General features: G+C 72.2%; 51 protein-coding genes and 1 riboswitch (2 of these 52 only partly in view). Of the genes, 31 read left to right on the top strand and 20 right to left on the bottom strand.

Annotated features, from left to right (window positions below):
• From ABLE53_RS04675 to ABLE53_RS04640, 8 genes are all read left to right on the top strand, one after another.
• Positions 1–1,079, top strand: partial view of a complex I subunit 5 family protein gene (locus ABLE53_RS04675; RefSeq protein ID WP_348857514.1) — the 3' portion only. Its footprint begins 742 nt before the window's first position; 1,079 of the gene's 1,821 nt are visible here — the last part of the coding sequence; its start codon lies beyond the left edge, outside the window; the stop codon is at positions 1,077–1,079.
• A 115-nt stretch (positions 1,080–1,194) separates the two neighbouring features.
• A complete protein-coding gene (locus tag ABLE53_RS04670) occupies positions 1,195–1,575 on the top strand; it encodes a hypothetical protein (protein WP_348857513.1) in 381 nt (126 codons plus the stop codon).
• A gap of 49 nt (positions 1,576–1,624) precedes the next feature.
• Positions 1,625–3,415 carry a glycoside hydrolase family 15 protein gene (locus ABLE53_RS04665; RefSeq protein WP_348857512.1) on the top strand — a complete coding sequence of 597 codons (1,791 nt, stop codon included), beginning with the start codon at positions 1,625–1,627 and terminating at the stop codon, positions 3,413–3,415.
• On the top strand, positions 3,400–4,398 hold the full coding sequence (locus tag ABLE53_RS04660; protein ID WP_348857511.1) for an SDR family oxidoreductase: 999 nt from the start codon (positions 3,400–3,402) through the stop codon (positions 4,396–4,398). The genes ABLE53_RS04665 and ABLE53_RS04660 overlap by 16 nt, the downstream gene beginning before the upstream one ends.
• A 47-nt stretch (positions 4,399–4,445) precedes the next feature.
• Positions 4,446–7,382, top strand: coding sequence for an FAD-binding and (Fe-S)-binding domain-containing protein (locus ABLE53_RS04655; RefSeq protein WP_348857510.1), 2,937 nt, complete (start codon positions 4,446–4,448; stop codon positions 7,380–7,382).
• Positions 7,379–9,169, top strand: coding sequence for a thiamine pyrophosphate-requiring protein (locus ABLE53_RS04650; RefSeq protein ID WP_348857509.1), 1,791 nt, complete (start codon positions 7,379–7,381; stop codon positions 9,167–9,169). The genes ABLE53_RS04655 and ABLE53_RS04650 overlap by 4 nt, the downstream gene beginning before the upstream one ends.
• Positions 9,166–10,278 (top strand): enolase C-terminal domain-like protein, encoded by a 1,113-nt coding sequence (locus ABLE53_RS04645; protein ID WP_348857508.1) that lies wholly within the window; start codon positions 9,166–9,168, stop codon positions 10,276–10,278. The genes ABLE53_RS04650 and ABLE53_RS04645 overlap by 4 nt, the downstream gene beginning before the upstream one ends.
• Positions 10,279–10,431: 153 nt before the next feature.
• Positions 10,432–11,520: a DUF475 domain-containing protein gene (locus ABLE53_RS04640; protein ID WP_348857507.1), complete on the top strand. Its 1,089-nt coding sequence runs from the start codon at positions 10,432–10,434 to the stop codon at positions 11,518–11,520.
• Between the two features lie 13 nt (positions 11,521–11,533).
• Here the strand turns inward: ABLE53_RS04640 and ABLE53_RS04635 are convergent, their stop codons facing one another.
• Both ABLE53_RS04635 and ABLE53_RS04630 read right to left on the bottom strand, forming a co-directional pair.
• Complete coding sequence (locus ABLE53_RS04635) at positions 11,534–12,220, bottom strand: Type 1 glutamine amidotransferase-like domain-containing protein (RefSeq protein ID WP_348857506.1); 687 nt, start codon at positions 12,218–12,220, stop codon at positions 11,534–11,536.
• 51 nt (positions 12,221–12,271) lie between these two features.
• Entirely contained in the window at positions 12,272–13,501 is a 1,230-nt protein-coding gene (locus ABLE53_RS04630; RefSeq protein ID WP_348857505.1) for an HNH endonuclease signature motif containing protein, read from the bottom strand.
• Between the two features lie 136 nt (positions 13,502–13,637).
• Between ABLE53_RS04630 and ABLE53_RS04625 the strand changes: the two genes are divergently transcribed.
• Both ABLE53_RS04625 and ABLE53_RS04620 read left to right on the top strand, forming a co-directional pair.
• Positions 13,638–13,967 (top strand): hypothetical protein, encoded by a 330-nt coding sequence (locus ABLE53_RS04625; RefSeq protein ID WP_348857504.1) that lies wholly within the window; start codon positions 13,638–13,640, stop codon positions 13,965–13,967.
• Positions 13,968–14,013: 46 nt separating this feature from the next.
• Positions 14,014–14,391, top strand: coding sequence for an MmcQ/YjbR family DNA-binding protein (locus tag ABLE53_RS04620; protein ID WP_348857503.1), 378 nt, complete (start codon positions 14,014–14,016; stop codon positions 14,389–14,391).
• A gap of 53 nt (positions 14,392–14,444) precedes the next feature.
• On the opposite strand, the gene ABLE53_RS04615 is transcribed toward ABLE53_RS04620, so the two are convergent.
• Entirely contained in the window at positions 14,445–16,151 is a 1,707-nt protein-coding gene (locus ABLE53_RS04615; protein ID WP_348857502.1) for a class I adenylate-forming enzyme family protein, read from the bottom strand.
• 84 nt (positions 16,152–16,235) lie between these two features.
• On the opposite strand from ABLE53_RS04615, the gene ABLE53_RS04610 reads away from it, so the two are divergent.
• From ABLE53_RS04610 to ABLE53_RS04600, 3 genes are read left to right on the top strand one after another with little or no spacing between them, the layout of a single operon-like run.
• Positions 16,236–18,302 (top strand): thioredoxin domain-containing protein, encoded by a 2,067-nt coding sequence (locus ABLE53_RS04610; RefSeq protein WP_348857501.1) that lies wholly within the window; start codon positions 16,236–16,238, stop codon positions 18,300–18,302.
• A 37-nt stretch (positions 18,303–18,339) separates the two neighbouring features.
• Complete coding sequence (locus tag ABLE53_RS04605; RefSeq protein ID WP_348857500.1) at positions 18,340–19,845, top strand: amino acid permease; 1,506 nt, start codon at positions 18,340–18,342, stop codon at positions 19,843–19,845.
• A gap of 36 nt (positions 19,846–19,881) precedes the next feature.
• Positions 19,882–20,994: a GGDEF domain-containing protein gene (locus ABLE53_RS04600; protein WP_348857499.1), complete on the top strand. Its 1,113-nt coding sequence runs from the start codon at positions 19,882–19,884 to the stop codon at positions 20,992–20,994.
• Here the strand turns inward: ABLE53_RS04600 and ABLE53_RS04595 are convergent.
• Both ABLE53_RS04595 and trhA read right to left on the bottom strand, forming a co-directional pair.
• Complete coding sequence (locus ABLE53_RS04595) at positions 20,991–22,001, bottom strand: glycosyltransferase (protein WP_348857498.1); 1,011 nt, start codon at positions 21,999–22,001, stop codon at positions 20,991–20,993. The two genes, ABLE53_RS04600 and ABLE53_RS04595, sit on opposite strands and share 4 nt — an antisense overlap.
• A gap of 370 nt (positions 22,002–22,371) precedes the next feature.
• On the bottom strand, positions 22,372–23,106 hold the full coding sequence (trhA, locus tag ABLE53_RS04590; RefSeq protein WP_348857497.1) for a PAQR family membrane homeostasis protein TrhA: 735 nt from the start codon (positions 23,104–23,106) through the stop codon (positions 22,372–22,374).
• A gap of 81 nt (positions 23,107–23,187) precedes the next feature.
• Between trhA and ABLE53_RS04585 the strand changes: the two genes are divergently transcribed.
• From ABLE53_RS04585 to ABLE53_RS04575, 3 genes are all read left to right on the top strand, one after another.
• The gene (locus ABLE53_RS04585; protein WP_348857496.1) at positions 23,188–23,964 is read left to right on the top strand and encodes an isoprenyl transferase; all 777 of its coding nucleotides are present in this window, start codon (positions 23,188–23,190) and stop codon (positions 23,962–23,964) included.
• Positions 23,965–24,409: 445 nt separating this feature from the next.
• Entirely contained in the window at positions 24,410–25,675 is a 1,266-nt protein-coding gene (gene phoH2, locus ABLE53_RS04580) for an RNA 5'-3' helicase PhoH2 (protein WP_425474848.1), read from the top strand.
• Between the two features lie 182 nt (positions 25,676–25,857).
• Positions 25,858–26,562: an aggregation-promoting factor C-terminal-like domain-containing protein gene (locus ABLE53_RS04575; protein WP_348857494.1), complete on the top strand. Its 705-nt coding sequence runs from the start codon at positions 25,858–25,860 to the stop codon at positions 26,560–26,562.
• A gap of 120 nt (positions 26,563–26,682) precedes the next feature.
• On the opposite strand, the gene ABLE53_RS04570 is transcribed toward ABLE53_RS04575, so the two are convergent.
• On the bottom strand, positions 26,683–27,720 hold the full coding sequence (locus ABLE53_RS04570) for an ABC-2 transporter permease (protein ID WP_348857493.1): 1,038 nt from the start codon (positions 27,718–27,720) through the stop codon (positions 26,683–26,685).
• An 86-nt stretch (positions 27,721–27,806) separates the two neighbouring features.
• Between ABLE53_RS04570 and ABLE53_RS04565 the strand changes: the two genes are divergently transcribed.
• Entirely contained in the window at positions 27,807–28,220 is a 414-nt protein-coding gene (locus ABLE53_RS04565; RefSeq protein WP_348857492.1) for a MarR family winged helix-turn-helix transcriptional regulator, read from the top strand.
• 16 nt (positions 28,221–28,236) lie between these two features.
• Here ABLE53_RS04565 and ABLE53_RS04560 read toward each other — a convergent pair whose 3' ends face one another.
• On the bottom strand, positions 28,237–29,604 hold the full coding sequence (locus tag ABLE53_RS04560) for a class II fumarate hydratase (RefSeq protein WP_348857765.1): 1,368 nt from the start codon (positions 29,602–29,604) through the stop codon (positions 28,237–28,239).
• A gap of 71 nt (positions 29,605–29,675) precedes the next feature.
• On the bottom strand, positions 29,676–30,329 hold the full coding sequence (locus ABLE53_RS04555) for a spermidine synthase (RefSeq protein ID WP_348857491.1): 654 nt from the start codon (positions 30,327–30,329) through the stop codon (positions 29,676–29,678).
• Positions 30,330–30,454: 125 nt separating this feature from the next.
• Between ABLE53_RS04555 and ABLE53_RS04550 the strand changes: the two genes are divergently transcribed.
• Positions 30,455–30,694: a hypothetical protein gene (locus tag ABLE53_RS04550; protein ID WP_348857490.1), complete on the top strand. Its 240-nt coding sequence runs from the start codon at positions 30,455–30,457 to the stop codon at positions 30,692–30,694.
• 3 nt (positions 30,695–30,697) lie between these two features.
• Here the strand turns inward: ABLE53_RS04550 and ABLE53_RS04545 are convergent, their stop codons facing one another.
• Positions 30,698–32,392 (bottom strand): fumarate hydratase, encoded by a 1,695-nt coding sequence (locus ABLE53_RS04545; RefSeq protein ID WP_425474836.1) that lies wholly within the window; start codon positions 32,390–32,392, stop codon positions 30,698–30,700.
• Positions 32,393–32,481: 89 nt separating this feature from the next.
• On the opposite strand from ABLE53_RS04545, the gene ABLE53_RS04540 reads away from it, so the two are divergent.
• Together ABLE53_RS04540 and ABLE53_RS04535 are read left to right on the top strand one after the other, a co-directional pair.
• Positions 32,482–33,492 (top strand): LLM class flavin-dependent oxidoreductase, encoded by a 1,011-nt coding sequence (locus ABLE53_RS04540; RefSeq protein ID WP_348857488.1) that lies wholly within the window; start codon positions 32,482–32,484, stop codon positions 33,490–33,492.
• Between the two features lie 35 nt (positions 33,493–33,527).
• Entirely contained in the window at positions 33,528–34,421 is an 894-nt protein-coding gene (locus tag ABLE53_RS04535; protein ID WP_348857487.1) for an SMP-30/gluconolactonase/LRE family protein, read from the top strand.
• Between the two features lie 8 nt (positions 34,422–34,429).
• On the opposite strand, the gene ABLE53_RS04530 is transcribed toward ABLE53_RS04535, so the two are convergent.
• Complete coding sequence (locus ABLE53_RS04530; RefSeq protein ID WP_348857486.1) at positions 34,430–37,327, bottom strand: ATP-binding protein; 2,898 nt, start codon at positions 37,325–37,327, stop codon at positions 34,430–34,432.
• 189 nt (positions 37,328–37,516) lie between these two features.
• Between ABLE53_RS04530 and ABLE53_RS04525 the strand changes: the two genes are divergently transcribed.
• Complete coding sequence (locus tag ABLE53_RS04525) at positions 37,517–37,819, top strand: hypothetical protein (protein WP_348857485.1); 303 nt, start codon at positions 37,517–37,519, stop codon at positions 37,817–37,819.
• A 5-nt stretch (positions 37,820–37,824) separates the two neighbouring features.
• Here ABLE53_RS04525 and ABLE53_RS04520 read toward each other — a convergent pair whose 3' ends face one another.
• Positions 37,825–38,967, bottom strand: a complete 1,143-nt coding sequence (locus tag ABLE53_RS04520) for a hypothetical protein (RefSeq protein WP_348857484.1) — start codon at positions 38,965–38,967, stop codon at positions 37,825–37,827.
• Positions 38,968–39,008: 41 nt separating this feature from the next.
• A riboswitch (TPP riboswitch) is annotated at positions 39,009–39,118 on the top strand.
• Between ABLE53_RS04520 and ABLE53_RS04515 the strand changes: the two genes are divergently transcribed.
• From ABLE53_RS04515 to ABLE53_RS04480, 8 genes are all read left to right on the top strand, one after another.
• Positions 39,087–39,713: a thiamine phosphate synthase gene (locus tag ABLE53_RS04515; protein WP_348857483.1), complete on the top strand. Its 627-nt coding sequence runs from the start codon at positions 39,087–39,089 to the stop codon at positions 39,711–39,713. It overlaps the preceding riboswitch by 32 nt.
• Positions 39,714–39,718: 5 nt before the next feature.
• Entirely contained in the window at positions 39,719–40,750 is a 1,032-nt protein-coding gene (locus ABLE53_RS04510; protein WP_348857482.1) for an FAD-dependent oxidoreductase, read from the top strand.
• Entirely contained in the window at positions 40,747–40,938 is a 192-nt protein-coding gene (gene thiS, locus ABLE53_RS04505; RefSeq protein ID WP_348857481.1) for a sulfur carrier protein ThiS, read from the top strand. Before ABLE53_RS04510 ends, thiS begins: the two co-directional genes overlap by 4 nt.
• A gap of 50 nt (positions 40,939–40,988) precedes the next feature.
• Entirely contained in the window at positions 40,989–41,753 is a 765-nt protein-coding gene (locus ABLE53_RS04500; RefSeq protein ID WP_425474847.1) for a thiazole synthase, read from the top strand.
• Entirely contained in the window at positions 41,753–42,379 is a 627-nt protein-coding gene (locus ABLE53_RS04495; protein ID WP_348857479.1) for a thiamine phosphate synthase, read from the top strand. The genes ABLE53_RS04500 and ABLE53_RS04495 overlap by 1 nt, the downstream gene beginning before the upstream one ends.
• Positions 42,376–43,155: a bifunctional hydroxymethylpyrimidine kinase/phosphomethylpyrimidine kinase gene (gene thiD, locus ABLE53_RS04490; RefSeq protein ID WP_348857478.1), complete on the top strand. Its 780-nt coding sequence runs from the start codon at positions 42,376–42,378 to the stop codon at positions 43,153–43,155. Before ABLE53_RS04495 ends, thiD begins: the two co-directional genes overlap by 4 nt.
• Positions 43,152–44,846 carry a phosphomethylpyrimidine synthase ThiC gene (gene thiC / locus ABLE53_RS04485; protein WP_348857477.1) on the top strand — a complete coding sequence of 565 codons (1,695 nt, stop codon included), beginning with the start codon at positions 43,152–43,154 and terminating at the stop codon, positions 44,844–44,846. The genes thiD and thiC overlap by 4 nt, the downstream gene beginning before the upstream one ends.
• Positions 44,847–44,850: 4 nt before the next feature.
• Positions 44,851–45,468, top strand: coding sequence for a DUF1707 SHOCT-like domain-containing protein (locus ABLE53_RS04480; RefSeq protein ID WP_348857475.1), 618 nt, complete (start codon positions 44,851–44,853; stop codon positions 45,466–45,468).
• Here the strand turns inward: ABLE53_RS04480 and ABLE53_RS04475 are convergent, their stop codons facing one another.
• From ABLE53_RS04475 to ABLE53_RS04460, 4 genes are read right to left on the bottom strand one after another with little or no spacing between them, the layout of a single operon-like run.
• Entirely contained in the window at positions 45,469–46,752 is a 1,284-nt protein-coding gene (locus tag ABLE53_RS04475; protein ID WP_348857474.1) for an ABC transporter ATP-binding protein, read from the bottom strand.
• A 4-nt stretch (positions 46,753–46,756) separates the two neighbouring features.
• Positions 46,757–47,602, bottom strand: a complete 846-nt coding sequence (locus tag ABLE53_RS04470) for a carbohydrate ABC transporter permease (RefSeq protein ID WP_348857473.1) — start codon at positions 47,600–47,602, stop codon at positions 46,757–46,759.
• 1 nt (position 47,603) lies between these two features.
• Entirely contained in the window at positions 47,604–48,527 is a 924-nt protein-coding gene (locus ABLE53_RS04465) for a carbohydrate ABC transporter permease (protein ID WP_348857472.1), read from the bottom strand.
• Positions 48,528–48,532: 5 nt separating this feature from the next.
• Positions 48,533–49,873 (bottom strand): extracellular solute-binding protein, encoded by a 1,341-nt coding sequence (locus ABLE53_RS04460; protein WP_348857471.1) that lies wholly within the window; start codon positions 49,871–49,873, stop codon positions 48,533–48,535.
• Positions 49,874–50,110: 237 nt separating this feature from the next.
• On the opposite strand from ABLE53_RS04460, the gene ABLE53_RS04455 reads away from it, so the two are divergent.
• Entirely contained in the window at positions 50,111–51,193 is a 1,083-nt protein-coding gene (locus tag ABLE53_RS04455) for an ABC transporter ATP-binding protein (protein ID WP_348857470.1), read from the top strand.
• Between the two features lie 51 nt (positions 51,194–51,244).
• Here ABLE53_RS04455 and ABLE53_RS04450 read toward each other — a convergent pair whose 3' ends face one another.
• Positions 51,245–52,258 (bottom strand): cytochrome c oxidase assembly protein, encoded by a 1,014-nt coding sequence (locus ABLE53_RS04450; RefSeq protein ID WP_348857469.1) that lies wholly within the window; start codon positions 52,256–52,258, stop codon positions 51,245–51,247.
• 106 nt (positions 52,259–52,364) lie between these two features.
• Between ABLE53_RS04450 and ABLE53_RS04445 the strand changes: the two genes are divergently transcribed.
• Positions 52,365–53,147: an SCO family protein gene (locus tag ABLE53_RS04445; protein WP_348857468.1), complete on the top strand. Its 783-nt coding sequence runs from the start codon at positions 52,365–52,367 to the stop codon at positions 53,145–53,147.
• Here ABLE53_RS04445 and ABLE53_RS04440 read toward each other — a convergent pair.
• The 4 genes in view from ABLE53_RS04440 to ABLE53_RS04425 are tightly spaced (at most 9 nt apart) and all read right to left on the bottom strand, a layout consistent with a single transcriptional unit that may run on beyond the window.
• On the bottom strand, positions 53,144–54,073 hold the full coding sequence (locus tag ABLE53_RS04440) for an alpha/beta fold hydrolase (protein ID WP_348857466.1): 930 nt from the start codon (positions 54,071–54,073) through the stop codon (positions 53,144–53,146). The two genes, ABLE53_RS04445 and ABLE53_RS04440, sit on opposite strands and share 4 nt — an antisense overlap.
• 7 nt (positions 54,074–54,080) lie before the next feature.
• The gene (gene glpX, locus ABLE53_RS04435) at positions 54,081–55,115 is read right to left on the bottom strand and encodes a class II fructose-bisphosphatase (protein WP_348857464.1); all 1,035 of its coding nucleotides are present in this window, start codon (positions 55,113–55,115) and stop codon (positions 54,081–54,083) included.
• A gap of 9 nt (positions 55,116–55,124) precedes the next feature.
• A complete protein-coding gene (locus ABLE53_RS04430; RefSeq protein ID WP_348857463.1) occupies positions 55,125–56,228 on the bottom strand; it encodes a sulfate/molybdate ABC transporter ATP-binding protein in 1,104 nt (367 codons plus the stop codon).
• Positions 56,225–56,551, bottom strand: partial view of an ABC transporter permease gene (locus ABLE53_RS04425; RefSeq protein ID WP_348857462.1) — the 3' portion only. It continues 537 nt past the right edge of the window; the window shows 327 of its 864 coding nt (coding positions 538–864); its start codon lies off the right edge, out of view — the gene reads right to left on this strand; it ends in the stop codon at positions 56,225–56,227. The genes ABLE53_RS04430 and ABLE53_RS04425 overlap by 4 nt, the downstream gene beginning before the upstream one ends.

The raw sequence follows: 56,551 nt of genomic DNA, 5'->3' as shown, positions 1-56,551 counted from the left end.
CGCCGGTCTGCGCCGTGCTGTCCGGGGCGATGGTCGGGATGGGGGTGTACGCCGTGGCCCGCTGGTGGCGGGTCGTCTTCGACGGCGTCCTGCCGCACGACCTCGTCGAGCACCTGCTGCTCACCCTCGGCGCCGTCACCGCGCTGCTCGGGGCGGTGATGTGCGTGTGGCAGCGGCACGTGAAGCGGCTGCTGGCGTACTCCACCATCAGCCACGTCGGAGTCGCCCTCCTCGGGGTCGGCCTCCTCGACGAGCACGGCACCGCCGCGGCGATCGCCTACCTCCTCGGGCACGCGTGCACGAAGGGCCCGCTCTTCCTCGGCTCCGGGGTGCTGCTCAACCAGGACGGCACGGTCGACGAGCACGCCCTCTTCGGCCGCGGCCGCGGTCGCTGGTTCACCTTCTCCGTCTTCCTGGTCGGCGGGCTCGGCCTCGCCGGCCTGCCCGGGCTCGGCCTGTGGTGGGGGAAGGAGGCGGTGGAGCACTCGCTCTCGACGGCCGGCCTGCCCTGGCTGGTCGCCGTCGTCGTGGCGGCCGGCGCGCTGACCTCCGGAGCGGTCCTCCGGGTGACCGCCCGTGTCTTCCTCGGCCTCGGCGTCGACCCGCGCCAGCGGCGCGAGCCCAGACCCGAGGAGGAGCCCGAGGAGCGGGCGCCGGTCGGCTACCGGATCGCGGCGCTCATGGTCACCCCGGCCTGGGTCCTGCTCGGCCTCGGCGTCGTCCTCGCGACCGCCCCGGTCCTGCACCGCGCCGGCGGGACCGCGGCCGCGGTCTTCGCCGACGGGAAGGGGTACGCCGAGGCGGTCCTCCACCCCGAAAGCCCGCCGGCAGCCGTGGTCGCCCACGAGCCACCGGTCTGGACGATGACCTCGCTCGCGCTCGCCGCGCTGACGGTGGTCCTCGGACTGGCGGTCGCCGCCGTCGCGCTGTGGGGCCCGCTGCTGCGGGCCGGGCGCTGGCCGGGCCGCGTCCGCGCCGTCGTACGCGGCCTGCACGAGCTGCACCGTGCCGACCTCACCGAGCAGGTCGGCTGGCTTCTCCTCGGCGCCGGCGCGCTCGCGGTCGTCCTCGCCCGCTGAATCGGACGCACGCCGAGTCGCCCCGATCGGGGCGCGCGTGTGCCGCGCGCCCCGATCGGGAACCGTACGGACTGAACCTGAGTACGGCTGACCTGACTACCGGGAGGAGACAGTCGTGGAGTATCTGCTCGGAGGCATCGTCTTCGTAGTGATCCCGCTGGTGATCGTCGTGGGAGTCGTCTGGCTGGCCGTGCACTGGTTCCGCCAGAACGAGCTCCGCAAGCGCGAGGAGGCCGTCGGCGGGGTCGTCGACTCGCTGCGCTACCACGTGCCGCGCGGACAGGACCCGGCAGCGATCCTCGCTGCGCTCCAGGTGGAGGGCTACGAGGCCGTCCGCGACGACCAGTCGCCCCAGCCGGACATCCTGATCCTGACGCCGCACGGCTCCGACCGGGAGCGGGCGAAGGTGCGTGCCGTGCTCCTGCACGAGGCGCCGCTCAACCTCGAGGGCGACCCCATGCCCAGCGACCACCAGGTGCGTTTCGCGGACGAGTGAGTCCCGCGGCGTACCACCCGAGATCCTCGACCACTGAAGGGCGGCGCCGGTGATCCCGTGCCCGCCCGAGCCGTTGCGGCGCTACGCGCTCGTCGCCGACGGCGAGCGCGGCGCCGTCACGGGGCCCCACGGGGAGATCGCGTTCCTGTGCATTCCCCGGTGGCACGACGATGCCGTCTTCTCGTCCCTGCTGGGCGGGGAGGGCGGGTACGTCGTCGCGCCGGTCGGGGCCCTCGCCGTCCACGGCGGCAGCTACCTCCCGGGCACGCTCGTCTGGACGGACCGCTGGGTCACCGCCGACGGGGTCGTCGAGTGTCAACAGGCGCTCGCCATGCCCGCCGATCCGCACCGGGTCGTCCTGCTGCGCCGGATCCGCTCGGTCGATGCCGGCGTACGGGTGGCCGCGACACTCGAGTGCCGCGCCGGCTTCGGCGCCGAGCCGATGGTGCTCTCCGGCCGGGTCGCAGAGTCCTGGGAGGCGACCACCGGCGGCCTCCACCTGCGGTGGTCGGGTGCCGCGGACGCGAGGCCCGACGGCGGCGCGCTCCGGCTCGAGCTCGGACTGCGCCCCGGTGAGGAGCACGACCTGGTCCTCGAGATCGCCGACCACCCCCTCGACGCGCCACCGCCGGATCCCGAGCCCGCGTGGGAGCGGACCCTGCAGGTCTGGCGCGACGAGGTTCCGGCCCTCACCGACTCCGTCGCTCCCGCCGAGTCCCGGCACTCCTACGCCGTCCTGCGCGGGCTCACCGCCGGGACCGGGGCGATGGTCGCCGCCGCGACCACGTCGCTCCCGGAGCAGGTCGAGCAGGGACGCAACTACGACTACCGGTTCGCCTGGGTGCGCGACCAGTGCCTCGTCGGGCAGGCGCTCGCCGCCGTCGGGGGAAACCCGCTGCTGGACGGTGCGGTCCGCGTCGTCGCCGACCGGCTCCTCGAGGACGGCGACCACCTGTACCCGGCCTACACCGTCGACGGCGACCCCGTCCCGCGGCCGCGGTCGCTGGACCTCCCGGGCTATCCGGGGGGCGCCGACCCGCACGTCGGCAACCGGGTCCACGACCAGTTCCAGCTCGACGCGTACGGCGAGGCGCTGCTCCTCCTCGCGGCCGCCGACGAGCTCGGCCGGATCGACGCCCGCGGCTGGCGGGCCGCGGAGTCCGCGGCGGAGTCGATCGCCCGGCTCCACGAGCGCCCGGACGCGGGGATCTGGGAGCTGGACGACCGACTGTGGACCCACTCCCGACTGGTCTGTGCCGCCGGGCTGCGCGCGGTCGCCGCCCGCCCCGCCGCGCGGTCCGGGGCGGACCGGCTGATCGCCCTCGCCGACCGTCTCGTCGCCGACGCGAGCCGCACGTGCCTGCACCCGACCGGCCGATGGCAGCGCGCTCCCGATGTCCCCGGCACCGACAGCGCGCTGCTGAGGCCGGCCGTGCGCGGTGCCCTTCCCGAGGACGACCCGCGCACCGTCGCCACCTGGCGCTCGGTGCTGGAGGAGCTGACCGAGGACGGCTACGTCTACCGGTTCCGCCACGGCGACCGGCCACTGGGCGAGACCGAGGGAGCCTTCCTGCTCTGCGGCTTCCATCTGGCGCTCGCCACCCACCAGCAGGGCAACCACGCCGTGGCGCTGCGCCTCTTCGAGCGGACCCGCGGGGCGGTGGGGCCGCCCGGTCTGTTCACCGAGGAGTACGACGTCGCGCAGCGGCAGCTGCGCGGGAACCTGCCCCAGGCGTTCGCGCACGGGGCGCTGATCGAGGCCGCCCACCGGCTCGCCGACCCGGCGCCCGGCACGGGTCGACCTCACCGGAAGGAGGAGACCGCATGGCCGGACGCGTGATCGTCGTGACCGGAGCGAGCGCGGGGGTGGGACGGGCCTGCGCCCGGGCCTTCGCGGACCGGGGCGACGGCGTCGCCCTGCTCGCCCGCGGCACCACCGGGCTGGAGGCGGCGCGGCGTGAGGTCGAGGATGCCGGCGCGCGGGCGCTCGTCGTACCTCTCGACGTCGCCGACGCCGAGGCGGTCGCCGCCGCCGCTGAGCGGGTGGAGCGCGAGCTGGGGGAGATCGACGTCTGGGTCAATGCCGCGTTCGTCACCGTCTTCGGGCGCTTCACCGACGTGACCGCCGAGGAGTACCGCCGGGTGACCGAGGTGACCTATCTCGGGTTCGTCAACGGGACCCGGGCCGCGCTGGCCCGGATGCTGCCGCGCGACCGCGGCACGATCGTGCAGGTCGGCTCGGCCCTCTCCTACCGCAGCGTCCCGCTGCAGGCGGCGTACTGCGGCGCCAAGCACGCCATCAGGGGATTCCACGAGTCCCTGCGCGCCGAGCTGCGCCACGACCGGAGCCGGGTGCGGGCGACGATGGTGCAGCTACCGGCCGTCAACACCCCGCAGTTCATCTGGGGGCTCTCGCGGATGCCCCGCCAGGCCCAGCCGGTGCCGCCGATCTTCCAGCCGGAGGTCGCGGCGCGCGCGATCGTGTACGCCGCCGACCACCCCCGCCAGCGCGAGCACTGGGTCGGCCGCAGCACGGTGGCGGCCATCCTCGGCGAACGAGCGGTGCCGGCCCTCCTCGACCGGTACGTCGCGCGCACCTCGGTCGACGCCCAGCAGACCGACGGACCGCCGCCACCGGACCGGCCGGTCAACATCTGGGAGCCCGTGGACGGCCCCGGCGGGCGCGACCACGGCGCCCGTGGCCCCTTCGACGCCGCCGACACCTCGGCCCAGCAATGGGCGGCTCAGCACCGGGGCATGCTGCTCGCCGGCGCCGCCGCAGTGGGCGCTCTCGTGGCCGCCCGGCGTGGGCGCCGGTCGTGATTGGCGGGCGCGGCGCTCGGGTACCACGCATTGTGCCGACCGCAGACGTGACCCCGCTCGACGCGGCGCGGCGAGACCTCGAGGAGCGGGTTGACGGCGAGATCCGGTTCGACGCCGGCAGCCGGGCGGCGTACTCGACCGACGCGTCCAACTTCCGCCAGGTGCCGCTGGGGGTGGTGCTGCCCCGGTCCGTGGAGGACGCGGTCCGGGCGGTCGCCGTGTGCCGCGAGCACGGCCTCCCGGTCCTCCCACGTGGCGGCGGCACCAGCCTCGCCGGCCAGTGCACCAACACCGCGGTCGTGCTCGACTTCACCAAGTACTGCAACCGTGTCGTCTCGGTCGACACCGACCGCCGCCGCTGCGTCGTCGAGCCGGGCATCGTCCTCGACGACCTCAACCGGCAGCTCGCCCCGACCGGCCTGCGCTTCGGCCCGGAGCCGGCCACCCACCAGAACTGCACGCTCGGCGGGATGATCGGCAACAACTCCTGCGGCGCCACCGCGCAGCGGACGGGCAAGGTGGTGGACAACGTCGCCGCCCTCGACGTGCTGCTGTACGACGGCACCCGGTTCACCTGCGGAGAGACCGACGACGCGGCGTACCGCGAGATCGAGCGCCGCGGCGACCGTCGGGCCCACATCTACCGGGCGCTGCGCCGGCTGCGGGACGAGCACGGCGACCTGATCCGCGCGCGCTACCCCGACATCCCGCGGCGGGTCTCCGGCTACAACCTCGACTCGCTGCTGCCCGAGCACGGCTTCGACGTCGCCGGCGCCCTCATCGGGAGTGAGGCGACGCTGGTCACGGTGCTGCACGCGGAGCTCGAGCTCGTGCCGGTGGTCGAGGCGCGCACCCTCGTCGTACTCGGGTTCCGGGACATCGCGGCCGCCGCCGACGCCGTGCCCGCGATCGTCGACCACGAGCCGATCGCGCTCGAGGGCGTGGACCGCTACCTGATCCGTGACGAGCAGATCAAGGGGATGAACCCCCAGGGCCTCGAGGAGCTGCCGCAGGGCACCGGCTTCCTCATGGTGCAGTTCGGCGGCGAGGACACCGACGGGGCCGATGCCCGGGCGCACGCGATGCTCGACGCCCTCGGGGAGTCCGAGCACGAGCCGGACGTGGTCTTCTTCGACGACCCCGAGCGGGAGAGCGAGCTCTGGCAGGTGCGTGAGGCCGGGCTCGGCGCCACGGCGCACGTGCCGCACCGGCGCGACACCTTCGAGGGCTGGGAGGACTCGGCGGTGCCCGTCGCGCGGCTGGGCGACTACCTGCGCGACCTGCGCCGGCTCTTCGAGGAGTTCGGGTACGCCACCGACACCGGCCCCTCCCTCTACGGCCACTTCGGGCACGGCTGCGTCCACACGCGGATCCCGTTCGACCTCTACTCGAGCGAGGGGGTCGCCCACTACCGCCGCTTCCTGGAGCGGGCCGCCGACCTCGTCGCGTCGTACGGCGGGTCGCTGTCCGGCGAGCACGGGGACGGACAGTCCCGTGGCGAGCTGCTGCCGCGGATGTTCGGCGACGAGGTGGTGGCGCTCTTCGAGGAGGTCAAGGCGCTGTTCGACCCCGAGGACCGGATGAACCCCGGCAAGGTCGTCCACCCGGCCGCGCTCGATGACCACCTCCGGCTGGGCTCGCATTGGTCCCCGCGCCAACGGGAACCGCTGCACTTCGCCTTCCCGCACGACGGCGGCTCGTTCCGCGAGGCGGCGAACCGCTGCGTAGGCGTCGGCAAGTGCCGCAAGCTCGAGAACGAGGGCGGCACGGTGATGTGCCCGTCGTACCAGGTGACCCGCGAGGAGGAGCACTCGACCCGGGGCCGGGCGCGGCTGCTCTTCGAGATGCTCGACGGCCACGGGGACGGGCCCGTCACCGACGGCTGGCGCTCCACGGAGGTGCGCGACGCGCTCGACCTCTGCCTGGCCTGCAAGGGCTGCAAGTCCGACTGCCCGGCCGACGTCGACATGGCGACCTACAAGGCCGAGTTCCTCGCCCACCACTACCGGCACCGGCTCCGCCCGCGGGCCGACTACGCGCTCGGATGGCTGCCGCTGCTGGCCCGGGGCGTACGCCGGGCCGGCCTCACGGGGGCGGTCAACGCCCTCGGCGCCGTCCGCCCCGTGCGCCGTCTCGCCACCGGGGCCGCCGGCCTGGAGGACCGGTCGCTGCCCAGGTTCGCGGAGCAGTCGCTGCGCGAGTGGTGGGCACAGCGACCACCCCGGCCCGACGGCCCGCGCGGCCGGGTGCTGCTGTGGCCGGACACGTTCACCGACCAGTTCGACCCGGACATCGGGAAGGCCGCCGTCGCGGTCCTCGAGGACGCCGGGTGGGGCGTCACGATGCCCTCGGAGCCGCTGTGCTGCGGGCTGACCTGGATCTCCACCGGGCAGCTCACCACCGCGAAGCGGCAGCTCCGGCGGACCGTCGACGCGCTCGCGCCGCACGTGCGCGACGGCGGGCTGGTGGTCGGGCTGGAGCCGAGCTGCACCGCGGTCTTCCGCTCCGACGCGGCGGAGCTCTTCGCCGCCGACCAGGACGTCCACCGGCTGCGCGACCACACCGTGACGCTGGCCGAGCTGCTCACGTCGTACGCCGACGGCTGGCAGCCGCCCGCGCTGCCTGTCCGCGGGCTCGCCCAGGTCCACTGCCACCACCACGCCGTGATGGGCTGGGACGCCGACCGGCAGCTCCTGCGCGCCGCCGGCGCCGACGTGGACCACCTCGACTCCGGCTGCTGCGGCCTGGCCGGGAACTTCGGCTTCACCGCCGGCCACGGCGAGGTGAGCCGGGCCTGCGCCGAGCAGGCCCTGCTGCCCGCGCTCGCGGAGGTCGCGGGCGACGACGTCGTCCTGGCCGACGGCTTCTCCTGCCGTACCCAGATCACCGAGCTGGACCGGACCGGACACCGGCCGGTGCACCTCGCGCAGCTGCTCGCGGGCGGACTGCGCGACCAGAACCATCGAGAGGAAGGTCTCCCATGAGCACCACCGTTGCCGACAAGCTGCTCGACCGGCTCCGCGAGTGGGGCGTCGAACAGGTCTTCGGCTACCCGGGCGACGGGATCAACGGGATCGTCGGCGCCTTCTCGCGGGCGGGCGACCGGCCGCGCTTCATCCAGGCCCGGCACGAGGAGATGGCCGCGTTCGAGGCGGTCGGCTTCGCGAAGTTCTCCGGAAAGGTCGGGATCTGCACGGCGACCTCCGGCCCGGGCGCGATCCACCTGCTCAACGGCCTGTACGACGCCAAGCTCGACCACGTGCCGGTCGTCGCGATCGTCGGGCAGACGAACCGCTCGGCGATCGGCGGCAACTACCAGCAGGAGGTCGACCTGCCGTCGCTGTTCAAGGACGTGGCCAGCGACTACGTCCAGATGGTCACCGTGCCGGAGCAGCTCCCGAACGTGCTCGACCGGGCCATCCGGATCGCCCTGACCCGACGTGCGCCGACCGCCGTGATCATCCCCAACGACGTGCAGGAGCTGGACTACAGCCCGCCCGAGCACGCCTTCAAGATGGTGCCGTCCAGCCTCGACGTGCGCCGCCCGACGACGGTGCCCGACGAGTCGGCGCTCCGACAGGCGGCCGACGTCCTCAACGCTGGCCGCAGGGTGGCGATCCTGGTCGGCCAGGGCGCTCGCGCAGCCGTCGACGAGGTGGCGGCCGTCGCCGACGTACTCGGTGCCGGCGCCGCCAAGGCCCTCCTCGGCAAGGACGTCCTCAGCGACGAGCTGCCCTGGGTGACGGGCTCGATCGGGCTGCTCGGCACCCGGCCGAGCTATGAGCTGATGCGGGACTGCGACACCCTGCTCACGATCGGCTCCAGCTTCCCCTACAGCCAGTTCCTGCCGGCCTACGACCAGGCGCGCGGCGTCCAGATCGACGTCGACGGCACGATGATCGGGATGCGCTACCCGTACGAGGTCAACCTCGTCGGCGACTCCGCGTCGACCCTGCGGGCGCTGCTGCCGCTGCTCGAACGGAAGTCCGACCGCGGCTGGCGGGAGACGATCGAGCACAACGTCGCGCGCTGGTGGGAGACGATGGACAAGGAGGCCCACGTCTCCGCCGACCCGGTCAACCCGATGCGGATCTTCAGCGAGTTCTCCGCGCAGGCTCCGCAGAACGCGATCGTGACCTCGGACAGCGGCTCGGCGGCCGACTGGTACGCCCGGCAGATCCGCATCCGCGGCGAGATGCGTGGTTCGCTCTCGGGCACGCTCGCGACGATGGGCGCCGCCGTGCCGTACGCCATCGGGGCGAAGTTCGCCCGCCCGGATCGCCCCGCGATCGCCTTCGAGGGCGACGGGGCCATGCAGATGAACGGGCTGGCCGAGCTGCTCACCGTGCGCCGCTACTGGGAGGAGTGGGAGGACCCGCGGCTCGTCGTCGCCGTCCTGCACAACAACGACCTCAACCAGGTGACCTGGGAGCTGCGCTCGCTCGGCGGCACGCCCGACTTCATCGAGTCCCAGCGGCTCCCCGACATGTCGTACGCCGCGGTCGCCGAGGGCTTCGGCCTCGGCGCGATCACCGTGACCGAGCCGGAGCAGCTCGCCGGCGCGTGGGAGCAGGCGCTGTCCGCAGACCGGCCGTTCCTGCTCGACGTGCACTGCGACCCCGACGTGCCTCCCATCCCGCCGCACGCCGACCTCGAGCAGATGCTCAACACCGCGCAGGCGCTCATCAAGGGCGACCAGTCGCGCTGGGGGGTGTTCAAGGAGGGGATCAAGACCAAGGCGCAGGAGCTGCTGCCGCACCACGAGTCATGAGCGCGTCGGCGGACCGGGGCGCTGCGGTCGTCGGGCTGGAGACCAGCGCCTACCGCGTGCCGACCGACGCGCCCGAGGCCGACGGCACGCTGAGCTGGGACGCGACGACCCTCGTGGCCGTGGTCGTCGGCGCCGCCGGCGTCAGCGGGATCGGCTGGACCTACGCGCCCGCGGCCGCCGCCGCCCTGGTGGACGAGCTCCTCGCCCCGGTCGTCGTCGGCCGGAGCGCCATGGACGTCACCGGCTGCTGGGAGGCGATGCGGGCGGCCCTGCGCAACGCCGGCCGGCCGGGTCTGGGCAGCATGGCGCTCTCGGCGGTCGACGTCGCCCTGTGGGACCTGAAGGCACGGCTGCTCGGCGTACCCCTCCACCGGCTGTGGGGCGCGGTGCGCGACACGGTGACGGCGTACGGCAGCGGGGGCTTCACCTCGTACGACGACCGGCGGACCGCGGCCCAGCTCGAGGTGTGGCACGAGCAGGGCTTCCGCAGCGTCAAGATCAAGATCGGCGAGTCCTGGGGGACCCGCGTCGAGCGCGACCTGCACCGGGTCGCGCTGGCCCGGCGGTCGGTCGGCGACGACACGGCCGTGTTCGTCGACGCGAACGGCGCCTACCAGGTGGGCCAGGCGGTCCGGGTCGGGCGGGCGCTGGTCGAGCTCGGGGTGAGCTGGTTCGAGGAGCCGGTCACCTCCGACCAACCGGCCGGGCTGGCGCAGGTTCGCGACGCGCTCGAGTGTGACGTGGCCGCCGGCGAGTACTGCTACGACACGGACGACGCCGTACGCCTCCTCGACGCCCGTGCCGTCGACTGCCTCCAGCTCGACGCCACCCGCTGCGGCGGCTACACCGGCTTCCTGCGCGCGGCTGCCGTCGCCGCCGCCCACCACGTGGAGATCTCGGCGCACTGCGCGCCGTACCTGCACCTTCCCGTCGCGGCGGCCGCCCCCGGGCTGCGTCACGTGGAGTGGTTCCACGACCACGTGCGGATCGAGCAGCGGCTGCTCGCGTCGGTGCCCAGTGCCGAGGGAGGCGTGCTGCCGCTCGGTGAGGCTCCCGGCCACGGCTGGGAGGTGCGGCTCGACGCGCTGGCCACGGAGCGGGTGACCTGAGGGCCGCGTGAGGTGAGGGGTGAGTGAACTAACGCGAGGTTGGCCCCGCGCCGGGCACGGCTGAAGGCCGGATCTCGTTGTCCTGGGTGCACGGTAGGTTCGCACGGGAGCGAGCCTCCGCGACCCTCACCCCTGACCCGCTAGGACCTCCTGTTGATCCTCAAGACCTTCGGCTGGTCGTTCGCCGTGACGATCATCGCGCTCGTCGGCGCGCTGATCCTCGGCGGCCCGACTGCCCTGGCCCTCGTCGCGATCCTCTCGGTGCTGGAGGTGTCGCTGTCGTTCGACAACGCGGTCGTCAACGCCACCATCCTCGAGAAGATGAGCGCGTTCTGGCAGAAGATCTTCCTGACGATCGGCATCATCGTGGCGGTCTTCGGCATGCGGCTCGTCTTCCCGCTGCTGCTCGTCGGCATCACGGCGAAGATCGGTCCGGTCGACGCGGTCCGGCTGGCCCTCGAGGGCGGCTCGATCCACGAGCCGGGCACGTACGCGTACCTCCTCCACGAGGCACACCCGGCGATCGCCTCCTTCGGCGGGATGTTCCTGCTCATGCTCTTCCTCGACTTCGTCTTCGAGGACCGTGAGATCGCCTGGCTCACCTGGCTCGAGCGGCCGCTGGCCAAGATCGGCCGGCTCGACCAGCTCCCCGTCGTCGTGGCGCTGGTCCTGCTCGCCATCGCCGGCGAGGTGCTCGCCGAGGAGCCCGAGACGGTGCTCTTCTCCGGCGTACTCGGCGTCGTGACGTATCTGCTCGTCAACGGGCTCGGCGAGCTCTTCGAGGGCGTCGGCGGTGCCGACGACGCGGACGGCCAGGCCGGTGGGGACGGCGGACCGAACGGCGTGGCCAAGGCCACCGGCAAGGCGGCGTTCTTCCTCTTCCTCTACCTCGAGGTCCTCGACGCGTCGTTCTCCTTCGACGGTGTGATCGGCGCGTTCGCGATCACGCAGGACATCTTCATCATCGCCGTCGGTCTCGGTGTCGGCGCGATGTACATCCGCTCCATCACCGTCTTCCTCGTCCGCAAGGGCACGCTGTCCAACTACGTCTACCTCGAGCACGGCGCCATGTGGGCCATCGGCGCTCTCGCGATCATCCTGCTGATCAGCATCAAGCACGAGGTGCCCGAGATGGTCACCGGGCTCATCGGCGTCGGGTTCATCCTGCTCGCCTTCGGCTCCTCCGTCGTCCGCAACCGGCGGCTTCCGCAGGAGGAGAAGGAGACCGTCGCGGTCGGGTAGCCGGCCGGGACGGTCACCGGCTGGGCTGAGGGCCGACCAGACGCCATCCGCCGGTCGCTGAAACGACGTCGACCTCGTCATCCCGGACGCGGACGGCGGAACCGTCGTCGAGCAGGTAGAGCGGGAAGTCGGCCTGCGCGGCGAGGCGGTCGGCCCAGGCTCCGTCGCGCTGGGGGAAGTACGGCGCGTTGAGATGCGGCTTGATGTACCACTCGAACAGGCCGAACGGCGGCTCGATCGTGTCGGCCCCGAGCAGCCTCAGGTCGGGCAGGTCGCCGAGTAGGTCGGCTACGCGCTCGTCGAAGCGCTTGCTGAAGATCATCGACCCCGCGCTCGTGCCGACGTAGACCTTCTCCTCCAGGAGCTCGCGGAACAGGTCGGCGAAGCCGTTGCGGACGATGCTCATCGCCAGGTGGAACTGGTTGCCGCCGGTGACCCACAGGACGTCGGCGCCCCGGAGCCGCTCGGCCACCAGGTCCCGCGGCGGGCCGTTGAGGTCGAGCAGGTCCAGCGCGGACCAGCCGAGGTCGCGGAGCTCGACGAGAGAGTCGACCAGCCACCCGTGCTCGCCCGGCTGGCCGAGCGAGGCGGTGAGCACGGCGGCGACCTTCACCTCGGCGTACGGCTTCCCGAGCAGGTCCGCCAAGGCGCCCTCGAGGTGGTCGTTGGCGAGCCCGGCGGAGGTCAGCAGCATGCGCATGGCGCCGATTCTGCCGACACCCACCGACAACGGGTCGGAGCCGCGGGGCTCTCACGTCCTCCTGTGGAATCTGATGCTGCCGTCGGGGTGTCGGGTCGGCGCGTAAGCCGGGTTGTGGGCGAGTCGGTGGTGGTGTCGGCAGAAGAGGACGGCGTTGCTCAAGTCGGACAGGCCGCCCAGTGCCCAGGGGTGGAGGTGGTGGGCGTCGGTCCAGGGGGCGGGGACCTCGCAGCCCTCGACCGCGCAGGTCGGGTATCTGATCCGGAGGGCTTTGCGTTGGGCGGGGGTGAAGAGCCGGGTTTTGCGGCCGAGGTCCAATACCTCGCTGTGGGTGTCGAGGACGGCGGGGATGATGCCGGCGGTGCAGGCGAGTCGGCGGGCCTCGGCGGCGGAGATCTCGCCGTCGCTGCCGATGGATGCCGAACCCAGCTCGCTGTTGAGCTGGTCGACCGGGATTGTGACGATGAGGGTGGTGGCGTCGCCGCCGTGGTGGGGCAGGGTGTCGGGGTCGATCCGTTCGAGGAGCTGCCCGAACGCGTGGCCGAGGAGCCGGTCGTAGGGGATCGTCTTGCCGCGTTCGGCGAGCTGGGCGAGTCGGGGTTGGGTGAAGGCGTCGAGGTAGGTCCTCAACCGGACCCCGGTCGCCCTGGGCAGCCGGGCTCGCAGGAACATCGTCCCGTCGCCGGGGTCGGTGATGGTCAGGGAGGTCCGCCGGTTGGCCCTCTCCTCCTCGGCGAGCAGTCTCTTGCCGAGGACCTCCTCGGCGCGTTGGGGGTCGAGGACCTCGAGCAGGTGGGCCCCGACCGTGCGGAGTCGGGCCGGGTCGAGCCGTGCTGCCTCGTCGACCATCACCGCCTCCGCCTTCGACACCTCGCCGGGGGCGAGGTCGTCGGGCAGCGCGTCGAGCGCGCGAGCGATCACCCTCGCCTGCTCGACCGAGACGGTGCCCTCGGCCAGCGCGGCGGCCAGCACCTCGTAGCGGTCCAGCGCGCGGGCGAGCTTGAGGTCGGCGCGAGCGGCGCGGTGGTCGGCGCGCAGGGCGTCGGCCCACCAGGCGCCCACATCTCGGGCGCCGGTGGATGCGGCGACCGGTCCGGCCGACGCCATGAGCCGCAGCCGGAGGGCGGTGGTCTGGGCCTCGAGGGCGGCCAGCTCCCGCAGTGTCGCCTCGACCTCGTCGGGGCGCGGGAACAGTCCGGTGAGGTGGGCGGCGCGGGCGATCTCGCGGCGGGCGTGTCGCACCGAGGCGAGCACCGCCGGCACCGGCGTCAGCTCGGCCATGACACACCTCCTCGAACACGAGACCGGTTTCGATCTGGTGTTCCCAAAGCTAGCGCCAGCCACCGACAATCCCCGGTCGCGCGAGTGAGCAAGCACGATCAAGACGCGCTGAAGGCGCGAGCGGGATACTGACTGCATGGCCACGTGGACGGACGTGGAGCGGATCGCGAGCACGCTCGCCGGTGCGAGGGCGGGCCTGGCCCACGAGGGCTCGCCGACGTACGACATCGGGCGACACCCCTTCGCACGCCTGCGCTGGGACGACGACGGCCGGGAGATCCTGCAGTTCTGGACCATGGACCTCGCCACGCAGGAGATGCTCGCGGGCCGGACCGACACCTTCGCCAGGATCGACACCTTCAAGGTGAAGGTGTCCGTGTGGGCCTGGCTGGACCGGCTCGACGAACAGGAGCTGACCGAGATCCTCACCGACTCCTGGCTGGCCCGCCGCGGGGTGCGCGGTTGAAACAGGCGCGTGGGAACTGTCCGCCCCGTGTGGCAGATTGCTGATCATGCCCGAGCGTCCGCCGGTTCCGCCCGAGATGGTCCGCCGCATCGCCGACCTGGTCGCCCACCTCCCGGATCTGCTCGAGGAGGACGCCTGGGTCGGCGTGCGGTGGCGGGTCGGCCCCGCGACGGTCGCCCACGTCTTCGGGGGAGAGGACCAGCTGTTCCGGATCACGTTCCGCGCCGAGCCCGACGAGGTGATGGCGTTCGAGCACCTCGGCGCGCCGTACTTCCGGGCCGGTTGGGGCGCCAACGTCGTCGGCATGCTTCTCGACGAGGACACCGACTGGGAGGAGGTGGGCGAGCTGGTCACCGACTCCTATTGCCTGCAGGCGCCCCAGAAGCTGGTCGCGCGGGTCAGCCGCCCCGGGCTGGCTGGCTGAGATCGCGCGACCTGGGCCGGGGATCGCGGCGGAGTCCCACCGACGGGCCGTGGTCAGTCGGACGCGTCACCGACGAGGCGGTACTTCTGGATCTTGCCCGTCGTCGTCTTCGGCAGATTCTCGGCAGAGACGAAGAGCATCCGCCGAGGCACCTTGAACCCGGCCAGGTGGCGGCGGCAGTGGCGGACCAGCTCGTCCTCGTCGACCGAGGCCTCCTCAGCGCGTACGACCCATGCCCATCCCACCTCGCCGAGCCGTGCATCGGGCATGCCGGCGACGTACGCCTGCTCGACGGCGGGGTGGGCGGTGATGACGTGTTCGACCTCGGTCGGCGCGACCAGCTCGCCGCCGACCTTGAAGAGCTCTCCGCTGCGGCCGCTCAGCTCCAGATAGCCGTCGGCGCGCACTCGCCCCAGGTCACCGGTGCGCAGCCAGCCCTCGGCGTCGATCATCGCGGCGGTGCGCTCGGGGTCGCCGAAGTACTCCCGGGTGACGATCGGGCCGCGCACCGACAGCTCGCCCTCGGTGCCCTCGGGGAGGACTGCGCCGGTGAACGGGTCGACCGTGCGGTACGCCGCCAGTGCGCCGTCCATGCCGGGCAGGGCGGCGCTCCCGCCGAGCTTCATCCGGCCGACGGTCGCCGAGACGACCTCGAGAGGGTCGCCGGGCAGGGTCAGCGCCGTGGCGGCCGACACCTCCGTCTGGCCGTAGCCGGTGAAGACCTGCCGCGGCCCGAGGACCTTCTCGATCTGCTGCCACAGCCGCACCGGCGCGGCCGCAGCCGCCGAGAACACGGACTCCAGGCTGGCGGTGTCGTAGTCGCGCCGCATCGCCTCCTCCACGACGGCGATCGACATCGTCGGTACGAAGAGCACCTCGTGGATGTTGTGCTGCTGGATCGTCGTCAGCATGCTGCGCGGGTTGAACACCGCGTGCGGGGCGATCGCGCCGCCGGCGTACATCGCTGCGACCATGCCCTCCACGTAGCCGAACACGTGGTACATCGGCAGCGAGAAGGCGATCCGCCAGCCGTCGTCGAATCCGCGGTGGTACGCCGATCCGTAGCCGCTCCGCAGCACCATGTCGTGGGTCAGCACCGCACCGAGCGGATGCCCGGAGGTGCCGGAGGTGAAGACGACGTCGCACGGCGAGTCCGGGTCGATGCCGTCCTCCAGCGCGCGTACGGTTCCCTCTCCGGCGTGCCGGCCCAGCTCGACCAGGCCGGCGAGATCCAGGGCACCGGGTCGGGCGCCGGTGCCCACCAGGACGACCCGGCGCAGATGCGGGACCGTCGCCGAAGCGAGGTCGGCGCCCGCCTCCCAGCCGGGGCAGATCTCGTCGAGGGACGCCAGGTGGTCGACCCCGATGACGGCGTCGATCGTGACCAGGACCTCCGCGCGGCTGGTGTTGAGGACGGTCGCGAGCTCGTCGGCCCGGTAACCGAAGTTGATCGGCACCGCGGTCGCGCCCAGCCGCGCGATCGCGAGCTTGACGGCGACGAACTCCGGCCGGTTGTCGACCACCATCGCGACGGGGTCGCCGGATCGGACGCCGACCTCGTACAGCCCGCGGGCCACGGCGCGCGACCACTCCTGGAGCTCGGCGTAGGTCCACGCCTGGGTGCCGACCAGCAGGTAGGGGCGGTCGGGGAATCGGCCGACTGCCGCGTCGAAGCGGCCAGCGAGGGTCGTCGGCGTCCATCCCGCCCCCAGACCCGTCTCGAGGCGCTCGCGCCGTCGCTCAACGGTGGACTCGGTCATGATCCGCTTTCTACACCGCAGCTGTCGGCTCGGCGATCGTCGGGTCGTTCGGAACCCTGACGGGCGCGGGCTAGCGTGGGGAGCGTGCCGAACCGACTGAAGGACGCGACCTCGCCGTACCTCCTCCAGCACGCGGACAACCCGGTCGACTGGTGGGAGTGGGAGCCGGCCGCGTTCGAGGAGGCTCGCCGGCGCAACGTGCCGATCCTGCTCAGCGTCGGGTACGCCGCCTGCCACTGGTGCCATGTCATGGCGCACGAGTCGTTCGAGGACGGGTCGACCGCGGCGTACCTCAACGAGCACTTCGTGCCGATCAAGGTGGACCGCGAGGAGCGGCCGGACGTGGACGCGGTCTACATGCAGGCGACGACCGCGATGACCGGGCAGGGTGGATGGCCGATGACCGTCGTGCTCGACCACGACGGCAACCCGTTCTTCGCCGGCACCTACTTCCCCGACCAGCCGCGGCAGGGGATGCCGGCGTTCACCCAGGTCCTCCAGGCGCTCAGCGAGGCGTGGGAGACGCGCGGCGAGGAGATCCGCGGCGTGGCCGACAACGTACGGCGCCACCTGGCGACCGCCTCCGTCGCGACCGCTTCGCACGACGGCTGGGCGGTGGACGTCCCCGACGTCGTCGAGACCCTCGCCGGCGAGTTCGACCCGCTCGCCGGCGGCTTCGGGGCCAATGGTCAGTGGAGTCCGAAGTTCCCGCCGTCGATGGTCCTGGAATTCCTCCGGCGGGTCTCGACGGGCCCCGCCGCGAGCGCCGCGGGCGCCGCGACCGCCGAGGGCTCGGCCGGCGCGGAGCCCGACAACCGGCCGGCCCACATGCTCACCCGGACCGTCGCGGCGATGGCCCGCGGCGGGATGTACGACCAGCTCGGCGGCGGCTTCGCGAGGTACGCCGTCGACCGCGGCTGGGTCGTGCCGCACTTCGAGAAGATGTTGTACGACAACGCCCAGCTCGTCGGCCTCTACGCCCGGCTCGGCACCGAGCTCGGCGACCGCGTCGCCCGCGAGACCGCCGATTTCATGATCCGCGAGCTGGGGACCGCCGAGGGCGGCTTCGCCTCCGCGCTGGACGCCGACAGCGAGGGCGTCGAGGGGAAGTACTACGTGTGGACGCCCGCCCAGCTCGTCGAGGTGCTGGGTGAGGACGACGGACGCTGGGCGGCACAGGTGTTCGAGGTCACCGACGAGGGCACCTTCGAGCACGGCGCGTCGACGCTCCAGCTACGCCACGAGCCCGGGGCCGACGAGCAGGGCCGCCTCGCCGACGTACGCCGGAGGCTTCTCGACGCCCGCGAGCAGCGGGTGCGGCCGGCCCGCGACGACAAGGTGGTCGCCGCCTGGAACGGGCTGGCGATCAGCGGCCTGGTCGACGCGGGCTTGCGCCTTCACGCGCAGCGGTACGTCGACGCGGCGCTCGCCGCAGGGGAGCTGCTCTGGCGGGTGCACGTGGTGCCGACGGACACGTCGCAGCCCCGCCTGCTGCGGGTGAGCCGCGAGGGCGTGGCCGGCCGCCACGCCGGCGTACTCGAGGACTACGGCTGCGTCGCGACGGGGTTCCTCGCGCTCGCGCAGGCCACCGCCGACCCGGTGTGGCTGACCCGGGCGACGGCGCTGCTGGACACGGCCCTCGATCGCTTCCGGGCCGAGGACGGCGGCTTCTTCGACACCGCCGCCGACGCCGAGACGCTGGTGGCGCGGCCGCGGGACCCCAGCGACAACGCGTCGCCGAGCGGTACGTCGAGCATGGTCCACGCCCTGGTGAGCGCCCACGCGCTGACCGGGGAGGGACGCTACCGGCAGGCCGCCGAGGAGGCGCTCGCCACCGTGGCGCCGCTGATGCAGAAGGCGCCGCGGTTCGCCGGCTGGTCGCTCGCCGCCGCGGTCACGATGGCCGACGGGCCGCTCGAGGTCGCCGTCGTCGGCGAGCCCGGCGAGGCCCGGACGGCACTCGCCGACAGAGCCCGGCGGATCCCCGGCGCGGTCGTCGTCGAGGCCGACACGCCGCCCGACGGCGCAGACACCGGCATCCCGCTGCTGACCGGTCGCATCCCTGTCGAGGATCGCCCGGCGGCGTACGTCTGCCGCGGCTTCGTCTGCGAGCGGCCGGTCACCTCACCGGACGAGCTGCCGGCTCCCTAGGTATCCAAGAGGACGCTCGCGTCGTTACGGTGCCGGAGTGAGCGTCTGGCGCACCAAGTCGATCGAGCAGTCGCTGCGGGACACCGAGGATCCCGAGTTCCAGCTCAAGAAGCGGCTGACCGCGCTCGACCTGACCGTGTTCGGCATCGGCGTCATCGTCGGCGCGGGCATCTTCACGCTCACCGGCCAGGTGGCGGCACAGTACGCCGGCCCGGGCGTGGTCTTCTCCTTCGTGATCGCGGCCATCTGCTGCGGGCTCGCGGCGCTCTGCTACGCCGAGTTCGCCTCGTCGGTGCCGGTCTCCGGCTCGGCGTACACCTTCTCGTACGCCACGCTCGGGGAGCTGATCGCCTGGATCATCGGCTGGGACCTCATCCTCGAGCTGATGCTCGGCGCCTCGGTGGTGGCCCAGGGCTGGAGCAGCTACTTCGTGGAGCTCCTCGACGAGATCGGCCTCGGCTGGCCGGACTCGATCGGGCCCGAGGCCAGCAGCGGCTTCGGCCATGTCAACCTCGCCGCCCTGCTGCTGGTCGTGGTGCTGGTGGCCCTGATCGTGGTCGGGATCAAGGAGTCGCTGCGGGTCAACCTGGTGCTCGTCGGCATCAAGATCTTCATCGTGCTGTTCGTGATCGTCGCGGGGCTGTTCTACATCCGCGGCGGCAACTACGACCCGTTCATCCCACCGTCGGCCGAGCCGCTCGGCGGGCAGGGCCTCACCCAGCCGCTGTTCCAGTGGATCTTCGGCATCCACCAGCAGACCTTCGGCGCGCTGGGCGTCGTCTCGGCCGCCTCGGTCGTCTTCTTCGCCTACATCGGCTTCGACGTGGTCGCGACCACCGCCGAGGAGGCTCGCAATCCGCAGCGTGACCTGCCGCGCGGCATCATCGGCTCGCTGGTCATCTGCACGGTGCTCTACATGGCCGTCGCGCTGGTGATCACCGGCATGGTGAAGTACTCCGACATCGATCCCGACGCCGCCCTCGCCACGGCCTTCCGCGACGTCGGCCGCAGCGGCTTCGCCACGCTGATCGCCGCCGGCGCGGTGGCCGGACTCACGACGGTCGTGATGACGCTGATGATCGGCGCGATCCGGGTGCTCTTCGCGATGAGCCGCGACGGGCTGCTGCCCGTGCGGTTCGCCCACGTCAACCCGCGGACGGGCACCCCGATCCGGATCACCCTCGCCGTCGGCGCACTCGTCGCGGTCGTGGCAGCCCTGACGCCGATCGGCAAGCTCGAGGAGATGGTCAACATCGGGACCCTGACCGCGTTCGCGCTCGTCTCCGTCGCCGTACCGATCCTGCGGAGGCGACGCCCCGACCTGCCGCGCGCGTTCCGGGTGCCACTGAGCCCCGTCCTGCCGATCCTCGCGGCCCTCGTCTGCGTCTACCTCATGCTCAACCTCAGCCTGGAGACGTGGCTGCGGTTCCTGATCTGGATGGCGATCGGGTTCGTCCTGTACGCCGGGTACGGCTACCGCCGCTCCCGGGTCGGCCGAGGCGACACCGGTACGCCGTCGGCCGCGATCGCCGTCGGGGACTGAGCCGCAGGGCGGCGTACGACCTGGGATGCTGGAGACGTGGAGAACCTGGCCGCCGCGTTCCTCGGTGCGAGCATCCTGGTCACGGTCGCGACGTTGGTGCGCTGGCGCTGGACGCCGGGGCTGGGCCTGCTCTGCGTGCTGTGCCTCCCCGTCGTCGGCTGGTGCTGGGCGGCCTGGGAGTACGAGCGCGGTGGCATCACCGAGCGGGAGAACGCGCTGTGGCTCTTCTTCGTGTCCCTGAGCCTGACTGGTGGCTACCTCTTCGCCCGCCGGGCCTGGGGCCGTCACGACCCGCCGTCGCGACGGCAGCTCGCCGCCCTCTCGGTCGAGCCCGTCGTCGTCCTGGCCTCGGGGCTGATCTGGCCGGACTGGTGGTCCGGCGCCTTCGCGTCCGGCTACGGCGGCACCCGGATCGGCTGGGCGTTCGTCCTCCACAGCCTCTGGTGCGTCGCACTGATCCTGGTCGCCTGCGGACTGCTGCTGCGCCGTGTCGAGCGCAGCCACGGCCAGCTGCGGTGGCTTCTGCTGGGCTCGGTCGGCTCCGCGGCTTTCGGGGTGGCCGTGCAGCTGAGCACCGCCCGGCTGGAGCAGCTCGCCGCAGTCCTGTTCGTGCTCTTCGACTCGCTCGCATTCCCCGAGCTGAGGAAGAACCCGCTCTCGGACGTCGACGAGTCCGAGCGCGACGCGGTCACCGGTCTGCTCAACCGCGGCGCCCTCGACCGGCTGGTCGCGGCGGCGGTCGACCGGGCGGACAGCAGGCACGAGCCGCTGAGCCTGGTCTACGTCGACATCGACAAGTTCAAGAGCTTCAACGACAGCTACGGCCACCTCACCGGTGACTTCGTGCTCAAGACCATCGCCGAGCGGATCTCCCACACCGCCGGCCCGAGGAACCGCGTCGGGCGCTTCGGCGGCGACGAGTTCGTGGTCGTCGCCCCCGACTCCACCGCCGAGGAGGCGAGCCTGCTGGCGCAGCAGATCGTCGCGGTCTGCGCGGTGCCGGTCGTACGCGGTGAGCTCGTCCTGCATCCCGCCGTGAGCGCCGGCGTCGCGGCGTACGCCGGCGGCGGGCCGCTCGCGCTCATGGACGCCGCCGACCGGGCGATGTACGAGATCAAGCGGGCCGGCGGCAACGCTGCGACGCGTTAGCGGGCTCGGCGGCCCACCGACTCGATCACGTCGGCGCCACGGGTGAGCCCGTCGCGGGCGCGGATGCTCTCGCCGACCTTCGCCAGCCGGTCGCGCAGGGCGGTGTCGGCGAGCAGCGTCTCGATCGCGGAGCTCAGCTCTGCCGGCGTCCACTCGTAGCTCTTCAGCCGGATGCCGTAGCCGGTCTCCTCGAGGCGCTGGGCGTTGTCGTACTGGTCCCAGAACAGCGGCAGCACCACCGCCGGCTTGCCGAAGTGCATCGCCTCGGTCGTCGTGTTGTTGCCGCCGTGGTGGATGACCAGGTCGACCTGGGGGATAACCCTGGTCTGCGGGAGCATCGAGGCGCCGACCATGTTCGGGGCCAGGGTGATCCGCTCGCCGACCGGACCCTTCGACACGACGAAACGGTGCGGGCTCTCGGCGAGCGCGTCGACGAGCCGCTGCATCAGGTCGACGTCCGCGCCGCCGAGCGACCCCAGCGAGAGGTAGATCAGCGCGCTGCCGTCCCGCCTGTCGGCGACCTGCGCAGGAAGCACGTAGTCCTCGTCGGTACGCCGGACGCTGGAGTCCATCCGGGTCCACGACCCGTCCAGCGGCCGGGCGTCGAGGTAGTCCAGCTCCTCCGGGAAGACGTAGAGGTTGGCGGCGTTGTCACGCGGCATGTACTCCAGGTCGGGCAGCGGCGCGGCGCCCTGCTCGACCACCCAGGCGTTGAACTCCTCCCACTGCGCCCGATGCGTGCGGGCGAACTCCTCCCGGAACGCCACCCACAGCTCCGGCTCCTCCTGCCCGAGCCCGGAGAACCGGGGCGGTACGCCGTCGCCGGGCACCTCGAGCGGGTTGCAGGAGACGATCCTCACGAACGGCGCCCCGCTGGTCGTCAGCGCGGGGAACAGCACCACGTTGTCCTCGACCAGCACGTCCGGCCGCACCTCCTCGATGATCCGGCGCAGCTGCGGCTCGGCGTACTTCGCGCCGTCGATGAGCGCCTGGTACGTCGGCAGCACGAACGACCCGAGCTGCTCGGCGGTCGGCTTGCGGAACTCCGGCGCGGTCTCGGCGACGAAGTCCGCCCAGAACGCCCCGGCGTCCTCGGACCCGCCCGCGCTCGCTCCCGGCTCCGGCTCGGCCGGGGGAGCCAGGTCGACGAGCGCCTCCTGGAAGCCGAGCGGCGCGAGCCTCCCCCTCCCAGGAGCGGTCGGAGGCGAAGACCACCCGATGGCCGCGACGGAGCAGCAGGTCGCCCAGTCCGATGCACTGGTTCGTCGGTCCGTAGGCGGACTCGGGGAGGAACAGGACGGTCAGCTCGGTCATGGTGGCTCCGCGACGCTCGGGTGACTGCTCGGTGGTCGCGGAGCCTAGGCGGTCGAGGTTTCCTCAGCGCAACGAGTACGTCGCGAGGGAGACACCTGTGTAGTGGGCGACGAAGGCCAGCACCGTGAAGGTGTGGAAGACCTCGTGGAAGCCGAACCAGCGCGGCCACGGGTTGGGCCGCTTGAAGCCGTAGACCACGCCACCGGCGGTGTAGAGCGCCCCGCCCACACAGATCAGCGTGAACGTTGCGATGCCGACGCCGACGCCCAGCGCCGTCGCACCGTGGAGGAAGGCGGGGATGAAGAAGATCGCCGCCCAGCCGAGGGCGATGTAGAGCGGCACGTAGAGCCAGCGCGGCGCGTGGTTCCAGAAGACCCGGAAGAGCACGCCGAGGACGGCGCCGGTCCACACGACCGACAGCAGCGTGACCCGGGCCGCTCCGTGCAGGAGCAGGAGGGAGAACGGGGTGTAGGTGCCCGCGATCATCAGCATGATGTTGGCGTGGTCCCACCGCTTGAGGATCCCGTGGACCCGCGGGGTCCAGTGGCCGTTACCGCGGTGGTAGACGGCGGAGACGCCGAAGAGCAGCAGCGCCGCGGCCGTGAAGACGATCGCGCCGACCCGCGGGCGTCCGTCGGGGGCGAGGACGATGAGCACGATCCCTGCCGCGAGCGCGAGAGGCACCGTCCCGAGGTGGAGCCAGCCGCGCAGATGCGGCTTGACCTCTTCGAGGGTGCTGTGGAGCGAGTCGGCAAGGGTGCCCATCGTGTTGCGTACGGCCTCACTCGTCTCGTTCATGGACCAAGACCGTAGCGGCTCCACCTGAGGACAGACTGGGAGAACAGGTGAACGTCACCTGACATCGGTAGTCTCTTGGCCGTGGCTGACTGGAAACGAGGCGTACGGCGGGTGCTCTACCCCGCCTACGAGGCGCGGATGCTGCGCCGGATCGACCGTGACCAGCTGCCCAAGCACGTCGGTGTGATGCTCGACGGCAACCGCCGCTGGGCCCGCGCCGTCGGCCGTGACACCGCCCACGGCCACCGCGCCGGCGCGGCCAACATCGAGCCGCTGCTGACCTGGTGCGACGAGGTCGGCATCGAGGTCGTGACGCTGTGGCTGCTCTCGACCGACAACCTCAACCGGCCCGCCAAGGAGCTCGGCGCGCTGCTGCCGATCATCGAGGAGGCGGTCGACTCGCTGGCCGACACCCGACGGTGGCGGCTCAACCCGGTCGGCGCCGTCGACCTGCTGCCCAGCTCCACCGTCGCCCGGCTCAAGGCCGCGGCCGAGGCCACCCGCGACGTCGACGGCATGCTCGTCAACATCGCCGTCGGCTACGGCGGCCGCCGCGAGATCGCCGACGCCGTACGCGCCCTGCTGGTCGAGCACGCCGCGAAGGGGACCACCCTCGAGGAGCTCGCCGAGACGGTCAGCGTCGAGGACATCTCCGACCACCTCTACACCGCGGGCCAGCCCGACCCGGACCTCGTGATCCGCACCAGCGGCGAGCAGCGCCTCGGCGGCTTCCTGCTCTGGCAGTCGGCGAAGTCGGAGTTCTACTTCTGCGAGGCGCTCTGGCCCGACTTCCGTCGCGTTGACTTCCTCCGCGCCCTCCGCGCCTATGCGCAGCGCGAGCGCCGCATGGGCCGCTGAGGCCCCTCCGGCCACCCTCGCCACACCGGCCCCGCAGGTGGTCTGGTGCAACAAACTGTTCACCCACGAATTCAGGCGTGTCGCCTGTTCGTGACACATCCGCGGCGTACGTTCGCTCGTAACGGCGGGTGGGGAAGCCCGCCGCACCTGGAGGCCCGTACGTGACAGCTCACGAACTGAACACGCGGAAGGTGCTCGTCTCGCGACGGCCCGACGCGTGGGAGGCGGTCGGCACCCCGACCGGCGGGCACCCTCCCGGTCCGACTGTGTGAAAGACGAGGACCGGGGCGTGGGTGTGCGTCTTGGTCACTGTGAGGTGATCCGCGTGGCCAGCCAGGCCCCAACGACCCAGAGCCCGACCCGGACCCAGACCGGGCGCGCCACCAGGACCAGGACGACCAGGGCGGAACAGCCGGCGGTCCGGACCTTCGTCCTCGACACCAGCGTGCTCCTGTCGGACCCGGGGGCGCTGCGGCGCTTCGCCGAGCACGAGGTGGTCCTGCCGGTGGTCGTGATCACCGAGCTGGAGGGCAAGCGCCACCACCCCGAGCTGGGCTACTTCGCGCGGTCGGCGCTCCGGATGCTCGACGAGCTGCGGCTCGTCCACGGGCGGCTCGACGAGGCCGTCCCGGTCGGCGACGCCGGCGGCAGCATCCGGGTCGAGCTGAACCACACGGACCCCTCGACGCTCCCGAGCGGCTTCCGGCTCGGCGACAACGACACCCGTATCCTCGCGGTCGCCTGCAACCTGCGCGCCGAGGGCGCCGACGTCACGCTGGTCTCCAAGGACCTGCCCATGCGGATCAAGGCCTCCGCGGTCGGGCTGAAGGCGGAGGAGTACCGCGGCGAGTCGATCTCCGACTCCGACCCGGGCTACTCCGGCATGGCCGAGCTCGACGTGTCGGGGGCCGACCTCGATGAGCTGTACGACGACGGGGTGCTCGACCACGACGCCGCGCGCGACCTGCCCTGCCACACCGGCCTCGTCCTGCTGTCCGAGCGCGGCACCGCGCTCGGTCGGGTCGGGCCCGACAAGCAGGTCCACCTGGTCCGCGGCGACCGGGAGGCATTCGGGATCCACGGCCGCTCTGCCGAGCAGCGGGTCGCGCTCGAGATGCTCCTCGACCCCGACGTCGGCATCGTCTCGCTCGGCGGCCGGGCCGGCACCGGCAAGTCCGCCCTGGCGCTGTGCGCCGGGCTGGAGGCGGTGATGGAGCGCCGCCAGCACAAGAAGGTCGTCATCTTCCGGCCGCTCTTCGCGGTCGGCGGCCAGGAGCTCGGCTACCTGCCGGGGTCGGAGTCGGAGAAGATGTCGCCCTGGGCCCAGGCGGTGTTCGACACGCTCAGCGCCGTCACCTCACAGGACGTCATCGACGAGATCCTCGACCGCGGGATGCTCGAGGTGCTGCCGCTGACCCACATCCGCGGCCGCTCCCTGCACGACGCCTTCGTGATCGTCGACGAGGCGCAGTCGCTGGAGCGCAACGTGCTCCTCACCGTGCTCTCCCGCATCGGCGCGAACTCCAAGGTGGTGCTGACCCACGACGTCGCCCAGCGCGACAACCTCCGGGTCGGGCGCCACGACGGCGTGGTCGCCGTCGTGGAGAAGCTCAAGGGCCACCCGCTCTTCGCCCACGTCACCCTCACCCGGTCGGAGCGCTCGCCCATCGCGGCGCTGGTGACCGAGATGCTGGAGAACGTCACGCTGTGACCCGCTGACGTCGTACGCGCGCCTCACCGGTCCCTCCGCGGGGCCGGTGAGGCCCGTGTGACTCCTGTGACAGGGAAGTCCCCGAAGACTTCCGCCAGTTGTGGGGTTCGGTTTGCGATGGCCGCCCGCGTCATGCAGGGTGGGCGGGTCGCCCTCAGCCCCCGAGACCTGAAGACGAGACCTTGTCGAAGCACGCCCCGTACTCTCCGAAGCACCGGAAGGCTCCCCAGCGACCCCTCGTAGAAGCGCCCAAGAAGGCCGCAAGGACCACGCTTCTGCTCTCCACCCTCGCCGTCGCCGGCACGGGTGCGGCGGTCGTCGGCGGTATCGCCCTCCACGACCCCGCCTCCGGTGAGCGCCAGTTCACCGGTGTCGCCGCCGAGACCCCCGCCCAGACCCCCAGCTCGCCGCCGGCCGAGCCCGAGTCGCCGTCGGCGGACGAGCTCCTCGCCGACCGCGCGAAGGACGACGACACCCTCTCCCGCTCCGCGGACCGGCGGGCCGCCACCGACCCGGCCAAGCGCGCGGCGCTGGCGGCGGTGACGACCGACCGCGGCGAGGCGATCACCGAGCGCGAGGACATCGCCTCCGGTGACCCGAAGTCGATCGCGAGCGCCCTGCTGGCGTCCTACGGCTGGAGCGGGGACCAGTTCGGCTGCCTCGACTCGCTGTGGACCCGCGAGTCGGGCTGGCGGGTCAACGCCTACAACCCCTCCGGCGCCTACGGCATCCCGCAGGCGCTGCCGGGCTCCAAGATGGCCTCGGCCGGCCCCGACTGGCAGACCAACCCGGAGACCCAGATCAAGTGGGGTCTCGGCTACATCCAGGACCGCTACGGCTCTCCCTGTGGCGCCTGGGCGCACAGCGAGTCCAACGGCTGGTACTGACGCCCGAGTCGCCACTTACGTCAGTCCGACAACGTACGACGGCGGCGCACCCGGTCGGGTGCGCCGCCGTCGTCGTACGCGGCCGTATGGGGGTGTGACGGCCGCGGACGCGCCGCGGGGTCAGGCCGCCGCGACGACCTCCTCCAGCTCCTCCTCCTCGGGAGACTCCTGGACGAGCGGGATATGCCGCTTCCTCTCGTAGACGAAGGAGGCGAAGACGAGCGCGGCGGCGACCGCGAACCAGATCGCCAGCGTCACGACCTGACGGGTGATGCCGAGATCGGGGAAGTAGATCAGGTTGCGGCCGGCCTCGTGCAGGGCGGCGCCGTTCCAGAACGAGTGGAGCGAGCCGAAGAAGCCGGGGAGCAGGTCGGGCTCGTAGACGCCGCCGGCGCTCGTGAAGTTCAGCATCACGAAGAGCATCGTCATGGTCGGGGTGGTGACCTTGCCGAGGAACGGGTGCAGGCCGACGCCGATCAGCATGATGGTGAGGCTGTAGAGCCAGGCGAGCAGGCCGATCTCGACCACGTGGCTGGGCAGTGCGCCGTACACCGGGCCAGCGATGACGGTCACGAGGAGCGCGGTGACGGCGGAGGAGACGAACGCGAGGGCCACCCGGAAGCGGTGGCGCAGCGCCGTGCCGGCCGCACCGATCGCGACGCCGGCGGCGTACGACCCGACGGTCATGCCGACGAGGTAGAAGAACATGCTCTGGCCGCTCGGGTCGCCGTCGGACGCGACAGGCACGACGTCGGTGAGGTGGAGCGGGACATCCTGCTCGGTGGCCACCTGCTGGAAGATCGTGACGATGACCTGGGACGTGGTCGCGGACGCGGCGTCGCTGTAGAGCAGCTGCGGCGCCTTCGCGTCGGGGACGAGCGCCGCGGTGATCTCGCGGTGCTGGATCGCGTCGCGCGCCGTGGCCTCGTCGCCGACGGTCCGCACCGACACCATGTCGCCGAGCTTGTCCTGCAGCGTCTGCGCCATCACCTTCGTCTCGGCGGAGCTGCCGACGACATCGACGCGGACGTCGTGCGGCGTGGGCTGGTGGAACGCGCCGAGGTAGGCGAGCACCATGCCGACGCCGAGGAAGAGCGGGATGAGCAGGTGGATGCCGACGTGCTTGAGCGCGTGGCGCTCGGGATGGTGGGCGGACATGGGGCCTTTCCAGGGAGATCCGAGATGAGTTGTAGTTTACAACTTCGTACTTGTTGTAGGTTACAACCAATTCCGGGAGGAGGGCAATGTCGCGCAAGGACCAGGACGTCGAGCGGCAGATCCTGCACGAGCTGACGCTCTATGGGCGGCGGGTGCGGGCCGTCGTGCAGCGGGTGCATCCTGACCTGTCGTTCGTGGCGTACACGATGCTCAGCCATGTGTACGACGAGGACGGCTGCCGGGCGATGGACCTCGCCCGCGTCTACGCACTCGACAAGTCCACCGTCAGCCGGCAGGTCGCCGACATGATCGCTCGCGGTCTGCTGGTGCGCGGAGCCGACCACGCCCTCCATGTCAGCCGAGATGGTGCCCGGATCCTCGAGGGCGCACGCGAGCAGCAGCGCGAGCTGCTCGCCGCCCGGCTGGCCGGGTGGACGGCCGCCGAGCGCCGCTCCTTCGCCGAGCTGCTGCGTCGCTACAACGAGGCCGAGGCCGAGTAGCTCACCCGGCCCCGGCTCACGGGTGGGTCATGGACTCGACGTCGAGGGCTTCGTCGAGCTGCTCGAGCGTGAGGGTGCCGTCGTCGACGTAGCCCAGCTTGATCACGGTGTCCTTGATCGTCGCGCCGTCGGCGAGCGCCTGCTTGGCGACCTTTGCGGCGTTCTCGTAGCCGATGTACTTGTTGAGCGGCGTGACGACCGAGGGGGAGGACTCGGCGTAGGCGCGCATGCGCTCGGCGTCGGCGGTGATCCCGTCGATGGTGCGTACGGCGAGGACGGTCATCGCGCTGGCCAGCAGCCGGATCGACTCGAGGAGGTTGCGGGCGATGACCGGGAGCGCGACGTTGAGCTCGAACGCCCCGGACGCACCGGCGGCGGTCACCGCCGCGTCGTTGCCGATCACCTGGAAGCAGACCATCAGGGTCGCCTCGGGCAGCACCGGGTTGACCTTCCCGGGCATGATCGAGGACCCCGGCTGGAGGTCCGGGAGGTGGATCTCGGCGAGACCGGTCGTCGGGCCGGACGACATCCACCGCAGGTCGTTGTTGATCTTGATCAGCCCGACCGCGATGGTCTTGAGCACGCCGGACAGCTCGACCAGCGAGTCCTGGGTGCCCTGCGCCTCGAAGTGGTTGCGCGCCTCGGTGAACGGCTGGCCGGTCGCCTCGGAGAGCGCCGCGATGACCTGCTGCGGGAAGCCCGGCGGCGTGTTGATGCCGGTGCCGACGGCGGTCCCGCCGAGGGGGAGCTCGCGGACCCGGGGGAGGACGGCGTCGAGCCGCTCCTGCGCGTAGCGGACGGTCGCGGCGTACCCGCCGAACTCCTGGCCGAGCATCACCGGTGTCGCGTCCATCAGGTGCGTGCGACCGCTCTTGACCAGGTCCTTGAACTCCTCGGCCTTCCGCTCCAGCGAGGACGCGAGCGTGTCGATCGCGGGCACGAGCTGCTCGGCGACCGCGAGCGCCGCGGCGACGTGGATCGCCGTGGGGAAGGTGTCGTTGGACGACTGGCTGGCGTTGACGTGGTCGTTGGGGTGGACCGTCACGCCGGCCTGCGCGGCGAGGCCCGCGATGACCTCGTTGGCGTTCATGTTCGAGGAGGTGCCCGAGCCGGTCTGGAAGACGTCGATCGGGAACTCGCCGTCGACCTCACCCGCCGAGACCTTCGCGGCCGCCGCACCGATCGCCTCGGCCTGCTCGGCGGTGATCACGCCGAGGGCGCCGTTGACCTTCGCCGCCGCTGCCTTCACGTGGCCGATCGCGTGGATCAGGGCCGGCTCGATCGGGGTGCCGCTGATCGGGAAGTTCTCCACCGCCCGCTGGGTCTGCGCCCGCCAGAGCGCGTCCTTCGGGACCCTGACATCGCCCATGCTGTCGTGCTCGATGCGGGTGTCCTCATTGGCGCGAGCGTGTCGCTCCGCGCCAGGCTGCCGCGCTTCCTTGCTGCTGTCCTCGCTCACGCCGTCGACGTTACTCGCGCGGCGTACAGCCAGTAACTCTCCGCCCGTGTCTGAAGGGTCACGGCGTACGCCAGCTCCTCGACGCCGCCGAAGACCCGCCGCATCTCCCCGGCGAGCTCGGGCGCCTCCGCGGCCGACCAGACGACGACGGTGCCGCCCGGCGCTGTGGTCCGTCTCGCGTCCTCGAGCGCGGGCGCCTCGTAGAGCGCGGCGTTGGCGTCGTGCACGAGATAGCCCGGACCGTTGTCGACGTCGAGCAGCACGACGTCGTACGCCGCGGCCGGGCTCTCGCGCAGCGCGACCGCGACGTCGCCGACCGTGATGTGCGCCCGCCGGTCCGCCAGCAGCGCCGGGCCGTGCGGGATCGTGCCGTCGTACATCCACCGCACCAGTGCCGGCTCGATCTCGACGACGTCGCACCGCTCCACACGGGGGTCCGCCAGCACCGCCTCGAGGGTGAAGCCCAGGCCGAGCCCGCCGACGAGCACGCGATGCGGAGCCCCGTGGAGACCGAGCGCCCGCGTCGCCAGCTCCCTCTCGGTCGAGGTCTCCTCGGTGTCCATCACGAACACCCCGTTGGCACGAAGCTCGAGGCTGCCGTCGTCGCGGCGGCGCAGCACCAGCCCGCCCTCGGTTGCGACCGTCTCCACGGGGAAATCAGAGCAAGGGCCACGTCCGCGCGCCAATCCTCGCGATACGCGAGACGGCGTACGGCGTGTCGTGGCGGGCGGCCACCGGATGTGGCCCCGGGCGCTCGGGTGGGTACTGCGAGACCATGAGCGAGAAGCGCGACGACGAGGGCCAGGTCTCGGAGGTGCAGAACCTCGACGAGCCCGAGGCGGACGAGGCGCCCGAGGACTCCGTGGCGGGCTACCCCGAGGGGGAATCCGGCGACGCCGACACCCAGGGCTCCGGCCCGGACGCCGCGCCGCCGGAGAACAGACGGGACAACGAGCACAGCGGCGCCCGGAAGCACCGCCCGGGCGAGAGCGTGTCCGACGAGTCGCTGCCCTAGCGGCTACCGCTCCCGCGAGCGGACCCGGATCCCGGTGAGCGGGATGGTGGTGGTGCCGGCGGGGTCGGTGAAGAAGTCGTTGCCCTTGTCGTCCACGACGATGAAGGCGGGGAAGTCCTCGACCTCGATCTTCCAGATCGCCTCCATGCCGAGCTCGGGGTACTCGAGCACCTCGACGGACTTGATGCAGTCCTGCGCGAGCCGCGCGGCGGGGCCGCCGATGGAGCCGAGGTAGAAGCCACCATGCGCGTGGCAGGCCTCGGTGACGACCTTGGACCGGTTGCCCTTCGCGAGCATGACCTTGGAGCCGCCCGCCGCCTGGAACTGCTCGACGTAGCTGTCCATCCGGCCCGCCGTGGTCGGGCCGAACGAGCCGGACGCGTAGCCCTCGGGCGTCTTGGCGGGGCCGGCGTAGTAGACGGGGTGGTCCTTGAGGTACTGCGGCATCTCCTCGCCCGCGTCGAGCCGCTCCTTGATCTTCGCGTGCGCGATGTCGCGGGCGACGACGAGCGGGCCGGTGAGGGAGAGCCGGGTCTTGACCGGGTGCTTCGAGAGCTCGGCGAGGATCTCCTCCATCGGCGCGGTGAGGTCGATCTTCACCACCTCGCCGCCCTGGATGAGGTGCTCCTCGGTGGTGTCGGGGAGGTACTTCGCCGGGTCGGTCTCGAGCTGCTCGAGGAAGACGCCCTCGGGGGTGATCTTGCCGAGCGCCTGCCGGTCGGCGGAGCAGGAGACCGCGATCGCGACCGGGAGCGAGGCCCCGTGACGGGGGAGTCGCACGAAACGGACGTCGTGGCAGAAGTACTTCCCGCCGAACTGGGCGCCGATCCCGAAGGACTGGGTGAGCTCGAAGATCTCCTCCTCCAGCTTCGGGTCGCGAATTCCGTGGCCCGAGAGGTCGCCCTCGGTCGGAAGGTGGTCGAGGTAGTGCGCCGAGGCCAGCTTCGCCGTCTTGAGCGCGTGCTCGGCCGACGTACCGCCGACGACGACAGCGAGGTGGTACGGCGGGCAGGCGGCCGTCCCGAGCGAGCGGATCTTCTCGTCGAGGAAGGTGAGCAGTCGATCGGGGTTCAGGATCGCCTTGGTCTCCTGGTAGAGGAACGACTTGTTGGCCGAACCGCCGCCCTTGGCCATGAAGAGGAAGTGGTACTCCGGCGTGTCACTGCCCGGGGTGGAGTAGAGCTCGATCTGGGCCGGGAGGTTGTTGCCGGTCGGCCTCTCCTCGTACGTCGAGATCGGCGCCATCTGCGAGTAGCGCAGGTTGAGCTTCGTGTAGGCGTCGTACACGCCCTTGGCGACGAGCTCGGCGTCGTCGACGCCGGTGATGACGCCCTCGGACTTCTTGCCCATCACGATCGCCGTGCCGGTGTCCTGGCACATCGGCAGCACGCCGCCGGCGGAGATGTTGACGTTCTTGAGCAGGTCGAGCGCGACGAAGCGGTCGTTCCCCGAGGACTCGGGGTCGTCGATGATCTTGCGCAGCTGGGCGAGGTGGGCCGGGCGCAGGTAGTGCTGGATGTCGTGGACCGCCTCGTAGGTGAGTCGGCGGATCGCCTCCGGGTCCACCTTGAGGAAGGTCCGCCCGTCCACCTCGAACGTCGAGACGCCGTCGGTCGTGATCAGCCGGTAGGGCGTGTCGTCGTGGTGGGCAGGAAGGAGGTCGGAGTAACGGAACCCAGGAGTCACAGCGTCGGCCACGAGCCCGGATCGTACGCCGCCAGGACGGGCCATGGCGCGCCCGGCCGTGCCCTCTGTAACCTGCGTCACATCGAGCGAAGGAGTGGCTCATGCTGGTGTCCTGCGCGTTCCCGACGGCCCTGGACTCACCCGAGAAGATCGCCGTCGCCGAGAAGCTCGGCTACGACCGGGCCTGGGTCTACGACACTCCGCAGCAGAGCCCGGACGTCTGGATGACGCTCGCGCTCGCCGCCGACCGGACCGACCGGATCGGCCTCGGGCCAGGCGTCCTGGTCCCGAGCCTGCGCCATCCGATGGTCAACGCCGCCGCCACTGCGACGCTCAGCGCCCTCGCGCCCGGACGGGTCGCGGTCGCGTTCGGCACCGGGTTCACCGGCCGGCGCGCGATGGGTTACGGCGCGATCACCTGGGCCTACATGGAGTCCTACATCCGCGCCTACCGCGGGCTCCTGCGCGGTGAGGTCGTCGAGTGGGAGGGCTCGCGGATGCGGATGCTTCACCCCGACGGGCACGCACCCGCACGGCCCGTCGATGTGCCGGTCATCGTCGGCGCGCTCGGTCCGAAGGGCAACAAGGTGGCCACCGAGCTCGGCGACGGCCTCTACACGACGCTGCAGCTGCCCGACTTCGTCGGCGACCACCCCTGGTCGGTCTACCTCGCCTGGGGCACCGTGCTCGACGACGACGAGCCCGACGACTCCGACCACGCCCGCGAGGCCGGCGGGCCGGGCTGGGCGCTGTCGCTGCACGGTGCGTACGAGTTCGGCGGCCCCGACGCCGTGCGCACGCTGCCGGGCGGCGAGCAGTGGTGGGAGGTGGTGGAGCGAACGCCCGAGGAGGAGCGCCACCTGGTCGTACATTCCCAGCACTGCGTCGGGCTCAACGAGGCCGACCGGGCCGCGTGGGACGCCGGCGGGCACGTCACGCTCCGTGACGTCACGCTCAGTGGCACCCGCGAGCAGGTCGGCGAGAAGCTGGCCGACCTCCGTGCCCGCGGCGTCACCGAGGTCGTCCTCCAGCCGTGCGGCCCGGACGTCGAGCGCGAGCTCGAGCGCTTTCTCGAGACGGCCCGCCAGCCGGCGACCTCCGACCCCGCCTGAGCCGATCTCGGACCCCGATCTGTGACGGAGGAACCATGGGTGATGACACGCGAACGCTGATCGACGGCCTGTCCTATCTCGAGTGCCCGCGCTGGCACGAGGGCAGGATCTGGTTCTCCGACTTCTACACGTACGCCGTCTACTCGGCCGCGGCCGACGGCAGCGACCAGCGGTTGGAGGTCGAGGTTCCCCAGCAGCCGTCGGGCCTGGGCTGGCTGCCCGACGGCCGGCTGCTCGTCGTCTCCATGCGCGACTCGACGATCCTGCGGCAGGAGCCGGACGGCTCGCTCAGCGTCCATGCCGACCTTTCGCCGTACGTCAGCGGGCACCCCAACGACATGGTCGTCGACCGGAGCGGGCGGGCGTACGTCGGAGAGTTCGGCTTCGACCTGATGGCGGGCGCACCGGTCGAGCCGGCCCGGCTGTTGTGCGTCGAGCCCGACGGCTCGGTGAGCGTCGCGGCCGAGGAGATGCTCTTCCCCAACGGCAGCGTCATCATCGATGACGCGACGCTGCTGGTCGACGAGACCTTCGGCAACCGGATCACCGCCTTCGACATCGCCGCCGACGGGACGCTCACCAACCGGCGGACGTGGGCCGAGTTCGGCCTCGCGCCGACCGAGCGGGACCTGGAGAAGGCGCTGGCGGAGCTCGTCGTCGCCCCCGACGGCTGCGCGCTGGACGCCGAGGGCGCGCTGTGGGTCGCCGACGCACTGGGCAACCGGGTGCTGCGGGTGCTCGAGGGCGGCACGATCGACCGGACCGTCGAGCCGGGCAGTGGCGTCTTCGCCTGCATGCTCGGCGGCGACGACGGCCGTACGCTCTTCCTCTGCTCCGCGCCGGACTTCCAGGAGGAGGCTCGCAAGGCCGCCCGCGAGGCGCGACTCCTCGCCGTCGAGGTCGACGTGCCGCACGCGGGTCTCCCCTGACGCTCGGGTCAGCGGCGCCCGGTCGCGGCGATGGCCGCGGACAGCGGTACGTGCTCGCGCGCCTCCCCGGCCGCCCGGCGGAGCAGCCGCTGCGCGAGCGTCGCCTGCCGGCCGGCGTACGCCGCCTGCCCGCCGCGCCACCGGCAGTAGGCCGCCTCGTGCGGGGAGCGGAGCGCGTCCCACTCGCTCGCGGCAGCCACCCACTGCTGCGGGGTGTCCGTGCCGGCCAGGCGAGCGAGCTCGGCCGTCCAGGTCGCGCTGGTCGCCGGACGCACGGGCGGCGCTGTTCCGGGCCCGAGCGGGTCGACGGCGGCCTCGCCGCGCAGGCCGACGAGGACGCTCGCCAGCTCGGCCGGATCGACCCCGCGGCGGGCCAGGTCCGCCGCGACCCGCGCGGCCGTCATGAACGCAGCCCCGGCGTCGCGGCTCGCCGCGTTGCCGACGATGTCCCGGATCGGGGGCAGCAGACAGGCCCAGGCCTCCTCGGGGGCACCCTTCCACAGGTGGGCGATCGCGGTCAGCCGCGCCTTCTCGAGCAGGTTCCCCGGCACCGTGCCGACCGTCAGCGTGGCCAGCAGGTCGAGCGCGTCGTCCAGACGGCCGCTCTCGACGGCGATGCGCGCGCTGATCCACTGCACCGGCCAGTGGTCGAACTCGCCGAGCGTCGGGATCCCGGCCAGCACCTCGGCGGCCTGCCGGATGCGACCTGCGTCGGCGAGGGACTCGGCGACGTTGGCGCCCACGAAGGAGAGGACGTGGAAGTCCATGTCCCACTCCGCCCCGATCTCGAGGGCGCGCTGGGCCGCTGCGACGACCTCCTCCACCGGACGGTGGTAGCGCAGGAGCAGGTCGGTGTGCGTCATGGCGACGTAGGCCTCGACACGCGGCTCTGCCGGGGTCGGCACCCGGGCGTGCGCCTCACGGATGCGTTCCAGCGCGCCGGGCAGGTCGCCGTGGTAGGCAAGCTGCCAGGCCAGCGTCGCCGACGTCTGGAAGAAGAGCACGTCGTCGTCCAGCGCGATGCACGTCTCGAGCGCCCGCTCCAGGTCGTGCCGCGCCTCTTCCGGCCTGCCGACCTCGAGCAGCACGTTGGCCCGCAGGTCGAGCGCCCGGGCCAGGCAGTCGCTGGGACCGTGCCCGTCGAGCCGGCTGACGGCCCGGTCGAGGAACCAGACCGACGCATGGACGTCGTGCGTCGACATCGACTTCCCCATCGCCGCCCGCCGGAGCACCTCGGCAGCGCGCAGGTCGTCGAGGACGTCCACCTCCGGCAGCGCCTCGTCGATGACCCGACAGGCGTCCGCGACCCGCCCGGCCAGGTCCAGCGCGTCGAACGCCTTCAGGCGTACGTCGAGGACGTCGAGGTCGTCTGCCGCCCACGGCTCCGCGGTCGCGATCTCGAGGGCGCGCAGCCACTGGGCGGACTCCGTCCGCGGGGCGGTCCGCAGGTGCGCCCGCTCGGCGGCGACGACCCGCCAGGTCAGCTCCTGGTCGAGCACACCCGCCCGCTGCCAGTGCTCGGCCACCTCTGCCGCGTCGGCGTCGGAGCGCTCCGCGAGGGCCGCGGCGAGGCTGTGGTGGGCGTCTGCTGCCTCACCGGCGACGAGCCGACGGCGTACGGCCTCGGCTAGCAGCGGGTGTCTCAACGCGACGTCGGTGGGCCCGGCCTCGGCGAGCAGGTGCCGGTCGCGGAGGTCGCGCAGCGCTGGGACCAGCGCCTCCGCGTGGAGACCGGTCGCTGCGCAGAGGACCGCCACGGGAACGGTGCGGTCGGCGATCCCCAGCGCGCGTGCGACGGCGTACGGGGCTCCCTCGAGCTGCTCGAGCCGCTGGTCGAGCACGTCGGCGAGCAGGCTGGGAAGAGACCCCGCCGAGTGGACCGCGAGCTGCTCGGTGAACAGCGGCAGCCCCAGGCTCCTCTCGTAGATCGAGGCTGCCTCGTCGTCGGTGGCACCGGGTACGAGGAGCGAGATCTGCTCCGAGGTCTCCTCCGGTGAGAGTGCGCTGAGCTCGATCGTGCGGACGTCGGCGATCCGGCGGATCCGGGCGAACCAGTCGCGGGTCCGGTCGCGGGTGGCGGGATCCTCGAGACGGAACGTGCCGACGACCGGCACACACAGGCCCCGCGCCACCAGGTGCTCGAGCAGGTCGAGGCTCGCGCTGTCGGCCCAGTGCAGGTCCTCCAGGAGAAGGGCCAGGGGGCGTACGCCTGCGAGAGCGTCGAGGACACTGCGCACGGCGCTGAAGAGCCGCTCCTGGGCGAAGCCCGACGCGGGTGCCGGGACCGGCGCGGCCTCGGTCTCGAGCTCGGAGAGCAGCGGGGTGAGGGTGGTCGCGACGTACGCCGGACTGCCCGCCAGCGCCTCCTTCAGCCACCGGCCGCCATCCTCGGCGTACACCTCGTGCAGGGCGGCCGCGAACGGCAGCAGTGGTGCGGGGACCGACAGCGGCAGTGCGTTCCCCCGGGCCACGAAGACGTCCGTCGTGGCGCGGGCGGCGTCGACGAGCGTGGTCTTGCCGATACCTGCCTCGCCGATGACGAGGAGGAGGCCGGTGCCGGAGTCGAGGTGACGGCGTACGACGGCCAGCTCGGTGCGGCGGCCGGCGATGCGGGGGGAGTCGCGGTGCACGGCGTCGGGGTCCGAGCTCGGCTCGCCGGCCGCGAGCCAGAGCCGGTGGAACTCGTCGGTGTCGCCGCCCATCGCCTCGACGAGGAGCTCGAGGGTGCCCCACCCGGGCAGGCGGGAGGAGGAGAACACGGTGGAGACGGTCGTGTGGGAGCAGCCGGCGGCCGCGGCGAGCACGCGGAGGCTCGGCCAGCCGGCCCGGTGATGGAGGTCGTGGAGGGCAGCGTTGAGGTCCCGCTGGGGCCCCGGCGGGATCTCGGGTCGTGGCAGAGCACTCACGCGACCTCCCGGACGGGCACGGGAACAAGCGGTTCCAGCATCCTGCCGACACCGGCGTCCGACCACGGGCATTGGTCCCTGTCCGAACCGGCTGTCCAGTTCTGTCAACGGGCGTCAACCCGGCCCCCTGGACTCGCACCGTGAGTGGCGAACCGGCCCGACGCACGGGCCGCGACGAAGGGCCACATCATGACTTTCCACGAGCCGAACACCAGGATCCGGCGAGCCGCCGTCGCGGCCTGCGCCGCTGCGACCGCTGCAACCATCTGCTCGATCGGTGCTGCCACGGCACGCACGGGACCGGAGGACCCACCGTTCCGGCCCACGCCCGCGGCATCGAGCGCCGCCGCCCACCCGGGCGCCTGGATGCAGTCGACCGTCGCTGCGAAGCATCGGTTCGACCCCACCGACGGGAGGGCCGGGCCGTGCTTCATCGTCCAGCCGCGCTGGAACGCCGCGATCGACGGTCCGCCGCCGGTCTGCCGCCGGTGAGGCCGCTACGGCGGCCACGCGGCGGTCCACACCCGGCCGCGGGTGCCGTCGTCGGCGAGCAGCAGGACACCGGCGCCCGTGGCCGCGACGGTCATCGTCGCGTCGCCGCGGACCTGCGGCCGCGTCGGCGTACGGACCTCGCGCCAGTCGCCGCCGTGGCGCCACCAGAGCCGGAAGACGTGCTGGTCGCTCACGGCCGCCAGCACGTCGTCGCCGGCGGCCGCGAGACCGGAGACGTACGCCGGCGCGCCGGCCGCCTCCTGGTCGAGGCTCCCGAACACGCCGGCCGAGCGCCAGCCGCCGTCGGTGCGCGTCCAGAGCCCGAACGCGTCGGAGCCCTCGTCGAGCCCGGCGGCGACCACGCCGCCGCCGGTCGCGACCGTGCGCTCGAGCGTCGCGTAGCCGGTCGCCGGCACCCGCTCGCGCGTCCAGTGGACGCCGTCGGGCGACCGCCAGGCCACCGGCGCGCGGGTCGCCGAACCGTCGGAGCCGACCAGCGTCCAGCCGCCGGCGTACGCCGCGTCGGAGGCGGCCGCGCCGTCGCCGGCCAGGGCCCGCCCGCCGCTGTGGAGCGTGAACGCAGCGCCGTCGGCGGAGGTCCACGCGGCCGCGCCGGAGGTGCGCGTGCCGGCGACGAGCCAACCGTGGGGGCCGGCGACGACCCGGCCGACGTCGACGCCGTCCTCGCCGGCGAACAGGGTGTACGCCGGCTCGGTGCCGACCAGCCCGGCCGTGCTCCCCAGCCAGGTGCTGTAGCGCGGATAGCCGTGTGCCCCGCCGCGCTTCGACCCGATCGCGACGACCCGGCGACCACGGCAGGCGACGGTGGTCAGGACCGCCTGCCGTGCGTAGCCGCCGTGGGGGCTCAACCGGATCGGCCGGAGCTCACCGCCGGTGGCTCCGGACCAGGCCGCCGGCCTCGAGTCGTCCCCGCGGAGGAGCGCGCCGACGACGTACCAGCGACCGGCACATGCCGTCGCGGCGCGGACCGCGGGCCGCCACCCGGTGACGGCCGGCAGGGCCAGCTCGTGCCAGCCGACCGCGGCCGGAGGGGCGGGCGGGGTGGGCGAGCCGTGTCCGGCCCCTCCGCAGCCGCCGACGGCGAGGGCGAGGCCGACGGCGAGGGCCAGGACCGGGAGGCGCTGCACCGGCCTAGGCATACCGGACCGAGTTCGCTATGGTCGAGGGAAATTGCCCACACGGGAGTCCGCGGCAGCGGGCTGAGAGGGAGCTGACGCCGCTCCGACCGTCGTACCTGATCCGGATCATGCCGGCGAAGGAAGTGACCGACGTGCTGCCGCACCTCTTCTGCTTGACCTCCTCCCTCGACGACCTGTCCCTGCTGCCCGCACTGGCCGAGGCCGGCGTCGACGGGTTCCAGGTCCGCGACAAGGCGGCCACGACCCGCGAGCTCGTCGCGCTGACACGGACCGTGCTCGACGCGGTGGCGGCGTACGACGCCGTCGTGGTCGTCGACGACCGCCTCGACGTCGCCCTGGCGACCGGCGCCCACGGCGTCCACCTCGGCGGCGAGGACCTCGCGGTCGGCGACGCCCGTCGGATCGCCGACGCCGCGGCACCTGGGCTCGTCGTCGGCGCCACCTGCCGCGACCGCGCGCAGGTCGAGGCGGCGGCCGCGGCCGGTGCCGACTACGCCGGGTTCGGGCCGCTCTTCGCGACCTCGTCGAAGGACGGGCTGCCCGACCCACGCGGCCTCGATGCGCTCGCCGGCGCGACCGGCGTCCTGCCCCTGATCGGCATCGGCGGCGTCGACGCCCCCCGGGCCTCCGCGGCGCGCGCCGCCGGTGCACACGGCGTCGCCGTCATCGGCGCGCTGTGGCGACAACCCGATCCGCTCACCGCAGCGAAGGAGCTCGTCGCGGCGGTCGCCTGATGCGCGTGCGGATCCTCGGAGCAGGCATCGTCGGCCTGGCCGTCGCCGACGAGCTGGTCGAGCGCGGCCACGAGGTCGAGGTCGTCGACCCGGCGGCCGGCTCCGGCGCGTCGTACGCCGCCGCCGGGATGCTAAGCCCCGGCGGCGAGCTGTGGCACGGGCAGCCGGAGTTCTTCCGGCTCGGCCGGGCCTCGGCCGAGCTCTGGCCGTCGTACGCCGCTCGGCTCGGCGTGCCTCTCCGCGACCACGGCACCCTCCTTGCCGCCGTCGACCACGGCGACCTGCAGCAGGTGGACCGGCAGGTCTCGCTCCTCGGCGCGCACGGCGAGAAGGCGGAGGTGCTCGGCCGGCGCGAGCTGGTCGACCTCGAGCCGCGCCTGGGCCGTGTGGTCGGCGGAGCGCTGCTGCCCGACGACCACAGCGTCGACCCGCGTGCGGTCGTCGCGGCGTTGCTCGACCGGGTGCCGGACGTCGTGCCGGAGCCCACCGACCGCTCCGCCGAGGTGACCGTCGTCGCGACCGGTACGAGCCTCCCGCCGCCGTACGCCTCGCTCGTTAGGCCGATCCGCGGCGAGATCCTGCGCCTGCGGGTCCGACCGGCCGACCTCCCGGAGCGGACGGTGCGGGCATGGGTGCAGGGCGAGGAGGTGTACGTCGTGCCCCGTGCCACCGGGGAGGTCGTCGTCGGCGCCACCCAGGAGGAGCACGACGAGCCGCCGGTCGTGACGGTCGCGGGCGCCGCGCGGCTGCTCGACGCCGCGCGCCGGCTGATGCCGGGGCTGGACCGCGCCGAGCTGAGGGAGGTGACCGCGCGCGACCGGCCGGGGACGCCTGACAACCTGCCGCTCGTCGGTCCGGTGGACGACCCCGTCCCGGGCGCCGGGCGCTGCCTGCTCGCGGCCGGCCACTTCCGCCACGGCGTGCTCCTCGCGCCGCTCACGGCGCAGCTCATCGCCGACCACCTCGACCACGGCCGCACCGAGCCGGCCCTCGACCCCCGACGATTCACCACTCGAGCCAGCGGAGGAACCCCATGAGGATCACCGTCAACGGCAACCGCACCGAGGCCCCCGACGGCGCCGTCGTGGCGGACCTGCTGCCACCCGACTGCCGCGGGAGCGCCGCCGCGCTCAACGGCGCCGTCGTCCCGCGCGGGCGGCTCGGCGACACGGCGCTGAGCGACGGCGACGTCCTCGAGGTCGTGACGGCGGTGCAGGGCGGATGAGCACCCCACCGGACCGCTCGCTGCGCTCCCGCTCCGGCGGGGAGCCCCAGATGAGCGCGCTCACCATCGCCGGACGCACGCTGGCCTCCCGGCTCTTCCTCGGCACCGGGGGACTGCCGTCGCTCGCCGTGCTCCCCGACGTCCTCGACGCGGCGCGGCCGGGACTGGTGACCGTCTCGATGCGGCGTACGTCGTCGACTGCCTCGGGCGGCCTGCTCGACCTGGTCCGGAAGGCCGGGCTGCCGGTGCTGCCCAACACCGCCGGCTGCCTGTCCGCCCGCGAGGCCGTGCTCACCGCCGAGCTCGCCCGCGAGGCGCTCGGCACCGACTGGGTGAAGCTCGAGGTGATCGGCGACGAGACCTCGCTCCTCCCCGACGCCGTCGAGCTGGTCGACGCCGCGGAGAAGCTGGTGCGCTCCGGCTTCACCGTGCTGCCCTACACGACCGACGACCCGGTCCTCGCCCGCCGGCTGGAGGACGCCGGCTGCGCGGCCGTCATGCCGCTCGGATCGCCGATCGGCTCCGGTCTCGGCGTACTCAACCCGCACGCCCTCGAGTCCCTCGTCGCCGCCGTCGACGTCCCCGTCGTCCTCGACGCCGGCGTCGGCACCGCCTCGGACGCCGCGCTCGCGATGGAGCTCGGGTGCTCGGCGGTCCTCGCCGCCACCGCCGTCACGCGCGCCGACGACCCGGTCGCCATGGCGCGTGCGCTCCGGCTGGGGGTCGAGGCCGGGTACGCCGCCCGCGGCGCCGGCCGGATCCCGCGCCGCGCCGTCGCGCGGGCCTCCTCGCCGATGGAAGGACGGATCGCCTGATGCCCACCGACCAGCTGCCCCGACTGCTCCTGCTCACCGACCGCTCGCAGCTCCATCTCAGCCGCGGGCTGCTCCCGACGCTCGCCGAGTGTCGCGACGCCGGGCTCACCCACGTCGTGCTCCGCGAGCTGGACGAGCCCCTCGCCCGGCGCGCCGCGCTCGCGATCGCCGCCGCGGACCTCGGCCTGACCGTCATCGCCGCGCACACGCCGCTCCCGGGCGCGGCCGGGCTCCACCTGCCGGCCGCGGACGGCGCGTCACCCGACGTCACCGCGTGCCGTCCCCGCGGGCGGTCCTGCCACACCCGGGCCGAGGTCGCGCGGGCGGCAGGGGAGGGCTTCGACTACGCCACCCTCAGCCCGTACGCCGCCAGCGACTCGAAGCCGGGCTACGGACCGCCGCTCGGACCCGGCGGGCTCGCCGACGCGGTGCCCGATGGTCGGGGGATCCCGGTCTACGCGCTCGGCGGGATCACGACCGACAACGCCGCGGAGGCGGTGGCCGCGGGCGCGTACGGCGTGGCGGTCATGGGCGCGGTGATGCGCGCGGCCGATCCTGCCGGGGTGGTGCGGGCGCTGATCGCCGCCGTCGGCGCCGTGGCCGAGGCCGCGGGAGCGCCCGCATGACGCCGCCCGTCGCTCTCACGGTTGCCGGCACGGACTCGGGCGGGGCCGCCGGGATCGCCGCCGACCTCGCGACGTTCGCGGCGCTCGGCGTGCACGGCGCCTGCGTGGTCAGCGCCGTCACCGCCCAGGACACGACCGGGGTCAGCGACGTGCACACCATCCCGATCGGCACGGTCGACGCCCAGCTCGCCGCGGTCCTCGACGACCTGCCGGTCGCCGCCGCGAAGACCGGCATGCTCGGCAGCCCCGAGGCGGTCGAGCTGGTCGCGAAGCGGCTTTCCGGCGTACCCCTCGTGGTCGACCCGGTCCTCGTCGCCACCTCCGGAGCCGTCCTCGGCGACGAGGAGGTCGCCGCCGCCTACCGCGACGTCCTCCTGCCCGTCGCCGCGGTGATCACCCCCAACCGGGACGAGGCGGTCGCGCTGCTCGGCCACGACGGGCCGCCCGACGACCTCGCCGCCACGCTCGCCGCCCTCGGACCCGCGGTCGTCGTCACCGGCGGCGACCCCGCCGCCACCGGCACGTGCACCGACTGGCTCGCGCTGCCCGGCCGCGACCCGGAGCCGCTCACGCACCCGGCGGTGCTGACCGACAACGACCACGGCACCGGCTGCACCTACAGCGCGGCGCTCGCCGCCGGCCTCGCCCGCGGGCTCGACCTGCGCACCGCGGCGCAGCGGGCCGCGGCCCACACCACCCGCCAACTGACCATCAGCAGCACCTGGGACCTCGGCCGCGGCCGCGGCCCGATCGCACACATCGGAGGTACAGCATGACCGTCCACCCAGCCCACACCCGCGTCCTCACCGGCGACCTCGGCGTACCCGTCACCCGCGTCGAGCTCACCAACGGCGAGACGTTCGACCGGTACTGCACCGAGGGCCCGGGGTCCGAGCCCGAGCGCGGACTCCCGCCGCTCCGGCTGCCCTGGATCGAGGCGCGGCAGGACACCGAGACGTACGCCGGCCGCCGGCCGCAGCTGCTCGACGACGGCAGGGCCGCCGTACGCCGGGGCGAGGCGCGCGAGGAGTGGCGCGGCGAGCGCCGCCCGCCCAGGCGGGCGTCCGGATCGGGCAACGTCAGCCAGATGCACTACGCCCGGCGGGGCATCGTCACCCCGGAGATGGCGTACGTCGCCGAGCGTGAGCGGTGCGACCCCGAGCTGGTGCGCAGCGAGGTGGCGGCGGGCCGCGCGATCATCCCGGCCAACGTCAACCACCCCGAGGCCGAGCCGATGATCATCGGCCGTCGGTTCCTGGTGAAGATCAACGCCAACATCGGCAACAGCGCGGTGACCAGCTCGATCCGCGAGGAGGTGGACAAGCTCACCCACGCGATCACCTGGGGCGCCGACACGGTCATGGACCTCTCCACCGGCGACGACATCCACACCACCCGGGAGTGGATCCTGCGCAACAGCCCGGTGCCGATCGGCACCGTCCCGATCTACCAGGCCCTCGAGAAGGTCAACGGCGAGGCTGACAGGCTCTCCTGGGATGTCTTCCGCGACACCGTGATCGAGCAGGCGGAGCAGGGCGTCGACTACATGACCATCCACGCCGGCGTACTCCTCCGCTACGTCCCCCTCACCGCCGACCGCGTCACCGGCATCGTCTCCCGCGGCGGCTCGATCATGGCCGGCTGGTGCCTCGCCCACCACGAGGAGAGCTTCCTCTACACCCACTTCGACGAGCTCTGCGAGATCTTCAAGGCGTACGACGTCAGCTTCTCCCTCGGCGACGGGCTGCGCCCCGGCTGCACCGCGGACGCGAACGACGACGCCCAGCTCTCCGAGCTCCGCACGCTCGCGGAGCTCACCGAGCGTGCCTGGGAGCAGGACGTGCAGGTGATGGTCGAGGGGCCGGGCCACGTGCCGCTGCACCTGGTGAAGGAGAACGTCGACCTCCAGCAGGAGTGGTGCCACGGCGCGCCGTTCTACACGCTGGGCCCGCTGGCGACCGACATCGCGCCCGGCTACGACCACATCACCTCGGCGATCGGGGCGGCGACGATCGCGATGCACGGCACCGCGATGCTCTGCTACGTCACCCCGAAGGAGCACCTCGGGCTGCCCGACCGCGACGACGTGAAGACCGGCGTCATCACCTACAAGCTGGCCGCCCACGCCGCCGACGTCGCCAAGGGCCACCCGGGCGCCCGCGACTGGGACGACACCCTGAGCAAGGCCCGCTTCGAGTTCCGCTGGCGCGACCAGTTCGCGCTCTCCCTCGACCCGGTCACGGCCGAGAGCTTCCACGACGAGACACTGCCCGCCGACAACGCCAAGACCGCCCACTTCTGCTCGATGTGCGGCCCGAAGTTCTGCTCGATGCGGATCAGCCAGGACGTCCGCGAGCGGTTCCGTCAGGACGGGATGGCGAAGAAGTCGGAGGAGTTCCTGGAGCTCGGCGGGACCGTCTACGTCGAGCCGGACGTCGATACGGACGGCGAACCCTCACTACGCTGACTCCATGGGAGAGCTGCAGCACCCCGACCGCAACCCCGAGCTACGGATCGGCGACGCCGAGCGCCATCAGGTCGCCGAGATCCTCCGGCAGGCGGCGGGGGAGGGCAGGCTCGACCTCGACGAGCTCGACGAGCGGCTCGAGGCGGCCTACAAGGCCAAGACCTACGCCGACCTGGTGCCCCTCACCCTGGACCTGCCCGGCCACGCGCCGGCGCCCGCGCCCACCCGGGCGGCGAACCTGCCCGCCGGCGCGGAGGGCGGGACCCACCTGGCGATCCTGAGCGGGTTCGAGCGGAAGGGCGTCTGGACCGTGCCCGGGCAGATGACCGTCGTCTGCTTCATGGGCGGGGCCGACCTCGACCTGCGCGAGGCGACCTTCTCGACGCCGGAGTGCACGATCGTCGTCAACGCGATCATGGGCGGCGCCGACATCAAGGTCGCCCCCGACGTCCACGTGATCATGGAGGGCATCGGGATCATGGGCGGCTACTCCGGCCCGAGCGGGGGCGAGGAGATCCGCCCCGACTCGCCGGTGCTTCGGATCAAGGGCTTCGCCCTGATGGGCGGCGTGAGCGTCACCCGGAAGCCGCGGCGCGGGCCGCGGCGCCGGGAGCTGCGCTAGTCACACCTCCTGGGTGGTGGCCTGCTGGCCCGTGCCGTCGGACCCGGCGGTGGCCTCCGCGGGCGGCGCTCCGTTGGTCGCGCTCCCGTCGGCCGTGCCCGGGATGGTGCCGCAGCGGTCGGGGTCGACGGTGAGGTTCTCGCTCGTCTCCGGGTCGAAGAGGTGGACCTTGGAGCCGTCCATCCAGATCTTGACCGTGTCGCCGTCGCTGACCGTGCTGCCGCCGTCGAGCGTGATGATCAGCTGCGTCCTCAGCGCCTCGCTGTCGGTGTCCTTGGCGAGCTGGTCGAGCTGGGTCTGCACCTCGGGCGGCGCCTCGAACGGGATGTAGGCGTAGGTCTCGTTGCCGAGCCACTCCACCGCGTCGACGGTCGCCTCGAAGGTGTTCTCCTCGCTGACCTCGCGGGTCGTGCTCGCAGCGCCCGCCTCGGCGAAGTTCTCCGGCCGGATACCCGCGATCAGGAGCCCCTTGCCGGCCGCCTTCTCCGCCTTCGCCGCCGGGATCTGGATCTCGCCGAAGGGCAGCTTCAGCGTGGTCCCCTCGACCGTGGCGGGGAGGAAGTTCATCGGCGGGGAGCCGATGAAGCCGGCGACGAACAGGTTCGCGGGGTTGTCGTACAGCTCCCGCGGGGTCGCGAGCTGCTGCAGGACGCCGCGCTTGAGCACCGCGACCCGGTCACCCAGCGTCATCGCCTCGATCTGGTCGTGGGTGACGTAGACGGTCGTGATCCCGAGCCTCTTCTGCAGCCGGGAGATCTCGGTGCGCATCTGGCCGCGCAGCTTGGCGTCGAGGTTGGACAGCGGCTCGTCGAAGAGGAACGCGTCGGCGTTGCGTACGATCGCGCGGCCCATCGCCACCCGCTGCCGCTGGCCGCCGGAGAGGTTGCTCGGCTTGCGGTCGAGGTGCTCGGTGAGCTCCAGCGTCTCCGCGGCCTCGCGCACCTTCCGGTCGACCTCGTCGTTCTTCGCGCCGGCCAGCCGGAGCGGGAAGGCGATGTTCTCGTAGACGGTGAGGTGCGGGTAGAGGGCGTAGTTCTGGAACACCATCGCGAGGTTGCGGTCCCGCGGCGCGAGGTCGTTGACCCGCCGGTCGCCGATGATCATGTCGCCGTCGGTGATGTCCTCCAGCCCGACGATCATGCGCAGCAGCGTCGACTTCCCGCAGCCCGAGGGCCCGACGAGGATCATGAACTCCCCGTCGCCGACGTCGATGCTGACGTCGTTGACGGCCGGGAAGCCGTCGCCGTACTTCTTCACGATGTGGTTCATGGTGATCGATGCCATGAGGTCACCCCTTCACTGCGCCGGAGGTGAGACCGGCGACGATCTTGCGCTGGAAGAGCAGGACGATGAGGACGATCGGGATCGTCGCGATGACGGCGCCCGCGGCGATCAGGCTGACCGGCCGGTTGAACGGGTCGGCGCCGACGAAGAACGACAGCGACGCGGGGATCGGGCGGGCCCGCTCCGTCGAGGTCAGCGAGATGCCGAAGACGAAGTCGTTCCAGGCGAAGAAGAAGGTGAGGATCGCGGCGGTGAACACGCCGGGCGCCGCGAGCGGCACGATCACCTTCCGGAACGCCTGCCACGAGGTCGCCCCGTCGACCTGGGCCGCCTGCTCCATCTCCCACGGGATCTCCCGGAAGAACGCCGAGAGCGTCCAGATCGCGAGGGGGAGCGTGAACGACATGTACGGGATGATGAGTCCCGGCCAGGTGTCGTAGAGATGGACGGCCCGCCACAGGTCGAAGAGCGGGCCGACGAGGGAGACGACCGGGAACATCGCGATCGCGAGCGCGACCGAGAGCACCAGCCTCTTCCCCTTGAAGTCCAGCCTGGCGATGGCGTACGCCGCCAGGGTGGCCAGCGCCACCGAGAGGGCGGTCGCGATCAGCGAGATGCCGATGGAGTTCCAGATCGCGTGCCGGAACTGCTCGTTGTCCCAGACCTGCTTGTAGTTGTCCCAGCCCGCGCCGGTGCCCTTCGCCGGGAAGAAGCCCGGGTTGCCGACGGTGATCGAGGCGGCGCTCTTGAACGAGAGCGAGATGATCCAGGCCACCGGTAGGAGGCACCAGACCAGGATCACGAGCAGGCCGAGGACGAGCCCGATCCGCTGCCACGCAGTCTTCGCCATCTCAGACCTCCTGCCTCGCCTGGGCGAGATCGACGCGGAAGGCCTTCACGAGGATGTAGGCCACCAGCATCACCGACAAGAACAGCAGCACCGACAGCGCCGAGCCCATCCCGAGGGAGAACTGCTCGATGACCTGGCGATAGGTCAGGAACGAGACCGACTCGGTGTTCTGAGCACCGTTGGTCATGACGAAGATGTTGTCGAAGATCCGGTAGGCGTCGAGCGCCCGGAACAGCACCGCGACCATGATCGCCGCCCGCATGTTCGGCAGGATCACCTTGTAGAGCCGCTGCCACCACGTGGCGCCGTCGACCTTCGCCGCCTCGACCATGTCCTCCGAGACCTGCGCCAGCCCGGCGAGCAGCAGCAGCGACATGAACGGCGTCGTCTTCCAGATCTCCGAGACCATGATCGCGAGCAGCGCCGACCAGGTGTGGCCGAACCAGTTGAACGTCGGCGACATGTGGAGCCAGCCGCTGACGAACCCGTTGGTCTGGCTGAACGCGAACTGCCAGGCGAAGCCGGAGATGACGGTGATGATGCCGTACGGGATCAGGATCGAGGTCCGGACGACGCCGCGGGCGAACACCAGGCGGTGCATCACCATCGCGAAGACAAAGCCGACGACCAGCTCGACACCGACGGTCACCACCATGATGAGGACGGTGACGCCGGTGTCGCGCCAGAACAGCGAGTCCGACAGCGCGGTGGCGTAGTTGCCCAGGCCGACGAACTTCTTGTCGTCGGGCGCGGTCAGCGTGTAGTCGTACACCGAGAGCCACAGCGCGCGGATCATCGGGAACGCCGTGACGATCAGCATGATGATCACGGCGGGCGCGACCAGCTTGCGGCCCAGCGAGTTCTCCGCCTTGGTGCGGTCGCTGACGGCGGCTCTCGTCTTCCGCGCTCCGGCGGTAGCGGTCATGGAGGTCACAGCAGGGCCTTCCCCTCGAGCACGTCCTTCAGGAACGATGCGGAGTTGCCGGGCGTCGAGCTCTCGCTGACCGAGCTCGGTGGATGCCAGCGGCTCTGGATCGCGCTGGAGATCTTGCTGTAGTAGGCGCTCTGCGGCCGCAGCCCGCCGGTGTCGACGCTGTTCTGGAAGAGCTCCAGCAGCGAGGCCGGGAAGGCCTTCTTCAGCTCGGGGGAGTTGTACGCCGAGGTCCGCGCGGGCATCAGCCCGGCCTCGGTCGCCATCGCCACCTCCGCGTCGGTGTTGGTCAGGCACTGGGCCGCCGCCATCGCGTAGTCCTTGTGCTTGCTGTAGGCGCCGACGCCGATGTCGATGCCGCCGATCGGGGGCTTGGACTCCTCACCGGACACGGTCGCCGGGTAGCGGGCCCATCCGAGGTCCTGGAACGCCGCCTTGTTGGCGGGGCCGCCGGGCTGGCCGATCAGGCCCTCGTAGTTCTTGTAGACGAACGTCCAGTTGACCATGAACTCGCCGGCGCCGCCGGAGGGGTACATCTGGCCGAGGCTGGTGCCCTCGTTGGACACCGACAGGTCCGGCTGCGCGGCCTTGGAGTCGGCCAGCGTCTGGACCACCTGGGCCGCCGCCTTGCCGGCATCGGAGTCGATGTCGACCTTCGCGTCGGTCCCGGCCTCGGTGTCGGACACGATGTCGCCGCCGGCTCCCATGACGAGGGCGTTGATCCAGACGACGTAGCCCTCGTACTTGTTGGCCTGGACGCCCACGGTGCCGCCGTTGTCGGCCGCGGCCTTGATGATGTCGTCCCAGGTGGCGGGCGAGCCGTCCTTCATCAGGGTCTGGGTCGCGTCGTCGTAGGTCAGGCCCGCCTTCTCGGCCAGCGACTTGCGGTACCACGTCACCTGCGTGTTGGCCCACTGCGGGAAGGCGACCACCTTGCCGTCCCACTGTGCCGACTCGGCCGGCCCCTTCAGGACGTCGTCGTCGACGGCCTTGCTGGCGTACTCCTCGGGCAGCGTCGCCAGCCAGCCGGCGCTGGCGAACTCCGCGACGAAGACCGGGTCGATGCTCATCAGGTCGGTGGAGGAGTCGCGTGCGGCGAGCCTGCGCGCCAGCTGGGTGCGCTGGTCGCTCGCGCTCGAGGGCAGCAGCTGGATCTCCAGCTTGTACTTGTCGGTGCTGCACTGGTCGGCCAGCTTCGCCATCGTGGCCTGGGCGTCGGGGTTGATGTAGACGTTCAGGGTTGCCCGGCCGTCGGAGGAGCCGCAGGCGGCCAGCGTCGTACCGGCCAGCACCGCGGCACCGACAGCGGCGACCGCCCTCCCTCGTCGCGCTCGCGTCATGCGCGGCCGCCTTTCGTCGATCTCCGGTGATCTCCATCACCGGTGTAGCCCATGGGGGTCACTTTGTCCACAACCGTCACAGGGGGACGAGCGGGTTGGCAAGGGGAGATCTGGTCCCACCTGGGGTGCCGCCCGCGGGGCCGTGGCGTACAGTGAGCGCCACCACACGGCCGTGTGGTGCATCTTCACGACGGATCGTCCGGCACGTACCTGCCGGTGAAGAGGAGCAAACTCAACATGGCATCAGTGACCTTCGAGAAGGCGACGCGCTGGTACCCGGGCACGCCCGAGCCGGCCGTCAAGGGCATCGACCTGGAGATCGAGGACGGCGAGTTCATGGTGCTCGTCGGCCCCTCCGGCTGCGGCAAGTCCACCACCCTGCGCATGCTCGCCGGGCTGGAGGAGGTGACCGAGGGCCGCATCCTGATCGGCGACCGCGACGTCACCAACGTCCCGCCGAAGGACCGCGACATCGCGATGGTCTTCCAGAACTACGCGCTCTACCCGCACATGAGCGTCTCCGAGAACATGGCGTTCTCCCTCAAGATGGCCAAGGTGGACAAGGCCGAGCGCGACCGTCGCGTCCAGGACGCGGCCAAGCTCCTCGGGCTGACCGACTACCTCGACCGCAAGCCCAAGGCCCTCTCGGGTGGTCAGCGCCAGCGCGTGGCCATGGGCCGCGCGATCGTGCGCGAGCCGCAGGTCTTCTGCATGGACGAGCCGCTGTCCAACCTCGACGCCAAGATGCGTGTGCAGACCCGCACCGACATCGCCAAGCTCCAGTCCGACCTCGGCATCACCACGGTCTACGTCACCCACGACCAGGTCGAGGCGATGACCATGGGCGACCGGGTGGCCGTCATGAGCGCCGGCGAGCTGCAGCAGGTCGCGACGCCGCTCGAGCTCTACCGCCGGCCGGTCAACCTCTTCGTCGCCGGCTTCATCGGCTCCCCGCAGATGAACCTCATCGAGGCCAAGGCCGCCGACGGTCAGGCGAAGATCGGCGACTACCTCGTCCCCGTCGACCCGACGGCCGAGAAGAAGATGGCGGGCGACATCACCATCGGCGTACGCCCCGAGGCCTGGCGCCTCGTGGGCCCGTCCGAGGGCGGCCTGCCGATCAAGGTCACGGTCGTCGAGGAGCTCGGCTCCGACTCCTACGTCTACGGCACCAGCGACGTCGAAGGCACCCCCTCGACCATCATCGTGCGGGTCTCGGCGAAGGACTCGGTCCACAAGGGCGAGACGATCCACGTCACCACCGACCCCGGCGACGTGCACGTCTTCGACACCACGTCGGGGCTGCGGCTCAGCGAGTGAGCGCGGTGCAGGTTTCCCCGGTCGACCGGGGAAACCTGCAGCCGGCCGCCGTCATCTCTCGTGCTTGCTGAGCTCGGCGAGCATGCGGTTGTACGCCGCGAGCGCCTCGTCGCCGTCGGGGTCGAGGTCCTGCCCCTCGGCCGCGTGCGGGGCCTCGGCGCCCGAGTCCGAGACGTGTGCGACCAGCGTCTGGCGGCGTACTGACTCCAGGAAGCCGCCCGTCATCCGGGCCCGCCGGGCCGGGGAGGTGACCACGGCGATGACCAGCCCGACGGCGATGAACATCATGCCGCCGTCGCCGCCGGCCCACATCAGGCCGCCGGCGGTCTGGATGTCGCGGACCGGGTCCAGCGCCCACTCGGGACGCATGGAGGTGTACATCGGGAAGAGGTCGTGCTCGGTCTGCAGCATGACGATCCCGACGATCGTGTCGGGGACCATGCCGACGACCAGCAGGGCGATCCGGGACAGGTAGGGCAGGTCGGAGCGGATCGGCTCCTCGCCGATCAGGGGCAGCAGGAAGAGCCAGCCGGCGACGACGTAGACGACCTGCTCGCCGGTCATCAGCGTCTGGCTCATCGCCATCTGGTCCATGAAGTCGGTGAGGTGGGTCCCGATGATGACCACGGTGTAGACGGCGATCCCGAGCGCCGGGCTGAGGAGGAGCGCGAACGGCGCGGACCTGAGCACCTTGCGCACCGTCGTCTGCCGCGGCTCGCGGAACGCCTCGACGAGCACGGTCAGCGGGTGCCCGAGAACGAGGAGCGTCGGGACGACCATGATGAGCGCGAGGTGCAGGACCATGTGCATCCACGCCAGCGACATCGCGTAGCCGCCGATCGCCGAGGCCACCACGACCCACAGCAATGCCAGGCCGCCGAGGAAGGACGCCGTCCGCCAGCGGGGGACCGTCGAGGCCGGTCCGGCCATGGCGCGGCCGGCGACGTACAGGCTGCCGAGCAGGACGACGGCGACCAGCCAACCCGGCTGCACGCTCCACGTCCCGAAGAACTCCGACCAGCCCAGCGGGGGGAGGTCGGACATGGGCATGCCGTGGTCGTGCATGGCGTCACGGTAACCCCGCAGTGGTGGGTCCGGAGAACCCGGGCCGGGTCCGACGTCGTGCGCTCTCCCAGGGGGCTCTCAGAGTCGGGGGCTAGCGTCGATCGACGTGTCACTGCGTCGACGCCAGACCCTCCTGTTCCTGCTCGCCCTCGGCCTCTCCGGCGGCGTCCTCGCCGGCTGCGGCAGCAGCGCCGGCTCGTCCGTGCCGCCGCCGAAGGCCGGCGTGGGCACGCCGATGGACTCGGCCGTTCCGCAGCGCATCCTCGACCTCCCGTTCACCGACTCCACCGGCCATCGGGTGCGACTGTCCGACCTCGCCGGGAAGACCGTCGTGATCTCCGACTCCATGACGCTGTGCCAGGAGGCGTGCCCGGTTGACACCGCCACGCTGCTGCAGACGGCACGCGCACTCGAGGCCGCGTCGCCGTCGGCCACGAGGGACGTCGTCTTCCTCACCATCACCGTCGACCCCCAGCGCGACAAACCGGCGCAGCTCGCCGCCTACCGGAGGCAGTACGCCGGCACCGGGCTGCCCCAGTGGCGGCTGCTGACAGGCCGACCGGCCGACGTCCATGCGCTGTGGAAGTACCTCGGCGTTTTCTGGAAGAAGACCCCCGAGGACGACGGGGTCGTGCGCAACTGGCGGACGGGGAAGAAGCTGACGTACGACGTCGCCCACTCCGACGAGGTCTTCTTCCTCGACACCCGCCAGCGCGAGCGGTTCATCCTCGACGGGATCCCGTCGCTGGCCGGCGACGACGACGTGCCGAAGCGGATCCGGGCGTTCATGAGCGCCGAGGGGCACCACAACGAGCACAAGACGGACGGCTGGACCTCCGCCGACGCGATGACGGTGCTGTCCTGGCTGCTCCAGCAGCGGTTGGCCTAGGCTCCGGCCGCCCGGTCGGCGGTGCCCCTGATCGCCCGGACGTACGTCGGCCAGAGCTCCTGCGGTAGGTCGTGGCCCATGCCGTCGATGAGCAGCAGCTCGGCGCCGGGGACGGCCATCGAGGTTGCCCGACCGCCGGAGACGTGGACCATCTTGTCCGCCAGACCGTGGATGACCGTGACCGGCAGGTCGAGCCGGCGCAGGTCGGCGGTGCGGTCGGGCTGGGTGACGATCGCGAGCATCTGCCGCGCGACTCCCGCCGCGGAGACCCCGCGCTCGTAGGTGTCCTCGGCGCGCTTGCGGACCTCGGCCTCGGTCTGCGGGAAGCCGGGGGAGCCGATCAGCTGCCAGACCCGCACCGAGCCCTCGACGTACGCCTGCCGGCCGACCTTGCCTGCCAGCAGCGTCGGGAGGAGCGAGGGGTGCTGGAAGCCGACGGTCCGCTTGCCGGTCGTCGACATCATCGAGGTCATCGACAGCACCCGGTCCGGGTGGTTGATGGCCATCGTCTGGACGATCATGCCGCCCATCGAGATTCCGAACAGGTGGGCCGCCTTGATCTCGAGGTGGTCGAGGAGGCCGACGGCGTCGTCGGCCATGTCGGCGAGGGTGTACGGCGGCGTGACGGAGAGCCCCACGAAGGCCTTGGCGAGCTTCGGGAAGGTCACCCGGCCGTCCAGCTTCGTGGACTTGCCGATGTCGCGGTTGTCGAACCGGATGACGTAGAACCCCGCCCGAGCCAGCAGGCGGCACAGCTCCGGGTCCCACCAGGTCATCGGCCCCCCGAGGCCCATCACCAGGAGGAGCGGGTCGGCCGAGGGGTCGCCGTACGTCTGGTAGCAGAGCTCGATGCCCCGGCCCACAGGGGCGAGCAGCTCGGCGGACTCGGCGACGTCGGCGGCGGGGTCGAGGGTCGGGTCGGCCATCGGCACCTCAGCCGTCGAAGTCGATGGAGGAGTACGCCTGGAGCTTGTGGAGCTGGTGCTCGCTGGTGATCTTGCGGATCGTCCCGGACCGCGACCGCATCACGAGCGACTCGGTGACGACGGCGCCGCCGGGGCGGAACTGCACGCCCCGCATCAGGTCGCCGTCGGTGATGCCGGTGGCGACGAAGAAGCAGTCGTCGCCGGTGACAAGGTCGTCGGTGTGGAGCACGAAGTCGGGGTCGAGGTTGTGGCCGGCGTCGAGGGCCTTCTGGCGCTCCTCGTCGTCCTTCGGCCACAGCCGGCCCTGGATGGTGCCGCCGAGCGCCTTCATGGCGCACGCGGCGACGATGCCCTCCGGCGTACCGCCGATGCCGAGCAGCAGGTCGGCGCCGCTGCCGGCCCGGGCGGCGGAGATGGCGCCGGCCACGTCCCCGTCGGTGATGAAGCGGATGCGCGCGCCCGCGGCGCGGATGTCGTCGACGAGCTGGGCGTGGCGGGGGCGGTCCAGCACGATGACCGTCACGTCGGAGGGCTTGGTGCCCTTCGCCTTGGCGACGGCACTGATGTTCTCGGCGACCGGGAGCCGGATGTCGACCACGTCGGCGGCCTCCGGGCCGGTGACGAGCTTCTCCATGTAGAAGACGGCGCTCGGGTCGTACATCGACCCGCGCGGCGCGACCGCCATCACCGAGACCGCGTTGCTCATCCCCTTGGCGGTCAGCGTGGTGCCGTCGATCGGGTCGACGGCGACGTCGCACTCCGGGCCGGTGCCGTCGCCCACCTGCTCGCCGTTGTAGAGCATGGGGGCGTTGTCCTTCTCGCCCTCGCCGATGACGACGGTGCCGTTCATCGCGACGGTGGAGATCATGACCCGCATCGCCTCGACGGCGACGCCGTCGGCGCCGTTCTTGTCGCCGCGGCCGACCCAGCGGGCGGCGGCCATCGCGGCGGCCTCCGTCACGCGGACCAGCTCGAGGGCCAGGTTGCGGTCGGGCGCCGTGGGCGCGACACCGAGGGGCTCCGGCAGGTGCTGATCGCTCATGGCCCGACTCTATCGGTCGAGGGCGGTCGGCTTCCGTGGCGTAGGTCGCTTGATCGTTCCAGAGATCCGGTAGACCGAGACCTCGGTCGCCTTGACCGCGAACGTCACCCCGAGGCCGGCGGTCAGGCCCAGCTCCGCGACGGCCGCCGGGGTGACGTCGGCGGCGAGCGGTACGCCGGCGGGCGACTCCTGGCGCGCCCGGACGCGCACCCGGTCGCCCAGTGGCTCGAGGTCGGTCACGACGACGTCGAAGTGGTTTCGCGGGCTGCCACCGGGCGGCTCGGCGAAGATGCTCACCGCCGAGGGCCGGAAGAGCGCGGCCACCCGCTCGCCGGGGTCGAGCTCCTCCTCGGCGAGCCCGGCGACGTGGATGCCGCCCTCGGCGACGAGCACCTCGCCGTCCCACGTGCCGGGGACCAGGTCGAGCCCGGCCAGGCGAGCGGCGAAGGCCGAGCGCGGCGTGCTGAGCACGCTCTGGGTCGGCCCGTCCTCCACGATCCGGCCCTGCTCGATGACGACCACCCGGTCGGCCAGCAGCAGCGCGTCCAGGACGTCGTGGGTCACGATGATCGCGGTCCGGTCCTCCAGGACGGTCCGCAGCGTGTGCCGCAGCGCGGGCGTCACGGCGACGTCGAGCGCGGCCATCGGCTCGTCGAGCAGCAGCAGCTCCGGCTCGGCGGCGAGGGCCCGCGCGATCGCGACCCGCTGGGCCTGGCCGCCCGACAGCTGCGCCGGCTTCCGGCGGGCGAGCTCCGCGACACCCACCGCAGCGAGGTGCCGTCGGGCCGCTTCGCGGGCCGGCTGGCGTCGTACGCCGTGGGCGCGGGGGGCGAACGCGACGTTCTCCAGCGCGGTCAGGTGCGGGAAGAGGAGCGGGTCCTGCGCGAGGAGGGCGACGCCGCGGGCGTGTGGAGGTACGCCGTCGAGGGCCCGTCCGCCGAGCGTGACCGTCCCCTCGTCGGGCCGGAGCAGCCCCGCCAGGACCGCGAGCAGCGTCGACTTCCCGGCCCCGTTGGGGCCGAGCACGGCGACCGTCTCACCGGCTGCGACGTCGAGCTCGAGGTCGACGTCCCGCTGGCGCACGACGGCACGGACGTGGAGTCCTTCGCTCACACCGAGCTCCGGCTCTGCCGGGCGAGGCCGATGACGACGACGGCGACCACGACGAGCACGAGCGCGAGGGCGACGGCGGCGTCAGGGTCGGTGACGCGCTGCAGGTAGATCTGGATCGGCATCGTCGCTGTGGTGCCCTGCAGGCTGCCGGCGAAGGTGATCGTCGCGCCGAACTCGCCGAGGCAGCGGGCGAAGGCGAGGACGGCGCCCGAGACGACGCCCGGGAGGACGAGGGGGAGGGTCACCCGGCGGAAGACCGTGGTCGGGCGGGCGCCGAGGGTGGCCGCCACGACGTCGTACCGCTGGCCGGCGGTGCGCAGCGC

The sequence above is a fragment of the Nocardioides asiaticus genome (assembly GCF_040049175.1).
In the GTDB taxonomy this organism is placed as follows: Bacteria; Actinomycetota; Actinomycetes; order Propionibacteriales; family Nocardioidaceae; genus Nocardioides; species Nocardioides cheoyonin.
The sequence above is the reverse complement of the archived record's forward strand: the minus strand, read 5'-3'. Positions and strand labels throughout refer to the sequence as shown.

Excerpts from the sequence above, each read along its gene's own strand:
- ABLE53_RS04470 (WP_348857473.1), bottom strand. The coding sequence starts at position 47,602 with ATGGCGAAGACTGCGTGGCAGCGGATCGGGCTCGTCCTCGGCCTGCTC.
- ABLE53_RS04460 (WP_348857471.1), bottom strand. The coding sequence starts at position 49,873 with ATGACGCGAGCGCGACGAGGGAGGGCGGTCGCCGCTGTCGGTGCCGCG.
- ABLE53_RS04480 (WP_348857475.1), top strand. The coding sequence starts at position 44,851 with ATGGGAGAGCTGCAGCACCCCGACCGCAACCCCGAGCTACGGATCGGC.
- trhA (WP_348857497.1), bottom strand. The coding sequence starts at position 23,106 with ATGAACGAGACGAGTGAGGCCGTACGCAACACGATGGGCACCCTTGCC.
- ABLE53_RS04550 (WP_348857490.1), top strand. The coding sequence starts at position 30,455 with ATGAGCGAGAAGCGCGACGACGAGGGCCAGGTCTCGGAGGTGCAGAAC.
- glpX (WP_348857464.1), bottom strand. The coding sequence starts at position 55,115 with ATGAGCGATCAGCACCTGCCGGAGCCCCTCGGTGTCGCGCCCACGGCG.
- ABLE53_RS04465 (WP_348857472.1), bottom strand. The coding sequence starts at position 48,527 with ATGACCGCTACCGCCGGAGCGCGGAAGACGAGAGCCGCCGTCAGCGAC.
- ABLE53_RS04475 (WP_348857474.1), bottom strand. The coding sequence starts at position 46,752 with ATGGCATCGATCACCATGAACCACATCGTGAAGAAGTACGGCGACGGC.
- ABLE53_RS04630 (WP_348857505.1), bottom strand. The coding sequence starts at position 13,501 with ATGGCCGAGCTGACGCCGGTGCCGGCGGTGCTCGCCTCGGTGCGACAC.
- ABLE53_RS04440 (WP_348857466.1), bottom strand. The coding sequence starts at position 54,073 with ATGGCCGACCCGACCCTCGACCCCGCCGCCGACGTCGCCGAGTCCGCC.
- ABLE53_RS04570 (WP_348857493.1), bottom strand. The coding sequence starts at position 27,720 with ATGTCCGCCCACCATCCCGAGCGCCACGCGCTCAAGCACGTCGGCATC.
- ABLE53_RS04625 (WP_348857504.1), top strand. The coding sequence starts at position 13,638 with ATGGCCACGTGGACGGACGTGGAGCGGATCGCGAGCACGCTCGCCGGT.
- ABLE53_RS04450 (WP_348857469.1), bottom strand. The coding sequence starts at position 52,258 with ATGCACGACCACGGCATGCCCATGTCCGACCTCCCCCCGCTGGGCTGG.
- ABLE53_RS04540 (WP_348857488.1), top strand. The coding sequence starts at position 32,482 with ATGCTGGTGTCCTGCGCGTTCCCGACGGCCCTGGACTCACCCGAGAAG.
- ABLE53_RS04495 (WP_348857479.1), top strand. The coding sequence starts at position 41,753 with ATGCCCACCGACCAGCTGCCCCGACTGCTCCTGCTCACCGACCGCTCG.
- ABLE53_RS04645 (WP_348857508.1), top strand. The coding sequence starts at position 9,166 with ATGAGCGCGTCGGCGGACCGGGGCGCTGCGGTCGTCGGGCTGGAGACC.
- thiD (WP_348857478.1), top strand. The coding sequence starts at position 42,376 with ATGACGCCGCCCGTCGCTCTCACGGTTGCCGGCACGGACTCGGGCGGG.
- ABLE53_RS04635 (WP_348857506.1), bottom strand. The coding sequence starts at position 12,220 with ATGCGCATGCTGCTGACCTCCGCCGGGCTCGCCAACGACCACCTCGAG.
- ABLE53_RS04650 (WP_348857509.1), top strand. The coding sequence starts at position 7,379 with ATGAGCACCACCGTTGCCGACAAGCTGCTCGACCGGCTCCGCGAGTGG.
- ABLE53_RS04535 (WP_348857487.1), top strand. The coding sequence starts at position 33,528 with ATGGGTGATGACACGCGAACGCTGATCGACGGCCTGTCCTATCTCGAG.
- thiC (WP_348857477.1), top strand. The coding sequence starts at position 43,152 with ATGACCGTCCACCCAGCCCACACCCGCGTCCTCACCGGCGACCTCGGC.
- ABLE53_RS04455 (WP_348857470.1), top strand. The coding sequence starts at position 50,111 with ATGGCATCAGTGACCTTCGAGAAGGCGACGCGCTGGTACCCGGGCACG.
- ABLE53_RS04525 (WP_348857485.1), top strand. The coding sequence starts at position 37,517 with ATGACTTTCCACGAGCCGAACACCAGGATCCGGCGAGCCGCCGTCGCG.
- ABLE53_RS04500 (WP_425474847.1), top strand. The coding sequence starts at position 40,989 with ATGAGCGCGCTCACCATCGCCGGACGCACGCTGGCCTCCCGGCTCTTC.
- ABLE53_RS04620 (WP_348857503.1), top strand. The coding sequence starts at position 14,014 with ATGCCCGAGCGTCCGCCGGTTCCGCCCGAGATGGTCCGCCGCATCGCC.
- thiS (WP_348857481.1), top strand. The coding sequence starts at position 40,747 with ATGAGGATCACCGTCAACGGCAACCGCACCGAGGCCCCCGACGGCGCC.
- ABLE53_RS04615 (WP_348857502.1), bottom strand. The coding sequence starts at position 16,151 with ATGACCGAGTCCACCGTTGAGCGACGGCGCGAGCGCCTCGAGACGGGT.
- ABLE53_RS04515 (WP_348857483.1), top strand. The coding sequence starts at position 39,087 with ATGCCGGCGAAGGAAGTGACCGACGTGCTGCCGCACCTCTTCTGCTTG.
- ABLE53_RS04660 (WP_348857511.1), top strand. The coding sequence starts at position 3,400 with ATGGCCGGACGCGTGATCGTCGTGACCGGAGCGAGCGCGGGGGTGGGA.
- ABLE53_RS04565 (WP_348857492.1), top strand. The coding sequence starts at position 27,807 with ATGTCGCGCAAGGACCAGGACGTCGAGCGGCAGATCCTGCACGAGCTG.